Genomic DNA, 57,671 nt, shown 5'->3' with positions numbered 1-57,671 from the left:
TGAACGATGGGCAAGTCGGTGTTATCACCAGTTTTGACGGTGATGATGAAGTGCGCGTGCATTTCTCCGGAGATGAACAACCCGCCCCCGTCGCGCTGGCAACGTTGCTGCCTGAAATACGCTTCGCCGCAGCATTACGCCCGGTAACGGCCGCAAAAGACAGCCGTGTCGATCGTTATCTGGCAACCGTAAAACCCAACTGGCTGATGAAGCTGGTGCTGCACGATATGCGGCCTTACGCCCATGTCATGCTGGCCTCCTTCCTGATCAACCTGATGGCGCTGGTCGGCATTATCTTCTCCATGCAGGTGTATGACCGCGTGATCCCCGCGCAATCTTATCCCACGCTGTATGTGCTCTATATTGGCGTCATTATCTCGGTAGTGTTCACTTATATCCTGCGCGTTGGGCGCGATCACGTCACCGATCTGCTGGGTAAACGCGCTGATATGCGTGTATCGGATCGCGTATTTGGCCATGCACTGCGGCTGCGTAACAGTGCGGTGCCGCGTTCGACCGGTACCTTTATTTCTCAGCTGCGCGAGCTGGAATCGATCCGTGAGATGGTGACTTCAACCACCGTCTCCGCCATCGTCGATATGCCGTTCTTCCTGCTGTTCCTGCTGGTGATGGCCATTATCGCTCCCCAGCTGGCATGGATAGCGCCCATCGCGGTGATTTTGATGGTGTTGCCAGGCCTGTTCAGCCAGAAAAAACTGGCGAAGCTGGCACAACAGGCGATGAAAGAGTCCACGCTACGTAATGCGGTGCTGGTGGAGAGCGTGCAGGGGCTGGAGGATATCAAGCTGATGCAGGCAGAAGATCGCTTCCTGCAACAGTGGAACAGCTACATTCGCATTACCGCGCAATCCGGCGTTGAGATGCGCAAAGTCATGCATTCGCTGATCAGTTGGGGCGTGACGGTGCAAGGTCTGGTGTATGCCAGTGTCATCGTAGTGGGTGCGCCAATGGTGATTAATGGCGATATCTCCACCGGTGCGATTGTGGCGGCATCCCTGCTTTCCTCTCGAATGATTGCTCCCATGGCAACACTGTGTGGTGTGCTGGCGCGCTGGCAGCAGGTGAAAGCCGCCAAAATCGGTCTGGATGCGTTGATGAACCTGCCGGTGGAAAACAGCAAAGACGAAACCCGTATTCATTGCCCGGTGCTGTTTGGCCATTACCAGTTCAATGATGCGATGTTCCGCTATTACAGTGATTCACTCACCGTCGCGTTGCGGATCAAAAGCCTGACAATTAAGCCCGGTGAGCGCGTGGCAGTGTTAGGCCGCAACGGTTCAGGCAAATCGACCTTACTGCAGGCGATGGTGGGCGGTATGGATTTGGTGGGTGGCGAACTGCGCCTGGATAATCTCAGCTTGCCGCATATCGATCTGGCCGATGTACGCCGCAACGTCGGTTTACTGACGCAGAACGCGCGCTTGTTCCACGGCACACTGCGCGAAAACCTGACGATGGGCGCGGCGCATGCCACCGATGACGCTATTTTCGGTGCATTAACCGTCAGCGGTGGTGCCGACTTCATCCGTCGTCTGCCGCTGGGACTGGATCATCCCATCATGGAAGGTGGCGTGGGGTTATCGGGAGGCCAACGGCAATCATTGCTGCTGGCGCGCATGTTGCTACGCGACCCGAATATCATTCTGCTCGATGAGCCGACTGCCGCGCTTGATGATCATACCGAGAAAGAGTTTATCGAGCGTTTAGGGGCCTGGCTCAATGGCCGCACCTTAATCGTCGCCACTCACCGTGCGGCGATCCTTGCATTGGTGGATCGCGTGTTGGTACTCAAGGATGGGCAACTGGTGATGGACAGCCCGAAAGAAAACGCACTGCCACCGCCGCGTGCGGGCGGTAGCCAGCCGGAGGTGCAAGCATGATGAAGCAACTTCCTGGCAAACTGCGGCTGGTAACAGCGGCGGAAGTGGATTCATCCGATGATCTGTTGGGTGAATTAAAGTCGGAAACCCATTACACCGGCGCGGTGCGGTTGATCACTATCAGTACCGCTCTGATGCTGGTTGCGCTGGTGTGGGCCTGGTTCGGCGTACTGGATGAAGTCTCAACCGGCACGGGCAAAGTAATCCCGAGTTCACGCGATCAGGTGCTGCAATCTTTAGAGGGCGGGATCCTCACCGAACTCTACGTGCACGAAGGCGATCGGGTGAAAGCGGGGCAGGTGGTGGCGCGTCTGGATGCCACACGTTCTCAATCCAGCGTCGGCGAGAGTGCGGCGCGTTATCGGGCGGCACTGGCGGCGGCATCGCGCCTGAGAGCCGAGGTCAACGATGATCCCCTCACGTTCCCGGATGAACTCAAGGCTTATCCCGATCTGATTGCCTCCGAGACGCGGTTGTACAAAACCAAACGCGCCCAGCTCAATGACTCGACTAAACAGTTCAAAGAGTCGCTGGCGTTGGCAAACAAAGAGTTAGCGATCACACAGCGACTGGCGAAAACCGGCGCAGCCAGTAGCGTTGAAGTGTTGCGTTTGCAGCGTGATAAATCGGATCTGGAATTGAAACTCACTGACATGCGCTCGCAATACTATGTGCAGGCGCGTGAGGAGCTGGCAAAAGCCAGTGCCGAGGCCGACAGCCTGGCTGAGGTGATCAAAGGGCGTGAAGATACGGTGACGCGCCTGACCATCCGTGCGCCGATGAATGGCATCGTGAAAAACATCAAAGTCTCCACGGTCGGCGGGGTTATTCCTCCCAATGGCGAACTGATGAACATCGTGCCACTCAACGACCGTCTGCTGATTGAGGCGCGCCTGTCACCGCGTGATATCGCCTTTATCCATCCCGGCCAGCGTGCGGTGGTGAAGATCTCGGCCTATGACTACGCGATTTATGGTGGCATGAACGGCGTGGTGGAAAGCATTTCACCGGATACTATCCAGGATGAGGTGAAGCCGGAGATTTACTACTATCGCGTGTTTATCCGCACTGATAACGACTACGTGCAGAACAAAGCCGGTAAGCGCTACTCGATCAGTCCGGGGATGGTTTCTACTGTCGATATCAAGACCGGCGAGAAGACCATCATGGATTATCTGGTGAAACCGTTTAATAAAGCCAAAGAGGCGATGCGCGAACGTTAATCGCACAATCTCGATGTTTAAGGGCCGCCGTTGAGGAGTCAACGGCGGCTTTTTTGTGTCAGTTAGTCAGGTGACTTAAAGGAAATTGATGTTTTATTAGTGTGTGAACCGGTGCCATTTTGCAAGACGATGTCATTTTTTATCCAGTATCAGCGCTAACCTGTTCGCCAAATCTAATGCTGAAAGGATGCAGCTAACCAAGGCCATTCTCAGGGAGTTTTCTCGGTTTTCTTTGACCTGATGGGTTGCAATGGTAATTACTGGAAGTTTTTTGACATTTTTAGAAAATTTTAGTGCGAATTAGTGAAGCGTGTTGGGGATTTGACTTAAACTTTCGTTAACTAGATGAATTAAAGCGTTTTATACCAGTAGGTGCTTTTTTGTGGTTAAGAATTGACCGCTGAATGGGTAAGGGTTCAATAAGAATATGCTTAAAATTCTTGTGCCGCCTGTTGCTGTATGTTACATAGAGTGTCGAATTTCTATCCCTTGCTCACTTCAGATTTTCTGTGAGCGTCGCAGTGAAAATAATAAAAAGAGCTTACCTCACTACCCGTTAAGCGGATGCCTATGCGCACGCCTTAACTTGTCACGCAGCGAGATAAACCGCCTGGATTCAGGTGGGATAGAACAGAAACGTTAACAAAATTAGCCGTCATGCTTCCACGATTTTGGGAGTGCGGCGATAGCATTTGCTAAACACCCCATGCAAAGGAACTGACATGAAGCAGGTTGTTTTTCAGGAGCAGCACAGTGGATTCATTGAGCCGCTGTTAATCGACTCAGTGCGTAAAACTCTGGCCGAACAAGGTGCCGCGCTGAGCAACCTTTCGCAGCAACTTGATAGCCAGCAATATCAAAATGCGCTGCACCTGATCATGAACTGCAAAGGCCACGTAATCCTCTCCGGTATGGGCAAGTCAGGGCATGTCGGCCGCAAGATGTCTGCCACGTTAGCCTCTACCGGAACACCCAGCTTCTTTATTCATCCTGCTGAAGCCTTCCATGGCGATCTCGGGATGATTACCCCTTATGACCTGTTGATTTTGATCTCCGCCAGTGGCGAAACCGATGAAATCCTCAAGTTAGTGCCCTCGCTGAAAAACTTCGGCAACCGCATTGTGGCGATTACCAATAACGGTGACTCCACTCTGGCTAAGAACGCTGATGCGGTGCTGGAACTCAACATGGAAAGCGAAAGCTGCCCCAATAATCTCGCGCCGACGACCTCCACCACCCTGACTATGGCAATAGGCGATGCGTTGGCGGTGGCGATGATTCACCAACGTAAATTCATGCCTGATGACTTTGCCCGTTACCACCCAGGCGGTTCGCTGGGGCGTCGTTTACTGACGCGCGTAGTGGATGTGATGCAGCGTGATGTGCCGACAGTAAATATCGACGCACCTTTCAAAACGGTCATTCAGAAAATCACCAGTGGCTGTCAGGGCATGGTGGTGGTCGAGGACGCAGCGGGAAATCTGGCAGGCATTATCACTGACGGTGACCTGCGCCGCTTTATGGAAAAAGAGGATGCGCTGGCATCTGCCACGGCTGAACAGATGATGACGCGTCAGCCGCTGACGCTGCCAGAAGAAACCATGATTTTTGAAGCAGAGGAAAAGATGCAAAAGCATCGCGTTTCTGCGCTTTTAGTTACCAATAAACTCAATAAGATCACCGGACTGGTAAGAATTTTCGACTAGCCGGACATGAATGGGTGTGTCGCGCGGTGAGCCGCAAGTCGTACCTCAACACGTGCCTGAGCACCCCAATAAAATTTGATGATAGTTCCATGTTGATGAAAGTGAAGTCCGCCGCATCCACGATGCGTTCGCGTTTTCCTGCCATTTCACTGGCGGAAATCCAGAAGCACCTGGCGAAAATTATCATTCTGCTGCCGATGGCGCTGCTGCTGATCTATCTCGTGATCTTCAGCCAGCCGCGCTATATGAGCGAATCCAAAGTCGCGATAAAACGTTCGGACGATCTCACCAGCAGTAGTCTTAATTTTGGCTTGTTGCTGGGTGCCTCTAATCCCAGTTCCGCCGAAGATGCGCTCTACCTCAAGGAGTACATCAATTCACCGGACATGCTCCGGGTGCTGGATAAGCAACTCGACTTCCATGAAGCCTTTAGCCATAGCGGGTTGGATTTCCTCAACCATCTGGCGAAGGAAGAGACTGCCGAACGCTTCCTGCAGTATTACCGCGACCGTATCAGCATTGCTTACGACGACAAAACCGGCCTGCTGGATATCCAGACGCAAGGCTTCAGCCCAGAATTTGCGCTGAAGTTTAACCAGGCCGTGTTGAAAGAATCCGAGCGCTTTATCAACGAACTGTCGCACCGGATTGCACGCGATCAGCTCTCGTTTGCTGAAGCGGAAATGGAGAAAGCACGCGTTCGACTGGATGCCAGCAAAAGTGAATTGCTCGCTTACCAGAACAGCAACAACGTGCTGGACCCGGAAGCGCAGGCTCTTGCCGCCAGTACCCTGGTCAATACCCTGATGGGTCAAAAGATCCAGATGGAAGCCGATCTGCGTAACCTGCTGACCTATCTGCGTGATGACGCGCCGCAGGTGGTGAGTGCGCAAAACGCGATCTCCTCCTTACAAGCGCAGATTGACGCTGAAAAAAGCAAAATCACCGCGCCGCAGGGCCACAAGCTGAACCGTATGGCGGTGGATTTTGAAGAGATTAAATCGAAGGTAGCGTTTGATACCGAGCTGTACAAGCTGGCGCTGACTTCGATTGAGAAAACCCGCGTGGAAGCGGCGCGCAAGCTGAAAGTCTTGTCGGTGATCAGTTCACCGCAGCAGCCGCAAGAATCCACATTCCCCAATACCCCTTATTTGATCGCCTGCTGGTTGCTGGTGTGCTGCTTACTGTTCGGCACCCTGAAATTGCTGTTAGCCGTTATTGAAGATCACCGGGATTAATTGAGTTCGTCATGAAATTATTGAAGTCACTGTTATTGCTTGCTGTCTGGCAAGCCACCTCCGCCAGCGCGGCCGTCGATATTAATGCCGATCCGAATCTGACCGGTGCGGCACCGTTGCCTTCGTTCCTCACTGGCCAGCAGAGTCAGGTGCAAAGCAGCGATGGGTTTGATAACACCCCGCGCCCGGTAGCATCGGCGATGATGAGCCGCATGTTTGGCGCACAGCTGTTTAACGGCACCAGCGCCGATAGCGGCGCAACCGTCGGCTTTAACCCTGGCTATGTGCTTAATCCTGGCGACAGCATTCAGGTTCGTTTGTGGGGCGCGTTCACTTTTGATGGCGCATTACAGGTCGATCCGAAAGGCAATATCTTCCTGCCGAATGTGGGGCCGGTAAAAGTCGCGGGCGTGAGCAACAGTCAGCTGAATGCGTTAGTGACTAGCAAAGTCAAAGAGGTTTATCAGGCTAACGTCAGTGTGTACGCCTCGCTGCTGCAGGCGCAGCCGGTGAAGGTTTACGTGACCGGTTTTGTGCGCAGCCCTGGCTTGTATGGAGGTGTGACCTCTGATTCCCTGCTCAACTACCTGATTAAAGCGGGCGGCGTCGATCCCGATCGCGGCAGTTATGTCGATATCGTGGTGAAGCGTGGCAACCGCGTGCGTTCCAGCATTAACCTGTATGACTTCCTGCTCAACGGCAAGCTGGGTCTGTCACAGTTTGCCGATGGTGACACCATCGTGGTGGGGCCGCGTCAGCACACCTTTAGCGTGCAGGGTGATGTGTTCAACAGCTATGACTTTGAATTCCGTGACAGCAGCATTCCGGTGACGGAAGCGCTGAGCTGGGCGCGTGCTAAACCAGGCGCAACTAACATCACTATTATCCGTCAGCAGGGCTTGCAGAAACGTAGCGAGTATTACCCGATCAGTTCTGCGCCGGGCCGCATGTTGCAGGATGGCGATACGCTGATTGTCAGCACCGATCGCTATGCCGGCACCATTCAGGTTCGCGTCGAAGGTGCGCACTCTGGCGAACATGCGATGGTGCTGCCATACGGTTCAAGCATGCGTGCGGTGTTAGCGAAGATCCGCACCAACAGCATGTCTGAAATGAGTGCTATCCAGCTTTACCGTCCTTCTGTGGCGCAGCGTCAGAAAGAGATGCTGGATCTGTCCCTGCAGAAACTGGAAGAGGCCTCGCTCTCTGCCCAGTCCTCCACCAAAGAAGAAGCCAGCCTGCGCATGCAGGAAGCTCAGCTGATCAGCCGCTTCGTCAACAAAGCGCGCAACGTGGTGCCGAAGGGTGAAGTGATCCTCAACGAGAAGAACCTCGATTCGATTCTGCTGGAAGATGGCGACGTGATTAACATCCCGCAGAAAACCTCGCTGGTTATGGTGCATGGCGAAGTGCTGTTCCCGAATGCAGTTAGCTGGGAGAAAGGCATGAGCCCGAAAGATTACATTGAGAAGTGTGGTGGTCTGACGCAGAAATCGGGTAACGCCAAGATTGTGGTGATTCGTCAGAACGGGGCAGCCGAGAACGGTGAAGATGTTGACACGCTGAACCCAGGCGACGAGCTGATGGTACTGCCGAAGTACGAATCGAAGAACATCGAAGTGACACGTGGTATTTCCACCATCCTCTACCAGCTGGCGGTGGGTGCGAAAGTGATTCTGTCGATCTAAGGAATGGATATGAACAAAGCAGTGATTGTGATCCCCGCTCGTTTTGGCTCCTCGCGTCTGCCGGGCAAACCCTTGCTGGATATCGTCGGCAAACCGATGATCCAGCACGTCTATGAGCGTGCGCTGCAAGTGGTGGGCGTGGACGAAGTATGGGTAGCGACCGATGATGAACGTGTGATGCAGGCCGTCGCCGATTTCGGCGGTAAGGCGATCATGACGCGCGATGACCACGAATCGGGCACTGACCGTCTGGTAGAAGTGATGCAGAAGGTTGAGGCGGATATCTACATCAATCTGCAGGGCGATGAACCGATGATTCGTCCGCAGGATGTGGCGCATCTGGTACAGGGCATGCGTGATGATGCAGCGTTACCCGTAGCAACCTTATGCCACCCGATCTCTGCAGAAGAAGCGCTGGAAGCCAGTACAGTAAAGGTAGTGGTGAATACGCGCCGCGATGCGCTCTACTTCAGCCGTTCACCGATTCCTTATCCGCGTAATGCCGATAAAGCCCGTTATCTAAAACATGTCGGGATTTACGCCTATCGCCGTGATGTGCTGCAAAACTACAGCCAACTACCAGAAGCCATGCCGGAACAGGCAGAGTCACTGGAGCAGTTGCGTTTAATGAACGCAGGCATTGCGATTCGCGCTTTTGAAGTCGCGGCTATCGGGCCGGGCGTTGATACGCCAGCCTGCCTCGACAAAGTTCGCCAGCTGATGGCACAGGAGCTTGCGGAAACCGCATGATTGGCATCTTCTCTTCCGGTATCTGGCGCATTCCGCAGCTGGAGAATTTTCTGACACAACCGTGTCAGAAACTTTCTGCACTGCGCCCGATCCCGCAGGAGATAGATACGGTTGCTGTATGGGGACATCGCCCCAGCGCCGCCAAACCGGTTGCGCTGGCTCAGGCTGCCGGTAAATCCGTTCTTCGTCTGGAAGATGGTTTTATCCGCTCACTGGATCTCGGCGTTAACGGTGCACCGCCTCTCTCCATCGTAATGGACGATTGCGGTATCTATTACGATGCCAACCAGCCAAGTGCACTGGAAAAACTGATTCAGGATAAAGCCGGTAACGCGGCTTTAGCTGAACAGGCGCGTGAAGCGATGCAAACCATCGTGACTGAAGATCTTTCAAAATATAATCAGGCTCCGGCTTTTGTCGCAGGTGATGCCCTCAATCCTGAGCTGGTGTTGGTGGTCGATCAGACCTTCAACGATATGTCTGTCACCTATGGCAATGCCGGTGCCGATGATTTCACGGCGATGCTGGATGCAGCGATCAAAGAAAACCCGCAGGCTATCATCTGGGTCAAAGTGCATCCTGATGTCCTTCAGGGCAAGAAGGCAGGCTATTACGCCAATCTCCAGTCAACGCATCGCGTGCACCTGATGGCGGACAACGTGAGTCCGCAGTCTCTGTTACGCCACGTTTCACGTGTTTATGTGATGACCTCGCAGTACGGTTTTGAAGCACTAATCGCGGGCAAACATGTGACCTGTTTTGGTCTACCGTGGTACGCCGGTTGGGGATTGACTGACGATCGTCATCCGAAAGCTCAAGAGCTGGCAATGCGCCGTGGTAACGCATCATTGGTGGAACTGTTTGCCGCCGCGTATCTGCGTTACTGCCGTTATATCGATCCGCATACTGGCGCGGCAAGCGACTTATTTACTGTGCTGCATTGGATGCAATTACAACGTCGGCATCAGCAGCAGCGTAGCGGGCATTTATGGGCGCCGGGCTTAACGCTGTGGAAATCCACCATCCTCAAACCTTTCTTACGCACCACTGCGAATAAATTGAGCTTCTCACGCCGCTGTTCAGCAGCGACGGCGTGCATTGTCTGGGGTGTGAAAGGGGAGCAACGCTGGCAGGAAGAAGCCAACAGGCGCTTGCTGCCGATGTGGCGGATGGAAGATGGCTTCTTGCGGTCATCTGGCCTGGGTTCCGATTTGCTACCACCACTTTCACTGGTGCTGGATAAGCGCGGCATCTATTACGATGCAACCCGTCCAAGCGACCTGGAAGTTTTGCTGAACCACAGCCAACTCACACTGGCTCAACAGCTACGTGCAGAAAAGTTTCAGCAGCGCCTGGTGGAGAGCAAGCTGAGTAAATACAACCTTGGCGCGGACTTTACGTTGCCCGCTGTCGCGCAGGGTAAAACAGTGATTCTGGTGCCGGGACAGGTTGAAGATGATGCTTCGATTCTTACAGGCACAATTTCCATTAATACCAATCTCGGCTTGCTGTGCACCGTGCGTGAGCGCAATCCTGATGCCTTCGTGATCTACAAGCCACATCCTGATGTGCTGGTGGGTAATCGCAAAGGCGACATTCCTGCCGAACAGGTTGCACAGTTCGCTGACTACCAGGCGCTGGACGCCGACATCATTCAATGCATCCAGATTGCGGACGAATTGCATACGCTCACGTCGCTTTCGGGTTTTGAAGCGCTGCTGCACGGCAAGAAAGTATTTTGTTATGGCCTGCCATTTTATGCAGGTTGGGGACTCACCACGGATGAGCACAGCTGCCGTCGTCGTAGTCGCCGTTTGCTGCTATCAGACCTGATCTATCAGGCATTTATTGTTTATCCGAGTTACATCCATCCTCTGCGCCTTGAGCCGATTGCGGCGGAAGAAGCGGCTGAATACCTCATTCATACGCCACGCAGACAGATGTTTATTACAAAAAAGAAAGCGGGACGGATTATCCGTCATTACCGCAAGTTACTGATGTTTATTAAGGTCAGGTTCGGCTGAAGATAGCCGGTTACGGACAATAATGAATAACCATGAAGGTTGAATATGCACAGTAATGCATTGACCATTTTGCTGTCTGGGAAAAAATACCTGCTACTTCAGGGACCGATGGGACCGTTTTTCAATGATGTGGCGGTTTGGCTGGAATCATTGGGACGTGAAGCGGTGAATGTCGTATTCAACGGTGGCGATCGGTTTTACTGTCGCCAGCGTGAATATCTGACGTTTGAACAGACGCCGAAGGAATTTCCTGGTTGGTTGCGCGACACTCATGCCAGCTACGACTTCGATACGATTCTGTGCTTTGGCGATTGCCGGCCATTGCATCAGGCTGCAGGGCGTTGGGCGAAATCCAAGGGTATTCGCTTCCTCGCTTTTGAAGAGGGGTATCTGCGTCCGCACTTCATTACGGTGGAAGAGGGCGGGGTGAATGCACACTCCTCACTGCCGCGCGACCCTGATTTCTATCGTCAATTGCCAGAGATTCCTGCTGCGCAGGTGGAGCACCTGAAACCTTCTGCGATGAAGCGCATTGGCCATGCGACCTGGTATTATCTGGTCGGCTGGCGCTACCGTCATGAGTTCCATAAATATCGCCATCACAAATCCTTCTCACCCTGGTATGAAGCGCAATGCTGGATTCGGGCTTACTGGCGCAAACAGCTCTACGGTGTAATGCAGCGTAAGGTGTTACCGCGTTTGCAGTCAGAACTGGATCAGCGTTATTTCCTGGCGATCTTGCAGGTGTACAACGACAGCCAGATCCGTAACCACAGCCGCTATGACGATGTGCGTGATTATATTAATGACGTGATGTATTCCTTCGCCCGCAAAGCGCCGAAAGATAGCCATTTGGTGATAAAACACCATCCGATGGATCGCGGTCATCGCTTATATGGGCCGCTGATTAAGCGCTTAGGGAAAGAGTTTGGTGTGAGTGACCGTGTAATCTATGTGCACGATTTGCCGATGCCGGAATTACTGACACATGCTAAGGCGGTGGTCACGATTAACAGTACGGCAGGGATCTCAGCACTGATTCACAATAAGCCACTGAAGGTGATGGGCAATGCCCTCTACGACATTAAGGGGCTGACGTATCAAGGACATTTGCACCAGTTTTGGCAGGCTGGGTTTAAGCCGGATATGAAGTTGTTTAAGCAGTTTAGGGGGTATTTGCTGGAGAATACGCAGGTTAATGCGGTTTATTATTCAGTTGGTAATTATAATAGTGCTGTTCAGATGTCTTTCTCATCAAGCCTGATGAATTATGAGTTAAAATATTAAAGGGGATATTTATATCCCCACTATGAATTAATTATAACCATTAGGGTTTTTTTTCTGCCAATTCCAAGTATCTTCAATCATGTTTCTCAAGTCTCTTTTTGCTGACCATCCTAAGTCTCTTTTTGCTGCTTGTGGATCAGACCAGCATTCTCCGATGTCGCCATCTCGACGATGAGTGATTTGATAGCGTATCGTCTTTCCTGTTACTTCTTGAAATTTTTTAACCAACTCTAGAACAGAATGACCATTTCCTGTTCCGAGGTTATATACTCGAAATGAGTTCTGTTTCCATTCTTTTTTTAGCGCAGATATATGTCCTTCAGCCAAATCCATTACATGAATGTAGTCTCGTACACCTGTGCCATCTTCTGTTTCATAATCTGACCCAAAAATATTCAATGTTTCGTATTTGCCTACAGCAACGCCTGAAATATAGGGCATGACGTTATTAGGAACTCCTGATGGACTTTCGCCAATAGCACCAGAAGCGTGGGCGCCAACAGGATTGAAATAGCGCAAACAGGTGACGTTAAGTTCGCTTGAAGACTTAACTAAATCACTTAAGATGTTTTCAACTGCTAATTTCGAATAACCATAGGGATTTGTAGTTCCCCCAATGCGGCAACTTTCCGTTAGGGGGACCTTTTCAGGTTTACCGTATACTGTTGCCGAAGAACTGAAAATAAAGTTATATACGCCATTATTAATCATTTCTTCTAGTAAAACTAAAGTCCCTGTCACATTATTATTGTAATATTCTAATGGTTTTTTGTTTGACTCACTAACGGATTTTAATCCAGCAAAGTGAATAACATCAGTTACTTTATTTTCAGTGAATATTTTTTGTAAAATGTTCTTATCTCGGATGTCGCCGATATACACTTTAGGTTTTTTGTTTGTTAAGGATTCCACTCTGTTTAATGATTCTATGCTTGAATTAGATAGGTTATCTAGCACAATAACACTATAACCATTTTCTAAAAGTGAAAGGACAGTATGGGACCCAATATAGCCAGCTCCGCCAGTAACTAAAATAGACATTATTTCACCATTATATGATGGTCTTAAGAACTGACCTTGAGTAATTGAAATAACATTTATCATTGAAGTGATAAATGTCTTTTTCATTTGCTAAATCTGATTCTTTTATCTCTATGTTCGGAAGAATATAAAGATTTTTATGCTTGCTTTTAAGGCTGGAAATCAGTGAGTGATAGCTGTGACTTCTTTTAGTAAGGTTGATATCATTTTTAAGATTGATTGGAAATGGTATGAATGCAATTTTTGTTTTAGGGTTTTTTAAAGTTAAATATGTAAAAACACTATCGTAGCTATCAACTAAACATTCACCGCTAATGAAACTATTTATAAATTCAAACTCGCTTGCTTTGCTTGTGAGATATTTCTCATTTATAAACATCGGCGTACCTAGTAGTTTGTGTTTATAAACCTTGAATAATAACTCAGCGAAGTTATCAAAAATGAAAAGATCTATTTTACCGAAGTTCACTGCATCAAAGAAATTAATCAGAGGTAGTTTATCCTCCTTCCTAGGTAATGCTTTTCCTAATCCAACCCCATTTAGCTGATTGTCAATAGTGTTTACGTAACTAAACGTATCACTTAATTCAAATTTCAGGTCAGATATGCTTAATTGGGGGTGTTTTTTTGTGAGGTAAATTTCATTAAATTGATCAATCCTATTATGCTGAACGCTGCTAATGCGGCACCATTCTGAATAAATATTAGTAAGGTTATACGCAATATTAGCCGACAAGCAACTTCCAAATGAGGAAACTAATTTCATGGATGTCCACCTTTATTGTTTTTTATGTTTTTATACATATCAATAAAGAATAGCCCCGGTTTATTGATTAATTTTTTTATTTTGTTTACTTTGGATCTTTTCTTGGGTTTTGGGGCTGTTTTGGTAACTTCTTCATTGATAATGATTGAAGTTGGTCGCTTGGTAGTTTCTATTTTTCTATTTATTAAATGAGTGAAATCATATATGCAGTTTTCAATTAAGGGCAACGCGGCAGTTTGTGATGGATTATTTCCGTTTCTAATTTCAATTAAATTAATTTGATGATCCATTAAAGATTCAACGATTGCATCTCGTTTTTGCCGAGAACCAAGCATTGCATTTGTCCATCTTTTATCAATTGAAATTTCAGTGCAGTCAATTGCAACACCTTTATTATCTAGTATTGACCGACCATAAGCGTAGATATTTACATCAAACTTAAGTGCCTGTAATAAAACTGTCGAATTAATGCCAATTAAAGAATGTGCGTTTTTAAGAAGAATGTCAGTGGAAGTGTCTGTGACTAATTTTATTTTTTCATTTTCTAAAAATTCATAACGTTCAACATTCTTATCGAGTGGGTGAGGTTTTATGATTATTTTTGTGCCACTAGGTATTTTTGATATAACGTGTTTTAAAAAATTTATGTTATTTTTAAAACGAGGTGAGTTTACTATTAGGTTTGTGTCATTTTCTAATTGAGTGACAATTAAAGCATATTCGCCAGTAACTTCATGGCTTTCGTTATTATGGCGGAAAGTCTTTTTGCAAAGTTGTTCTGCTGTCATGCTCGCTATGTAGGATTGTCCGTTTGTGCCCCATTTGTCGAAATATATATGGTCTTTCTGAGGAAACCAACCTAATTCAGAATAAATAATGGGGATTTTTAGGTCTTTAATTTTTTCAAGAGCATCCTTGTATATAGGGTGTAACCCGTTGTGAAATAATATAAAGTTTGGTCTGTAGTTTTGGATTTGTTTTAATAGACGGTCTGTGTCCTTTATCCAATCGAATTGGCAGAACCACTTTTTATTGATTTCATATGCTGGGTGTTTAAACACGGTATGATGTCCTAATTCTCGGCGACTCACATAGCGATATTCATATCCCAACCTATCAATAACTGGTGCCCATAGTTCTTCAATGTGTTCATTAGAAAATGCAACACCAAAAACACGTAATTTACTCGATGGAGTTATGTAGGATTCAACTGATTCAGTGCAGTAAGAGTGTTGCTCTTTATTATTCATCCCTCGGTATATAATCGGATTTTCATTTGCAATTTCATTTATTAGATTTTTGATTCCATTAGTAAAATCAGCATTTATTCTTTTTACCGCTTCTACAAAAACACTTTCACCTGGGTATGAAGTTACAAAACTTTTAATTTTATGTGAAAAATCATCATAGTCGCCAAACTTAGCACAATTCAGGACTGATGAGGTTGCGATTTCAGAGTTACCCCCTACATCCCAACAAACCACAGGGACATGGCATGACAATGTTTCGAGGATAACCATACTACAGTTCTCAAACTGGCTTGGCATCATCAGACATTTTGATTTTTTAATATACTCAAATCTTTTGTTTCCAGTTATTTCGCCTTTCTTTTCAACCGAGCATTTAACATTTGGACTTACTTTGAATAGGTTTGATTTGGGCCCAATTAAGAGTGCCTTATAATTTTCCGGGAGTCTTTCAAGAATTTTATTGATATCTTTTGTGCCTTTTAACTCTTGAAATCTACCCATGAAAACAATGTCAAACTCTTTCTCGAACTTATCTTCATTATCAATGTTAATTGGGTTTTTAAAAAAAGTGACTTTATCTGTTCTTATCTCATCACTCAATTCTTTCACAAGCGCGTATGATGGTGACGAAACCATTTTTGCTTTATGTATCACCCTTAATTCATTTGAGAATTCTTGCTGGTTTGGCTTTTGATAATCATATTTCTGTGCGATTGCTAATGGACAGTGTAATCGTATGTGGATATTGTATTTAGAAGGAAGAAGTAAGGTTGAAGCTTTTGCTTCAGGCGCTTCAATTATTATATCATCGTAACCAAAATGTCTTGTGACATAGTTATAAACTTCATCTCTAAACTGAATTGCATTTAAGTTTTTTTTGTTTTCATAAGTTAACACCTCAATGCCATCGAGAGATTTTTCAAGGTTTTTTATATAATTTGCTATTCCATGCGAAGCATTATGGTAAGGATTGATAATTAAATATTTCATTATATTTTCTCTAAAGGTTAATCTGTTCTTCAATAAGATATGTCGATATAGCATGATCGACATCGTCATAAAACGTTACGGAGTTTTTAGAAATGTACAATGCGCAGTCACAAAAATTCTTAAGAGAATTTAAACTATGTGATACCATAAGGAAGCTTGATGAAGTATGTCGCTGCTTAAATAATTCAGAGCATTTGCTTTTGAATCTTGCATCTCCAACCGCAGTAACTTCATCTACTAAATAATAGTCGAAATCAAAAGCCATACTAAGCCCAAAACCTAGACGAGATTTCATACCAGAAGAATATGTTTTTATAGGCATATCAAAATATTTACCTAATTCTGCAAATTCTTCAACGAAGGCTACTTTTTCTGCAAGTTCATTTTTATCCGCATATAGCCGAGCTACAAATTTTACGTTCTCACGTCCCGTCAAGCTACCTTGAAAGCCCCCCGATAGACCTACTGGCCATGATATTGATTTATCAGTAATAATTTGGCCGCTATCGGGCCGATCGATGCCACCAATAATTCTCAACAGAGTAGACTTTCCAGCTCCATTACGGCCAATTAACGCAACGCTTTTTCCTGAAGGAAGTTCAATGCTTACATCTTTGAATACAAAATGGCGTCCAGCTGGAGTTTTATAAGATTTAGTGAGATTTTGAATTTTAATCATGTGGTTAACATTGCCTTCTCACGGGTTTTATAACAAGCTAATCCAACGAAAAGCATTAACAAAGTAGTGAATGCTAAATATTCTATACTAACACCCTCGCTAACATATCCCGGCATGACTGCTTCGCGACTCAATTCAACTGCGTGAACAATTGGATTCCATAATAAATAAGGCCAATATTCCTTTGGAATTGAATGTAATGGAAACATAATGCAAGAAATTAAATATAAGGGCTTGAGTATTATTGGCAGGAACTTTTGTGTTTCAGGTATGGTTTTCCCAACAACCATAAATATCAATCCAATACCACATGAAAAAAATATGAGTAAAGACCAAGTTAAAATAAGTTGGATTAAGTTTGATAATTCAAAGTATTCACCTGATAGCCAAACAATAGCCATTAGTAATATATAAACCGTTACATATATTAAGGCTTCTAGAATGGCTCTAGAAATGATCGTGTCTATAGGCTTCACTGGCCGATAATTAAACAACCCTTGATTTGCTTCAATGGCACCTACTGAGCGGTTGCTTATATTGCTGAAAATAAAGTAAGGAATAATTCCGTTAAGCAAAAAAACAGGGAATGATATGTCAGGCATAGTTCGGTGCATGATAAACCCGAAAATTGCTAGTAGGACTAATAAATGCGCTGCCGGCTCCAATATCGCCCAAAAATAACCCAATCGGTATTTCCCAAAACGGGTGCGTATTTCACGTAAGAATAATGCCTTTACGGCAGCTTGCTGAACTTCAAATCCACTTCTGGCCATTTGTTTAACTCATGAGAATTGGGTGGGATTTTTTACACGCTACCGCCCCTGGCTTAACAGCTACCAATGCACTGGACGCAATACGGGCGGTGTAGAGGGGAGGTTTATAGTTTTTCAGACGAGGGTGCTGAAATAATCAGCGTATTTTACGTAAATTCAAAGGATTAGAGCTGATGAATACGCGATAGACGTGATGCCATTTAGCACAATCAGATGGTTTAGAGTTGGTATGAATCCATCCACTTGAACAGCTAGTCCCTGCTTGTCTGTAAGAGTTTTCCCTAATTTTGACGGTTTAAGTTACAGATCATGTCGAAATAATCCTAAACGTTTTCGTCTATTAATATTTTGCAAATTTTATGTAAGGCCTATTGAACTAGTCTTTACATCTAATTTATGACAACCGATTGAATATATTGAATTTAATTTATTTTTTCGTTTTTGCTTTTAACCCCGCTTTGTATCGTGAAATCAACACTGCTAATCAATTCATTCACGAGACAATCCACTGATTTTTACAAAAAGTAGTAGTTGTTACATTTGAAAGGTGACGATTGCAGGTCGCCTGATTCTTCGCGATAATCACGCACAACAAATCCCTTCCTCGTCGGGCCTAACGACGCGGAGGGGATTTTTTTCATCTATACCTTAGTGGCTAAACGACTCACGGATCTAAAGAGGACAAGTTATGTATAACACCCTGGGCAATCAGTACGATAACTCCCTGGTTTCTAACGCCTTCGGTTTCATGCGCTTCCCGGTGAACTTCCAGCCTTACGACAGCGATGCTGAGTGGGTGATCACTGGTGTACCTTTCGATGCCGCAACTTCAGGTCGTCCGGGCAGCCGTTTAGGGCCGGGCGCGATTCGTCAGATCTCTACTAATCTCGCATGGGAAGGTTGCCGCTGGCCGTGGGATTTTGACCTGCGTCAGCGCCTGAACGTGGTGGATTGCGGTGACCTCGTTTACGCATTCGGTGATTCACAGGATCTCTCTGACAAACTGCAGGCTCACGCTGAGAAGTTGCTGGCAAACGGTAAGCGTATGCTGACTTTTGGGGGTGACCACTACGTTACGCTGCCGCTGTTGCGCGCCCACGCCAAACACTTCGGTAAGATGGCACTGGTGCACTTTGATGCGCACACTGATACCTACTCTAACGGTCCAACCTTCGACCACGGCACTATGTTCTTCACCGCGCCGAAAGAAGGTCTGATCGATCCGAATCATTCAGTGCAGATTGGTATCCGTACCGAGTTTGATAAGAGCCTTGGCTTCAACGTGCTGGATGCAGCACAGGTTAATGACCGCAGCGTCGATGACATTCTGGCGGAAGTGAAACGCACCGTGGGCGATCTGCCGGTGTATCTGACTTTTGATATCGACTGTCTGGATCCGGCACATGCACCGGGCACCGGCACGCCAGTGATCGGCGGACTGACCAGCGATAAAGCTACCAAGCTGATTCGTGGCTTGCAGGGTATGAACATCGTGGGGATGGATCTGGTGGAGGTGGCGCCGGGTTATGACCACGCCGATCTGACTTCACTGGCAGCGGCTACGTTGGCGCTGGATATGCTGCACGTTCAGGCTGCAAACAAAGGTTAATCCAGATGAGGGCAGGGCGATGGCCTTGTCCTCAACTTAATAGTCGTTGCTGATATCGTTGCTGGCTGAACGCACTACGGCGAATCCGGCAACCGCTAATAACGTCACTGCGCTAATGATGATAATTGTCAGCATAAGTGGCTCCAGTCAGAGTCTTTGAACCACGCTACATTTTATTTATGACAGAAATCTTGCTTCGCCCGCTAATTCAGAATCATCCTTCCAGGGACATTCATCGCTTCTGAGCTTTCTCATCACATTTCTGCTTTCTCATTCTCCGCACGAATTCGTCTACTGATGTTTATCGACTTATCTCGACGCACATTGATAGCAAAGATGTAGATCTGTGAAGTGGATTGGGATTTGTTTTGAGCGGCGCAGAGTGATTAAGAAAGGATGATAGCTGATGGGGCGATCCATTGCCCTCGACGTCCCCGGTTCCTAGTAATCGTCATTCACATCTTTGGCTGCGGAACGTATCACCAGATACGCGCCAACCAGCACAATCGCGATAACGACGGCGAGAATAATCAGAATGGTCAACATAGTATGTGGTGCTCCGGTGACTCTCTCTGATATCGCCTGCAAACAAAGGGTCAGTGTAGACCATGCTCACTATGACATGGCCCCGTCTGGCGAGTTCAGACCATTGTCACGCTTCTCGCATCAACGGCTCAACAACTTAACGGTGACAATTCGTTATCGGCTGCGCGTGGCTATACTTTGATGCGTACGTCATTAATCGCTTCGTTAATCACGGTTACACAATCTTCGGAGGTCACCATGGGCTTTCTGGATGAATTAGTGGGTTCGCTGGGGAACAGCAACGGGCAAGGCAATCAGTTGGGTCAGTTGCAGGCGATCTGGAATTGGGTGCAGGAGCAGGGCGGAATCGAAGTGCTGCTGCAGAAGTTTCAACAAGGCGGGCTTGGTGAGGTGCTGGGGTCGTGGATCGGTACTGGTGGCAATCAACAGGTCGGCGGCGGTGAGATTCAGGGTGCTTTTGGGCAAGAAGAGTTGCAGTCGCTGGCCGATAAGCTGGGCACCGATGTGAATGGTGCATCTGGCACGCTGGCGGCGCTGTTACCGCAGCTGATCGATAAGATGTCGCCGCAAGGTCAGCTGGATGAGCAGAGTCTGCACAACAACCAAATGGATTTGGGTTCGATGGTGGATGATCTGTTTAAGCGCTAGCTGTTGAAGCTGTGAACAGGAGCGCACAAGGCGCTCCTTTTTATGGCCGATTATTTGCCATCTGCCGCAATACGATCGCGGATGTGCTGTGCACGTGCTGCGGAATCCGGGTGCGAATCGAACATCGAACTCGTTTGGCCTTGCTGCATTTTCGCCAGTTTCTCGAAACTGGTGGCTAAGCCAAGTGGATTAACACCGCGCTTTTTCAGCAGGTCATAAGAGTAATCATCCGCCTGCGATTCCTGTGTTTGCGAGAACTGCGCATTGACCAGCTTCTCGCTTAGATCGCCCAACTGGGATTGCGACAGTTGACCAATCACGCCGCCAACCGAGGCCGCAGCAGTGCGTGCCGCCGTGGTGGCGTAGGCGACCTGCATCGCTTTACGCGTATGGCCGAGCGCAACGTGGCCCATTTCATGGCCGAGCACACCTTCCACTTCGTTATCGGTCATCATATCCATCAAGCCGCTATAAACGCGGATGCAGCCGTTGGCCATCGCCCACGCATTCACATCTTTGGTCAGATAGACTTTGTAGTTGGCTGGCACACCATTGATGTTATCGCCCAGCGCAGCGGCGATTTTGTTCAGGCGCTGCTGATATTCACTATTGGCAGGTGCGAGCTGGTTGTCTTTGTCCATCTGGGCACAAGACTGATCGCTTAGCTGCTTCACTTGTGAATCATTCAACGTATAAGCCTGATAGGCCTGCGCGCCGGATTGCAGTAGCGCGTTATTGTCCATTCCTTCGCAGCCGCTCAGCAGCGAAGCGATTCCCACAGCAAGAATTGTGGCGCGGATTTTCATTGAGAGGTCCTTTGCGTAACAAGGTAGAGAAAACAAACACCTGAAATTGAGAACGGTGTTCAAACGCTTTGTTTATAGCTCGCATCCTGTTCACTGGCTAGCAGACAAGCCCCGAATTGCAACCGTTTACCCGCTATTTAGCACGTCGACACATGTACTTTTGCCCTGCGTTTCATGTACATTGATGTGCGACTTTTTTCTCGCTTCGCCTGATAACTGATTAATTACAATACGTTAAGCGCGGCGGAGCATTAATCCGACCTGGAGTAGAAGATGCCCTCTCGTAAAGAGCTTGCCAACGCCATTCGCGCGTTAAGTATGGATGCAGTACAGAAAGCCAAATCGGGACATCCTGGTGCCCCTATGGGCATGGCGGACATCGCCGAAGTGCTGTGGCGTGACTTCCTGAACCACAATCCGACTAACCCGCTGTGGGCAGATCGTGACCGCTTCGTGCTGTCTAACGGTCACGGCTCCATGCTGATTTATAGCCTGCTGCACCTCACCGGTTATGACCTGTCGATGAGCGAGCTGCAGAACTTCCGTCAGCTGCACTCTAAAACTCCAGGCCACCCAGAATACGGCTACACCGCTGGCGTTGAAACCACCACCGGTCCACTGGGCCAGGGTATCGCTAACGCAGTCGGCTTCGCCATCGCTGAGCGCACTTTAGCGGCACAGTTCAACCGTCCAGGCCATGACATCGTTGACCATAACACCTACGTGTTCATGGGCGACGGCTGCATGATGGAAGGCATCTCACACGAAGTGTGCTCCATCGCCGGTACCCTGAAACTGGGTAAACTGGTTGCCTTCTATGATGACAACGGCATCTCTATCGATGGTCACGTTGATGGCTGGTTCACTGACGATACCGCAGCTCGCTTCGAAGCTTACGGCTGGCACGTAGTGCGTGGCGTAGACGGTCACGATGCTGACGCCATCAAGAAAGCAGTAGAAGAAGCCAAAGCGGTTTCCGACAAACCTTCACTGCTGATGTGCAAAACCATCATCGGTTTCGGTTCACCGAACAAAGCGGGTACGCACGATTCACACGGCGCACCACTGGGCGACGACGAAATCGCACTGACCCGTAAGCAACTGGGCTGGAACCACGCGCCGTTTGAAATTCCTTCAGACATCTACGCGCAGTGGGATGCTAAAGAAGCCGGTCAGGCGAAAGAATCCGCATGGGATAAGAAGTTTGCTGCTTATGCTGCTGCTCATCCTGAACTGGCTGCTGAGTTCACGCGTCGTACCAACAACGAGTTGCCAGCTAACTGGGAAACTGAGTCGCAGAAGTTCATTGAACAGCTGCAGGCTAACCCAGCTAAAATCGCCAGCCGTAAAGCTTCCCAGAACGCGATTGAAGCCTTCGGTAAGATCCTGCCGGAATACATGGGTGGCTCGGCTGACCTGGCGCCAAGCAACCTGACCATGTGGTCTGGTTCTAAGCCAATCAACGAAGATGCAGCCGGTAACTACATCCATTACGGTGTGCGCGAATTCGGTATGACCGCGATCGCTAACGGCCTGGCGCTGCACGGTGGTTTCCTGCCGTATACCGCAACCTTCCTGATGTTCGTAGAATACGCGCGTAACGCGGCACGTATGGCTGCACTGATGAAGATTCGTCAGATTATGGTCTACACCCACGATTCAATCGGTCTGGGTGAAGATGGTCCAACGCACCAGCCGGTTGAGCAAATGGCCAGCCTGCGCGTAACACCAAACATGAGCCTGTGGCGTCCATGTGACCAGGTTGAGTCTGCGGTTGCCTGGAAATACGCTATCGAGCGCGTAGACGGCCCATCAGCCCTGATCTTCTCTCGTCAGAACCTGGCGCAGCAGGATCGTACCGCTGAGCAGCTGGCAAACGTGGCACGCGGTGGTTATGTGCTGAAAGACAGCGAAGGTACGCCAGAGCTGATCTTGATCGCTACCGGTTCAGAAGTGGAACTGGCCGTTGCAGCTTATGACAAGCTGACCAGCGAAGGCCGCAAAGTGCGCGTGGTGTCTATGCCTTCAACCGATGCCTTCGACAAGCAGGACGCGGCTTACCGTGAATCTGTACTGCCGAAAGCGGTTGCTGCGCGTGTGGCAATCGAAGCGGGTATCGCGGATTACTGGTTCAAATACACCGGCCTGAATGGCGCTATCGTCGGCATGACCACCTTCGGTGAGTCTGCTCCGGCAGAGTTGCTGTTCAAAGAGTTCGGCTTCACCGTTGAGAACGTGGTGAACACCGCGAAATCTATTCTGTAATCAGCGGTCGCCATCAAGGGCGGCCCGACAGGTTAGATGATCGCTAACAAAGGTGCGCTTTATGCGCACCTTTTTTCATTTCAGACCCCGCCTTCAACCTGAAACGCTTCAATTATTCCTGCAGTAATAATTTTTACGTGCGAAATATGTGACGTAGATCCAATAATCAGCAGCGCAATTGATCGCAATCATTCCTGTTATTCCGCGCATGCTTTATTCTAGCTGAACCGTTTCAGTTGCAATTGAGCGGCATCATTTTGCAACGTTAAGCGGGCAATAATTCCCTGTACAAAACGCAGCGAAACGCTCAAGGTATTTGGCACGTTTTTTTGGGTGTTGTGGCAGGAAGTGAGATGACCGTTCGCATAGCAATTAATGGTTTTGGTCGTATCGGACGCAATGTGCTGCGTGCGTTGTATGAAACCGGCCGCCGCGCTGAAATTACCGTGGTGGCGATCAACGAACTGGCTGAAGCCACCGGCATGGCGCATTTGCTGAAGTATGACACCAGCCATGGCCGCTTTGCCTGGGATGTGCGCCAGGAGCGCGATCAACTGTTCGTGGGCGACGACACCATCCGCATTCTGCACCTGGCCGATATCGATGCACTGCCATGGCAGGAACTGAACGTCGATATCGTATTGGATTGCACCGGCGTGTACGGCAGCCGCGCAGATGGCGAAGCACATCTGCAAGCGGGTGCGAAGAAGGTGTTGTTCTCGCATCCGGGCGGTAATGACCTGGATGCCACCGTGGTGTTCGGCGTTAACGAACAAGCTCTTAAACAAACTGACCGCATTGTCTCCAACGCATCTTGCACCACCAACTGTATTATTCCGGTGATCAAGTTGCTGGATGACGCCTTCGGTATTGAATCGGGCACCGTGACCACGATTCACTCGGCAATGCACGACCAACAGGTGATTGACGCCTATCACAGCGATCTGCGTCGTACCCGTGCCGCCAGCCAATCGATCATTCCGGTGGATACGCGTCTTGCTGCGGGCATTACCCGTATTTTTCCGAAATTTAACGACCGCTTCGAAGCCATCGCTGTCCGTGTTCCCACGATCAACGTGACAGCCATTGATTTGAGCGTTTCGGTACGTGAAGCCGTGAAGGCGTGTGAGGTCAATGCGTTGCTGCAAAACGCGTCAGAAGGGGCGTTTCGTGGTATAGTTGACTATACGGAATTACCGTTAGTCTCAGTAGATTTTAACCATGATCCGCACAGTGCCATAGTGGACGGCACGCAAACGCGGGTCAGTGGTCATCACCTGATCAAAACCTTGGTTTGGTGTGACAACGAATGGGGCTTTGCTAACCGCATGATCGACACCACGTTAGCAATGGCCGCAAGCGGTTTCAGGTAAGACGCGGACTGCGTCTGGCAAAACTTATGAGAATCAACGAGAGGGTTCACCATGTCTGTAATTAAGATGACCGATCTGGATCTTGCTGGTAAACGCGTTCTGATCCGTGCCGATCTCAACGTGCCAGTGAAAGAAGGGAAAGTGACGTCAGATGCACGTATCCGTGCTTCTCTGCCTACCATCGAAGCGGCGTTGAAACAAGGCGCGAAAGTGATGGTTACCTCTCACCTGGGTCGTCCGACCGAAGGTGAATACAACGAAGAGTTCTCGCTCCTGCCTGTTGTTAACTACCTGAAAGACAAACTGAACGACACTAACGTGACCCTGGCGAAAGACTACCTCGACGGCGTTGAAGTCGGCGCGGGTGAGCTGGTGGTTCTGGAAAACGTGCGCTTTAACAAAGGCGAGAAGAAAGACGAAGAGACGCTGTCGAAGAAATATGCCGCCCTGTGCGACGTGTTCGTGATGGATGCCTTCGGTACTGCGCACCGCGCGCAGGCTTCAACCCACGGTGTGGGCAAGTTCGCCCCTATCGCTTGTGCTGGCCCGCTGCTCTCTGCTGAGCTGGAAGCGCTGGGTAAAGTCATGAGCAATCCACAGCGTCCACTGGTGGCGGTTGTGGGTGGATCTAAAGTGTCGACCAAGTTCGACGTGCTGCAGTCTCTGGTGAAAATCGCGGATACCGTGATTGTCGGCGGCGGTATCGCTAACACCTTCGTGGCTATCGACAACAACGTCGGTAAATCACTGTACGAACCAGACTTCGTTGAAGCGGCGAAAAAGCTGCGTGACGAGCACGGCATTCCGGTTCCAACCGACTCACGCGTCGGAACGGAATTCTCTGAAACTGCTCCGGCAACCGTGAAAAAGGTTTCCGAAGTGGCGGATAACGAAGAGATTATGGACTTCGGTGACGAAACCGCACAGGCGATGGCAAAACTGCTGAAAGAGGCAAAAACCATCCTGTGGAACGGTCCGGTTGGCGTGTTTGAATTCCCGAACTTCCGCAAAGGCACCGAAATCGTGGCGAACGCGATTGCAGACAGCGACGCGTTCTCTGTTGCGGGCGGCGGCGATACCCTGGCAGCGATTGATCTGTTCGGTATCGAAGACAAGATCTCCTACATCTCTACCGGCGGTGGCGCATTCCTCGAGTTCGTGGAAGGCAAAAAACTGCCAGCGGTAGCAATGCTGGAAGAGCGCGCTAAGCAGTAATTTTTGGGGGCGGCGCTTCGGCGCCGTCTGAAGGCTTGCCCATCCTGGGCAAAAAATCGACGTCCCTTTGTGGGATGAACGGTAACGAAACAGGACACAACCATGTCTAAAATTTTTGATTTCGTAAAACCCGGCGTTGTCACTGGTGATGACGTTCAGAAAGTTTTCCAAGTAGCGAAAGAAAACAAATTCGCTCTGCCTGCAGTTAACTGCGTCGGCACGGACTCCATCAACGCGGTACTGGAAGCTGCGGCCAAAGTTAAAGCGCCGGTCATCGTTCAGTTCTCCAATGGTGGTGCTGCCTTCATCGCCGGTAAAGGTTTCAAAACCGACAAGCCACAGGGCGCAGCAATCTTCGGCGCTATCGCCGGTGCGCACCATGTGCATCTGATGGCTGAACAGTACGGCGTGCCAGTTATTCTGCACACCGACCACTGTGCTAAGAAACTGCTGCCATGGATCGATGGTCTGCTGGATGCCGGTGAAGAGCACTTCAAGAAAACCGGTAAGCCACTGTTCTCTTCTCACATGATCGATCTGTCAGAAGAGTCACTGGAAGAGAACATCGAGATCTCTTCTAAATACCTGGCGCGCATGGCGAAAATCGACATGACCCTGGAAATTGAACTGGGTTGCACCGGTGGCGAAGAAGACGGCGTGGACAACAGCCACATGGACGCTTCTGCCCTGTACACCCAGCCAGAAGATGTTGATTACGCTTACACCGAGCTGAGCAAAATCAGCCCGCGTTTCACCATCGCCGCTTCATTCGGTAACGTGCACGGCGTGTACAAGCCAGGCAACGTGAAACTGACTCCAACCATCCTGCGTGATTCTCAGGAATACGTGACCAAGAAACACAATCTGCCGCACAATGCGCTGGATTTCGTGTTCCACGGTGGTTCAGGTTCTTCTGCTGCAGAAATCGAAGAGTCTATTGGTTACGGCGTAATCAAGATGAACATCGATACCGATACCCAATGGGCGACCTGGGACGGCATCCTGCAGTACTACAAAAAGAACGAAGACTATCTGCAAGGCCAGTTGGGTAACCCAAATGGCGTAGATAGCCCGAACAAGAAATACTACGACCCACGCGTATGGCTGCGCTCTGCACAGGCTTCAATGGTTGTGCGTTTAGAGCAGGCTTTCAAAGAGCTGAACGCTGTCGACGTGCTGTAATTTTTCCTTACAGTACAAAAAAGGCCCGAAAGGGCCTTTTTTTATGCATTCGATTCGGAATAATGAGTAAATTCAGCCCATCTTTGGCGCTTCATGCCATTTTTGTTTACCCTTGTACACGGGAGTGCCGGAGCTGATCTGGCCGTTTTTGCATTTTCCTGCGGGAAACTCAACAACAGGGCTAACAAATGGAAGACTTAAATGTCGTCGATGGCATTAATAGTGCCGGCGGCTGGCTGGTACGTAATCAGGCACTGATCCTGAGCTATGCGGTGAATATCGTTGCGGCGATCATCACCATCATTATTGGTATGTTCATTGCGCGCATCATCTCCAATGCGGTGAATCGCGTCCTCGTAGCGCGTCATATTGATGCTACCGTGGCTGATTTCCTCTCTGCGCTGGTACGTTACGGTATCATCGCCTTTACCATTATTGCCGCACTGGGGCGCGTGGGTGTGCAGACCGCCTCGGTGATCGCTGTGCTGGGTGCCGCTGGTTTGGCCGTAGGTTTGGCCTTGCAAGGTTCGCTGTCGAACCTCGCTGCAGGCGTGCTGCTGGTGACCTTCCGTCCGTTCAAAACCGGTGAGTTCGTTGACCTCGGTGGCGTGATGGGTACGGTGCAGAACGTGCAGATCTTCTCCACCACCATGAAAAGTGCCGACGGTAAAATTGTGGTGGTGCCGAACGGTAAAATCATCGCTGGCAACATCATCAACTATTCGCGTGAACCGATTCGTCGTAACGAATTTATTATCGGCGTGGCTTACGACGCAGATGTTGATCAGGTGATTGCGCTGTTCCGTGAAGTGGTGGAAGCGGATGAGCGTGTACTGCAGGATATGGGTATCCAGATCGGCCTGAACGAACTGGCCGCTTCTTCGCTGAACTTTGTGGTGCGCTGCTGGAGCAAAAGCAGTGACCTGCAGAACGTTTACTGGGATCTGATGAAGAACTTCAAGCGTACGCTGGATGCCAACGGTATCGGTATTCCATACCCGCAGATGGATGTGCATCTGCATCAGGTGAAAAGCGAGCAACAGCAACAGGCTGCGCAAGCCGAGTAATCACCCGGTGGCGTTGTGCTTTAAACTGTAAACTGCGCAACATCATTTTAAGGTCGTCATTTATGACGACCTTATTATTTTCTCTAATGACTGATTAAATCTTTCAATTTCCACTAATATCTTCGCGTCACTATACTGCATCGCATTACCTCGTTATTCAGGACTATCATCGTGTTATCTGTTTACTTACAAGGGCTTGCGCTTGGCGCTGCACTGATTCTGCCGCTTGGCCCGCAAAACGCATTCGTAATGAATCAGGGCATCAAACGCCATTACCATTTGATGACCGCTGGATTGTGCACTTTGAGTGACATCGTGCTGATTTGCGGCGGCATCTTCGGCGGCAGTGCATTGCTGAATCAATCCCCCATTTTACTGATGCTGATCACCTGGGCCGGAGTGGCGTTTCTGCTGTGGTATGGCTGGGGCGCACTGCGCAGCGCGTGGCAGGGCGATGTGACGCTGGCTGATGATGCAGTGATGAAGCAAGGCCGCTGTCGCATTATTGCTACCATCGTGGCGGTGACGTGGCTCAATCCGCATGTCTATCTCGACACCTTTGTAGTGCTCGGTAGCCTGGGCAGTCAGCTGCCTTCTACCGCCGCGCGTCAGTGGTTCGCGTTGGGCACGGTGAGCGCATCGATTATCTGGTTTTTTGGTTTGGCATTGTTGGCAGCGTGGCTGTCGCCACGACTGCGCACCGTGCGTGCTCAGCGCATCATCAATCTGCTGGTGGGCGGCGTGATGTGGTTTATCGCCATCCAGTTAGCGCGTCAGGGCATTGCCGCGTTCTGATGCAGATGTAAACCGTACAGTGCGGGTAGCGCGCCCGCACTGGCGATCAGCTCTAAGCGTATCTGCCGGAAACTGACATCCTGCGGCACGACGTGGTGGCATAGCGAGTGATGATTGTCCTTCACTTCCACCAGTAACATCTCATCCAGCCATAACCGGTAATGTGTGGTGCAATGTGGCGTCACTGCCTGCGCATGACCCATCTGCACCGTCTCCATCGCATGGTCGAAGTCGTTATCAAACAGCAGGGTGATTTGGCGTGCGTGTTGCTGTAGTTCCCATCGCCAGGTGACCGTCGGCTGAGCATCATCCAGTGCTGGCACCCAACAGTTGGTGTGCTGTTCCGGACGCAATTTGCCGTTGAGTAAATAATCGCGATGCCAGAGTTTTAGCGGCGTCTCCAGCGCGAACGCCAGCAGAACCTGATGTGGCGCACGGCGCGGCAGCCAGAAATCAAACTCATCCACGCCGTAATCGCCGTCATTGATCTGCCTTGTGCGTTTGGCAACGCGCGGATTGAGGCTGTTGAACACCATCATCACGCCTGGCAAGCGCTGGCGGGTAAGTGCCACTTCAATCTCTGGCTGCTCTTCGAAGGCGATAAACAAATAGCGATCGACATCCGCCCGGTAATCAAAACTCAGGCGGTAGCTGCCCTGGTCGTTAACCGTGAATGTCTGGTTGGCGATGTACTGATCGCCGCAGGTGTTGGCCGGATTGTCACTGGTGAGCAGCGAAACCTGCAGTTTCTGCGTCTGTTTGGCGCGAAGCTGCACGGACATCGTCGGTAAGCGCTCACCGGCTTTCAGTGGCAGCAGCAACGCACAGCGCGATTGCAACGACTGCCAACCGCCATCGGCAGGCAGGGCGCTGAGTTGCAGGGTGCTACTGACCTCGATCTGCGCATCACTGACCGGGTTCAGCAGTGGGTGGCGTGGGATAAACGCGCCCTGACGCAGCAGTTGTTGTTGCAACTGCGTGACGCGCTCCGGCTGTGCCAGCTGTTTCGGCGTGAGTTGCTGCTGCTGACAGATTGCCGCCGCACGTCCCACCACTTCACCCAGTACGCCGCAGGTGCACATCACGCGCGCGCTGCCAAAGGCCACGTGGGTGGCTGAAATTAAGCGTCCGGTGAGCAGCAGATTATCCAGCGACTGGCTGTAAAGCGCACGGAACGGAATGGTGTAAGTGCCTTTGCTGTGAAACTGGCGGCAGCCATCGTGTTCGCTGTAAACGCCATCGGCTGGATGCAGGTCAATCGACCAGCCGCCGTAGGCGACGGCGTCGTAGTGATCGCGCTGTTCGATGATGTCCTGCTGGCAGAGCAGGGTGTCGCCAAGGAAGCGACGACTCTCGCGTTTGCCGGGAATCAATCCTACCCACTCAATGGTCAGGTTATCGGCATCCGGGAACTCGCCGGAGTTTTTAATGTAATCCCAAACGCCCCAGACGATTTTCCACAGCTCCCATTTGATGGTTTCGCTTTCGTGCACCGTATCGAGCCGTCCGCCCCATTCCAGCCACCACAAATCACAGCCGTTAAGATCGGAGGTCAGGCGTTTGTAACGCGGAATGGCGGTAATCTCTTTAAGCGCAAAAGAGGGCGGGACAAAGCGAACCGGCTGCGAAGTACGTTTGGTGTAGAAGTAGATTGAGTGGCCGAGTTTGTGGCCAAAATGTTCGCCTGGCGCCATCTTTTCACCAAACTCTTCAACGGTTTCCGCACCCACGCGATGCGCTGCGCCCGCCAGATATCCCAGCACGCCATCGCCGCTGGCATCGATAAACTGGCTGGCCTTAACGTGATAGCGGGTCTGATTGATGGCGTTGAAGGCCCGCACCGATTGCAAATGACGGTCTGATTTCTCGATATCGGTGACTACGGTATTGAGCAACAGGGTTAATCCGGGCTGCGACTGCACCAAATCCAGCAGCACCATATCGAACAGCACCGGATTGCCCTCTTTGTTGCGCCACAGGTTCTCCTCCATGATCTCGCCCATGATGCCGCCTTCGCGCGCCCAGCGGTTGTTGTTGCCCATATGCGATGTCGCCCCGTTGGCCCACAAGCGCACTTCACTCGATGCGTTGCCACCCAGAACCGGGCGATCCTGAACCAACACCACCTGTAATCCGTCACGCGCGGCGGCCAGTGCGGCACACACGCCCGCGAGCCCACCGCCCGCCACCAACAGATCGGCCTGTAATTTTTGCTCTGGGAAGTGGCGCGCATTTTGCGAAGAGAAAGTCTGCATCATTTGCTTCCTGTCATGCTGAAGCTAAGATTGGTGTTTTGAGCGCCACAGGGTGAACTATGTCTTCTCAACCCAACCAAAGCCTGATTGATGGGATTCGCTGCTTGCAGTATTTGGTTTCCAGCGATAAAGCCGTGGGCTGCCGTGAACTGGCGCGACAGATGGACATGAACAGCACACGCGTTAACCGCCTGCTGATGACCATGGCCTCGATTGGCCTGACGATTCAGGACGAACATCGCCGCTATTTGCCCGGCCCGGGGATTCATGCTCTGGCGGCGCAGGCGATCCGCGGCTCCTCGCTGTTTGCCCAGGCGCTGCCGCAACTGGAAGCACACGCGCCACGCGATATCGTGGTGGCGCTGGGCGTGTTGTGGGAGGACCAGGTGATTTACATCTGGCACTCCGAACCGGGTGAGCGCACCAGTGCCAGCCAGGCGCTGGCCGGTTTCCGCATGCTGCCGGCGTGGCAGTCGGTGATTGGTGTGTCGCTGCTGGCGACAGAGAGTGATGAGCAGTTGCGTCCACGATTTACCGACGAACAGTGGGCGCAGATGGCGCCGTTGCTGGCGCGCAAGCGTGATGCAAACCACTTGATCTGGCACCGTGATGACGGCGAAATCAGCATGGCGCAGCCAATCAATAACAACCGCGCAGCGCTGGCGTTTGCCAAAATCTGGCAGGCAGACGATGCGCATCTGCAGCAGCGGGTGACGCAGTTGCAGTCGCTGGCGAAAGTGCTGATCAGTGCGCGCTGACATGCTCTATTTTCCCGACCACGAACAGATAGCTGCAAATGCCTATCGCGGCCAGCACGGCAATAAAGCCGAGTGCTGGGGCGAAGTTATCCCCATCGATCAATGCACCAATGGCGATCGGCACCACAATAGCGGAGAGCGCACCGGTGAAATTGAATACGCCGCCCGCTAAGCCAATCAGATGGCGGGGTGCCAGTGCGGTGACAAACACCCAGGTGATGGTCGCGAGGCCGTTGCCAAAAAACGCCAGCGACATAAACATCACGATGAGCGTGGCGTCGTCAGTGTAATTGGCGCCAAGAATAAATAGCGTCAGGAACAGGCCAAGGATCACCGGCAATTTACGCGCCACGCTGGGCGACACGCCTCTCCGTATCATGCGATCCGAAGCGAAACCTGCCAGCAGTACGCCACAGAAAGCGGCGAAGTAGGGAACGGAAGCCACATAGCCGCTTTTAATGAAGCCCATATGGCGATACTCCACCAGATAGGTCGGGAACCAGGTGAGGAAGAACCAAAAGGTGGCGGAGATGGTGAACTGGCCGATATAGATACCCACCAGTTTTCGGCTGCGAAACATTTGTGCCAGATCGGCCCAGCGGGCCTTCGGCTGCAGCGTGTGCTGACGGCTCTCGAGTAAGGCACCGTTGCTGCGCAGGTAGTTTAATTCGGCTTCTGACACGCCTTTATGCTCATGTGGCTCACGGTAAAGCAGATACCACACCAGCGCCCAGATCATCCCGGCCACACCGGTGATCAGAAACAGTCCACGCCAGCCAAACGCATCTTGCACGTGGAACAGCAGCGGCGTCATGCAGGCGAGTCCAACGAACTGGGCCGAGGAGTAAATGCCGATGGCGCTGGCACGCTCCTGTTCCGGGAACCAGCTGGATATTACGCGGTTATTCGAAGGCATCACCGGCGCTTCAAAAGCACCAACGCCCAGACGTAGTCCGAAGAGCGCACCGAAGCTGTTGGCGAGCGCGTGCAGAGCGGTGATCAATGACCAGGCAAACAGTCCTACGCCATACACCAGTCGCGCGCCGAGACGATCGATCAGAAAACCTCCGGGGATCTGCAGCGCCGCATAGATCCAGCCAAATGCTGAGAAGATCAACCCCATCTCCATTGGCGTAAAGCGCAGTTCACCGGCCATTTGCGTGGCGGCCACAGAGAGATTGGTACGATCCATGTAGTTGATGATGATGTTGATAAACACCAGCCCTAGCATCAGGAATCGCGTCCGTCCGGCGCGGACAGCAATGGCGCTTTGGCTAATTGGCTGCTCTGTCATACCACAACTCCCCATAAGGCTAGAATTGTTTCTTTAATAGAAACACTAAGGCAAAATTTCCGCGAATCCGTTTACCTGGTTTTGCGATCGCGGATACGTTAATACCGTCGTTATCCGAACTTTTTGGTGATTTCAAACTCAGACCATCACGCATAGTAATGTGTTTTAGGTTTAGCCATAGTGGCGACCTGTAAATTGAACCTTCAAGGAGGACTTTCGTGAAACTGAAAGCACTGGCGCTGGCCGCCGTAATGAGCACGGGCGTAATGTCAGCGATGGTACAAGCGGGTGAAGTCCCGAATGGCCCGCATGTTGTGACCTCAGGTCAGGCAAGCGTTGATGCCCGTCCGGATATCGCGACACTCTCCATCGTGGTGAATGTTTCTTCGAAAGATGCGGCAGATGCGAAAAAACAAGCTGATGACCGCGTGGCGCAATATTTCGATTTTCTGCAAAAGAACGGTATCGAAAAGAAAGATATTGATGCGGCAAACCTGAGCACGCAACCCGAGTATGACTACACCAAAGAAGGGAAGTCCGTACTGAAAGGGTATCGTGCGGTGCGTCAGGTGCAGGTGACCTTACGTCAGCTGGATAAACTGAATGAGTTGCTGGACGGCGCGCTGAAATCCGGCCTGAATGAAATCCGTTCGGTAGAGTTGGGCGTGGCGAATGCTGATGCCTATAAAGATCAGGCACGCAAAGCGGCGATTGCTAACGCCACTCAGCAGGCCGGTGCGCTGGCAGAAGGCTTTAATGCGAAATTAGGCCCGGTATACAGCATCCGCTATCACGTGGCGAACTATCAGCCAATGCCAATGGCGCGCATGTACAAAGCGGCTGCTGCCCCTGCGGATACCACCGCGCAGCAGACCTATGAGCAGCAGAGCATTCACTTTGACGATCAGGTGGATGTGGTGTTCGAGATTAAGCCGAATACAGCTCAGTAATCTGATGTGTTGAATCATAGCGGCGTGATTTATGGCGCTGAACGGCAGCAATACTGCTGTTCATTCATGCGATAAACCGCGCCGCTATGCTCATCGGTAATTGAGATTAGGCTGTCGCCGTATCCTGACGCAATACGCGATGACCGTGTGCAATCAATGCATCCGTCACGCTGCGCATTAAGCGGCTCTCTGGCGCGAAGCGGTGCCAGTAAAGCATGCGACGCTGATAAAGACCCGGCGTCAAATCCACCAAATCCCCTTGTGCCAGTTCACGCTCAATCTGTAAGTGCGGAATCATACAGCACACCGAACCCTGACGCGCCAGCTGCACGAAGGCTTCCGATGAGTTAACGATGTGGCACGGTACGCTACCCGGTGACAGATCAAAGTTCTGCTGTAAAAACGCCTGATGCATATCATCGAGATGGTCAAACGCCACCGCAGGGGCTTTCAACAAAGCCGAACGCGTGACGCCATTCGGGAAGTAGCGCGCAGCAAAATCCGGCGAGGCGCAGAACAGATAATCCAGTGCACCCAATTGATCCACCAGACAGCTTGGCAGCGGCTGCGGTTGAATACTGACAGCACCAACCACTTCACCACGACGTAGGCGTTCCTGAGTACGGGTTTCATCTTCGACCTGCAGATTCAGGCGCACCGGTGAATCGGCCAGCACATCTTTCAGCGCAGGCAGCAGCCAGGTCGCCAGACTGTCGGCGTTGACCGCCAGTGACAGCAGCAATGGCGTGGTGCCGCCGTTGTCATCACCCAGCCACTCTTCTTCCAGCAACTCGACTTGATGTAACAGTGCCAGCAGTTTTTGTCCTTGCTCGGTCGGACGCGGCGGCACGGTACGCACCAGCAGCGGCTGACCAAATAAATTTTCCAGCTGTTTAATGCGCTGTGACACCGCAGACTGCGTGATGCAGAGTTTTTGGGCCGCACGCTCAAAACCGCGCTCGCGAATCACAGCATCCAGCGCCTGAAGCGTTCGATAATCCGGGCGTTTCATTGTTGTTCTCTCTCGTTCAGGATGGAAAGTACTATGCCACAAAACTGTCATATTGTGCTGCGGCGGATTTTTGCGGGCTGGCTTCCAAAGGCTTAAATCGATGCGTTAACAGCCGCGCATTTTCACGACGCCTTGTTTTATACTACGCGCACTTCGATGTCGCACAGGTTTTAAACATACCATGACCCAGGATGAACTGAAAAAAGCGGTTGGTTGGGCAGCACTGCAATACGTGCAACCCGGCACCATTGTTGGCGTTGGCACCGGTTCAACAGCGGCGCATTTTATTGATGCGCTCGGCACCATGAAAGATCAAATTGAAGGCGCGGTCTCCAGTTCGGAAGCCTCGACGGAAAAACTCAAAGCCCTGGGGATTCCGGTTTTTGATTTGAATAATGTGGATGAGCTGTCGGTGTACGTTGATGGCGCGGACGAAATCAATCCACAGATGCAGATGATCAAAGGCGGCGGCGCAGCGCTGACGCGTGAGAAAATTGTCGCAGCGGTGGCGAAGAAGTTCATCTGCATTGCGGATGCCTCCAAAGAGGTGGATATCCTGGGTAACTTCCCGCTGCCGGTGGAAGTGATTCCGATGGCGCGTGCATTTGTCGCGCGTGAACTGGTGAAGCTGGGGGGCCAGCCGGAGTATCGTCAGAACGTGGTGACCGACAACGGCAACATTATTCTCGACGTGCATAATCTGCGTATTCTCGACCCGATTGCATTGGAAAAAACCATCAATGCACTGCCGGGCGTGGTCACCGTGGGCTTGTTTGCTGCGCGTGGTGCTGATGTGGCGTTGATCGGCACGGCAGAGGGTGTGAAAACCATCACTTATTGATCTGATAGCGTACTCACCGGCGCGAGTGCTGCGCCGGTTATTTCCATCTGCAAAACATCTTTTCTTGCTGGGGTGAAATTTGGTGACTTATGTCACAAAAGATTCATCAACAGCAGGTTCGTACTTCGGCGCACTCGCATCCCACGATTTTGTACGGCTTTGTGCTGCCTCAACGTGGGCGCGTGCTGGCGGTCAGGCAATCGTTTGTATTGCCGCGCTCGAAATTTTTGATATTTTGGCAGAAGGCTACCTTATGGTAGTCCTCGTTGAATTCTGAATAGGGTCGGGAAATGGCAAAGGTATCACTGGAAAAAGACAAGATTAAGTTCCTGCTGGTGGAAGGCGTTCACCAGAGTGCACTGGATAATCTGCGTGCTGCGGGTTACACCAACATCGAATTCCACAAAGGGGCACTGGATGCGGAGTCGCTGAAGTCCTCCATTCGCGATGCGCACTTCATTGGTATCCGTTCCCGTACCCAACTGACTGAAGAGATCTTTGCGGCGGCTGAGAAGCTGGTCGCAGTAGGCTGTTTCTGTATCGGTACTAACCAGGTTGACCTGAATGCGGCCGCAAAACGCGGTGTGCCGGTCTTCAATGCGCCATTCTCTAACACCCGCTCAGTGGCTGAGCTGGTGATTGGTGAAATGCTGCTGATGCTGCGCGGGATCCCTGAAGCGAACGCCAAAGCTCACCGTGGTATCTGGAACAAAGTGGCTAACGGCTCGTTCGAAGCGCGCGGTAAGAAACTGGGCATCATTGGCTACGGCCATATCGGCATGCAGCTGGGCGTACTGGCAGAAGGCCTGGGCATGCACGTGTTCTTCTACGATATCGAAACCAAACTGCCGCTGGGTAATGCGACACAGGTTCGCCACCTGTCCGATTTGCTGAATATGAGCGACGTGGTCAGCCTGCACGTACCAGAAAATGCTTCAACGCAAAACATGATTGGCGCTGAAGAGCTGGCGCTGATGAAGCCGGGCGCACTGTTGATCAACGCCGCACGCGGCACCGTGATTGATATTCCAGCCCTGTGCGACGCCCTGGCGAATAAGCATCTGTCCGGCGCGGCCATCGACGTCTTCCCGGTTGAACCAGCGACCAATAGCGATCCGTTCAACTCACCGCTGTGCGAGTTTGATAACGTGATCCTGACGCCACATATCGGGGGCTCGACTCAGGAAGCGCAGGAAAACATCGGCCTGGAAGTGTCGGGCAAGCTGGCGAAATACTCTGACAACGGTTCAACGCTGTCTGCGGTTAACTTCCCGGAAGTGTCTCTGCCGATGCACGCTGCTAGCGTCAGCCGCTTGCTGCACATCCATGAGAACCGTCCTGGCGTGCTGACCGCGATTAACCAGATCTTTGCCGAGCAGGGCATCAACATCGCCGCTCAGTATCTGCAGACCTCGCCGGTAATGGGTTATGTGGTTATCGATATCGATGCAGAAGAAGATGTGGCGGAAAAAGCGCTGCAGCTGATGAAAGCGATTCCGGGCACCATTCGCGCCCGTCTGCTGTACTGATGATTCAGGGCACCATGCGTGCCCGTTCATCTTGCTGATTGCTCAGGGCGCCACATCGTTTGGCGCCCTTTGTTTTATCGTTCGGCGCTATCCCACTGCCACAGCTTTGACGGCGTCAAAATAGCAGGCAAGGGGACATCCCATGCCGCGACTGGCAATGCCTCAACACGCTGGCAATCGTGCGCAATGCCCATCGGTAAAAAGCCATGCTGCTGCCAGTGCTGCAGGGTGCGATCGTAAAAACCTCCACCCATGCCCAATCGCTGACCCTGGTGGTCAAATGCCACTAACGGCACCAGCATCACATCCAACTGATCGAGTGTGGCCATCTGCGTGATATCCAGCGGCGGTTCAGGGATACGCAATTTGTTTGGCGTCAGAGAAGTTTCAGGCGTGTAGCGCAGAAACAGCAGATGGCCGGGTGCGAAAGTATGCAGTACCGGCAGGTAAACCTGCTTTTTTTGCTGCCACAGTTTGGCGATCAGCGGACGGGTGTTGATTTCACCATCAACCGACAGGAACAGTGCGATGCGTTGAGCATTAGCGATAGGCGCAAAGTTGATAGCGTGCTCGGCGAGCAGATCGGCAGCTTGTTCCTGCTGTTCAGGCGTAAGGTTGCGACGCAGATGGCGCACATGCTGACGAATGTCCTGGCGATCAAGTAGGGAAGGTGCGGTCATGATGCCCCCCGGCAGAGTCGGCTATTTGGCCAACTATATCATGCGAAGCGGGAGATTCGCGTCATACTTCAGGTACAGGGGGTTAACTGCGCTCATGCACCCCAATCACTCAATTTGTTAAGCTGATTGGGATTCATTTGCTTGCCGCCTTGCTGAAACATGAGTCTCTGGCGAAGGGGACGAAAGAGGAGATCTCCGAGATGCCGCCGCAGGCTGTAACCCTTGAACCCTTGGTTCAAGGTGAATATGCCGTCGCAACCATCAGGCTTCTCGGACGGACCGAGCATGCTCACAGGTTACGGAGCGTCACATTCTGTTGGTATGAAATATCGGCTCAGGGGACTGGCCCGCTTGCAAACATCTCAGAGAAAATTGACTTCACCGTCACTCTAACACGAGTACCATGAAGTGTTATTCGAATTTAGGGCCCTGGCGATCAGTTATGCGACCTTGCTCAACTAATGCTTGTTCAATGGTCTGCTGCAGCATGCGGATACGTTGTTCCATGTTTGCTGCATAGTCGCGCGTCTTGCCTTTTTCCTGTGCCAGCTCGTGGCAGATATTTAAGGCGGCAATGAACACCAGTTGCTCTGTATTGGTGACTCTAGTGCGAACTTTTAAATCTTGCAACCGTTGATTGAGATCCTCAGCAGCCAGATTCAGCGCATCTTGCTGTTCGGGAGGACAATTTACTCTCAATGAACGACCAAAAATCTGAATATCTACCGGTTGTGCAGACATGCCACCATCCTGACTGATTACTCTGTTCGCATCTCCCTTACCTGTCAATGGGTTGGGAGGTGCGCAACTATATAGAGCCGCGATATAAGTTACAACCCCTTTTCTGGAAACCCTGAGGCACCTGGTGGTAGCATAACACGAACTTATTCTGCCAACGACGACCAAAGCCTATGTCTTTACAGAACGAAACTCCTGGTTACAACGCGCTAGCCGCAGCCCTTTCTCAGCAGGGCGTGGGCATGACGCCAGCCGAAATGCACGGATTGCTGTCCGGCATTTTGTGTGGTGGCAACAAAGACACCCGCTGGAAAACCATGGTCCATGACCTCACCAACGAAGGCATGGCGTTTTCACAAAGCCTGTCACAGCCGCTGCAGGCGCTGCATGAAAATCTGAGCAATACGCTGGAAGAAGAGGGTTTCATGTTCCAGCTGATGCTGCCGGAAGATGATGACATCACCGTCTTCGATCGCGCGGATGCGCTCGCGGGCTGGGTCAATCATTTCCTGCTCGGCTTAGGCGTTACGCAGCCGAAGCTGGATAAAGTCACTGGCGAAACCGGCGAAGCGATTGATGATTTGCGCACCATCGCGCAGCTCGGTTACGACGAAGATGAAGATCAGGAAGAGCTGGAGCAGTCGCTGGAAGAAGTGATTGAGTATGTGCGCGTGGCGGCTTTGCTTTGCCATGACACATTCACTCGTCAGCACACGCCAACTGCGCCGGAAGTGCAAAAGCCAACGTTACACTAAGTGCGTTATTGCGGGCGCGTGGTGCCCGTTTCAACAGGGAGTGCAAACATGATTACACTGGATACTTTCCAGCAACGTCGTCAGGCGCTGATTGCCCGTATGGCACCTGGCAGCGCCGCTTTGATTTTCGCTGCACCTGAAGTGACCCGCAGCAACGACACGGAATACAATTTCCGCCAAAACAGCGACTTCTGGTATTTCACCGGGTTCAATGAACCGCAGGCGCTGCTAGTGCTGATCAAAAGTGATGACAAGCATAACCACAGCGTGCTGTTCAATCGTGTTCGCGACCTTACCGCTGAGATCTGGTTTGGCCGCCGCCTCGGGCAAGATGCCGCACCCGCTAAGCTTGGCGTTGACCGCGCTTTACCGTGGGATGACATCGGTGAGCAATTGCATCAGCTGCTCAACGGGCTTGATGTGGTGTATCACGCTCAGGGTGAGTACGCAGAAGCTGACCAACTGGTGTTCAGCGCGTTGGAAAAACTGCGTCGCGGCTTCCGTCAGAATCTCAGCGCGCCTGCCACTGTCACCGACTGGCGTCCGTGGGTGCACGATATGCGCCTGTTCAAAAGCGAAGCTGAGATTGAAATCCTGCGCCGTGCGGGAAAAATCAGTGCGCTGGCGCATACTCGTGCGATGCAAGCCTGCCGTCCGGGGATGTTTGAGTATCAGCTCGAAGGCGAAATTCACCATGAATTCAATCGCCACGGCGCACGTTTCCCTTCTTACAACACCATTGTCGGATCGGGTGAAAACGGCTGCATCCTGCATTACACCGAAAACGAAAGTGAAATGCGCGATGGTGATTTGGTGCTGATTGACGCGGGCTGTGAGTTCCACGGTTATGCCGGTGACATCACCCGTACCTTCCCGGTTAATGGCAAATTCACCCAACCGCAGCGCGAGATTTATGACATCGTACTGGCCTCGCTGTACAAAGCGCTGTCGATGTTCCGTCCGGGCATCAGCATCCACGACGTTAATGACGAAGTGGTGCACATCATGATTACTGGTCTGGTCGATCTCGGTATTCTGGAAGGCAATATCGACACGCTGTTTGAAGAGCAGGCGCACCGTCCGTTCTTTATGCACGGCTTAAGCCACTGGCTGGGGCTGGATGTGCATGACGTCGGCCATTATGGCACGCCAAGCCGTGACCGCATTCTCGAGCCGGGCATGGTGCTGACGATTGAGCCGGGCCTGTACATTGCGCCGGATGCCAAAGTCCCACCGCAGTATCGCGGCATCGGTATCCGTATCGAAGATGACATCGTGATCACCGCTGACGGCAACGAAAACCTGACCGACAGCGTAGTAAAAGATGCCGAGGCAATTGAAGCCTTGATGGCAGCGGCACGCCACGCATGAGCATTTTGATTGCAGGCGGCGGCATGACCGGGGCAACCCTGGCGCTGGCGATTTCGCATCTGACGCAAGGCCAACTGCCCGTCACGCTCATTGAGCGCAGTCTGCCGGATAGCCGCAAACATCCGGGCTTTGATGGCCGGGCGATTGCGTTAGCGGCGGGCACCTGTCAGCAGCTGGCGGATATCGATGTATGGCGCTCGCTGGCGGATTGCGGTACGCCGATCACGGATATTCACGTCTCTGACCGTGGCCACACCGGTTTTGTGCAGCTAAAGGCGGATGATTATCAGGTCCCAGCGCTGGGGCAGGTGGTTGAGCTGTTTGATGTGGGCCAGCGCCTGTTCCAGCGTCTGAAAAGTGCGCCTGGTGTGACGCTGCGCTGCCCGGATTACGTCACGACGGTGGTGCGATCAGCTGAATCTGTCACAGTGACACTCAACAGCGGCGAGCAGCTACAGGGAGCGTTGCTGGTGGCAGCCGATGGCTCACGTTCGCCCCTTGCGGCGTCATGCGGTATGACCTGGCAGCGGGACGATTATCAGCAGCTGGCGGTGATTGCCAACGTCACCACGCAGCAACCGCATCAGGGGCGTGCTTTTGAACGCTTCACCGAGCACGGTCCGCTGGCGCTATTACCGATGTCTGGCAATCGCATGTCGCTGGTGTGGTGCCATCCCGTCGAGGCAGAAGCGACAGTTAAACAGTGGGATGATGCGACCTTCCTGCACGAGCTTCAAAAAGCGTTTGGCTGGCGCTTAGGGCGTTTTACCCATGCCGGCCAGCGCGAAGTGTACCCGCTGGCGCTGCAAACCGCTGAACGTCAGGTGGCGCATCGCCTGGCGTTGGTGGGCAACGCGGCGCAAACGCTGCATCCTATTGCGGGCCAGGGTTTTAACCTGGGCCTGCGCGATGTGATGTCGCTGGCGGAAACGCTGGCAGGCGCGCATCGTCAGCAGCAGGATGTTGGCGGCTATGGCGTTTTGCAGCACTTCGCTGCACGCCGTCAACCGGATCGCGCCGCGACAATCGGCGTGACCGATGGCCTGGTGCGACTGTTTGCCAATCGTTATGCGCCCTTAGTGGCGGGAAGAAATCTTGGGCTGGTGGCAATGGACCATCTGCCATGGCTGCGAAACCCACTTGCCGCGCGCACGCTCGGCTGGGTGAAGCGTTGAGCATGAATTAAGGGGCAGCAATGCAAACATTTGATGTGGCTATTGCCGGTGGCGGTATGGTAGGTCTGGCCGTCGCCTGCGGATTACAGGGCAGCGGCCTGCGCGTTGCCGTGCTGGAGAAAGCACCTGAGCCACAATTTGATCCGGCGAGCGCCGCGTCAATTCGCGTCTCGGCGATCAACGCTGCCAGCGAACGCCTGCTGCAAAAACTGGACGTCTGGTCCAGCATCCTGGCATTGCGCGCCAGCGCCTATCACGGCATGGAAGTGTGGGATCAAGACAGCTTTGGTTCCATCAGCTTTGATGATGAGCAGCAAGGCTTATCCCATCTCGGCCATATTATTGAAAACGAAGTGATTCACAGCGCACTGTGGCAGCGCGCCAGTCAGTGCAGCGATATCACCTTATTTGCCCCTGCGCAGTTGCAGCAGGTGGCCTTTGGCGACAACGAAGCGTTCATCACTTTGCAGGACGGCAGCATGATGAGTGCGCGCCTGCTGATTGCCGCGGATGGGGCAAACTCGTGGCTGCGCGACAAAGCCGATATCCCGATTACCTTCTGGGATTACGATCATCACGCGCTGGTCGCCAATATCCGCACCGATATGCCGCATGATGCGATTGCGCGTCAGGTGTTCCATGGCGACGGCATTCTGGCGTTCCTGCCTATGCAGGACCCGCACCTGTGTTCCATCGTTTGGTCGCTGTCGCCACAAGAAGCGGCCCGCGTGCAGTCGATGCCAGAAGCGTTGTTCAACCAGCATCTGTCAGTAGCCTTCGATATGCGTTTAGGCTTATGCCACGTAGAAAGCGAGCGCAAAACCTTCCCACTGATGGCGCGCTATGCCCGTAACTTTGCCGCGCACCGCCTGGCACTGGTGGGCGATGCCGCGCACACCATTCATCCGCTGGCCGGACAGGGCGTTAACCTTGGCTTCATGGATGCCGCGGAACTGATCGGTGAAATTCGTCGTCTGCATCAGGAAGGGAAAGATATCGGGCAGCACCTTTATCTGCGACGTTATGAGCGCAGCCGCAAGCACAGTGCGGCAATGATGCTGGCGGGCATGCAGGGATTCCGTGAGCTGTTTGCCGGCACCCATCCGGCGAAAAAGCTACTGCGTGATGTGGGATTGAAACTGGCTGACACATTGCCGGGCGTCAAACCGATGATGCTGAAGCAGGCCATGGGGCTAAATGATATGCCCAGCTGGATTCGTTAAATTCTCTTTAAATGGCGCCGATTCAGGCGCCATTTTTTTGCATGAATCACTGTCTCGTCATACCAAAAGCCGCTCCTAAAGTGACAGTTACGTCTGCACTGGGACGTTGCAGGCTGTGTTTGGACAAGCGCATTTTAATTAGCTTTTTCACCCTATGCACTGCTCTGGTGCGCCTCTGCACTCAAATTGCGCCTCGTTTGATTTATTCTAATTTTACTCGCCAATTCGCATTACTTTAACTAATGAAGGTGTCGCGGGTTCGCCGGACCTATTTCCCGTACTGAGGCGTGTGTTCCATTATCAGGCTGTGTTTATCGTTATTAATTGTATTTTATGCGTGTTTAATCACAAAAATGCAGTGAATTGTGCTGTGGTGGGTTTGGTGCGTGCTGAAGGGTGGTACTGTTTCGCCCTCGTTTACCTTATGGTTAATCGCCGCGTTCGGTGGTAACTTCAGCACAAAGAGAACGTTTGCGTCAGCCTGTACAGGCGGCGCAGGCGCGTCACACTCACTTGTTTTCACAGGATGGTTATGACTCAGCAAACGCCTCTATTCGAACAGCATCAGGCATGCGGTGCGCGCATGGTGGACTTCCATGGCTGGATGATGCCACTGCATTACGGCTCGCAAATGGATGAGCATCATGTGGTGCGCAACGATGCCGGTATGTTTGATGTTTCCCACATGACCATCGTCGATCTGCACGGTGTCCGCACCCGTGAATTCCTGCGTTATCTGCTGGCCAACGATGTCGCCAAACTGACGCAACCCGGCAAAGCCCTCTACACCGGCATGCTGAATGCTTCGGCTGGCGTCATTGATGATTTGATTGTTTACTTTATGACCGAAGACTTTTTCCGTTTAGTGGTGAACTCCGCGACGCGTGAGAAGGATTTGGCGTGGATCAAACAGCACGCTCAGCCGTTTGGTGTCGAACTCACCGAGCGTGACGACCTGGCGCTGATTGCCGTACAAGGCCCGCAGGCGCAGCAGAAAGCACAGACGTTGTTTACTGCGGCGCAGCGTGAAGCTGTAGCGGGCATGAAACCGTTCTTCGGTGTGCAAAGCGAAACCCTGTTCATCGCCACCACCGGTTATACCGGTGAAGCCGGTTATGAAATTGCGATGCCGAACAGTGAAGCGGCCGATTTCTGGCAGAAACTGCTGGCAGCAGGCGTCAAGCCGGCTGGCCTGGGTGCGCGTGACACGCTGCGTCTGGAAGCGGGGATGAATCTCTACGGTCAGGAAATGGATGAAGGCGTTTCACCGCTGGCGGCCAATATGGGTTGGACTGTGAGCTGGGAACCGACCGATCGCGATTTCATCGGCCGCGAGGCGCTAGAAGCGCAACGTGAACATGGCACTGAAAAGCTGGTGGGTTTGATCATGACCGAAAAAGGGGTGCTACGAAACGGCTTGCCGGTGCGTTTCACCGATGAACAAGGTCAGCCACAGCAGGGTATTATTACCAGTGGTTCCTTCTCCCCGACGCTGGGTTATAGCATCGCGCTGGCACGTGTGCCAGCGGGCATTGGTGAGCAAGCGATTGTAGAGATCCGCAATCGTGAAATGCCGGTGAAAGTCACCAAACCGATTTTTGTTCGCGCCGGCAAGCCGGTCGCTCAGTAATTTTTCAGGAGAAATGGCGATGAGCAATGTGCCTAATGAATTGAAATACCGCGATAGTCACGAGTGGGTGCGTAAAGAAGCCGATGGCACCTTCACCGTGGGTATCACCGAACACGCGCAGGAACTGCTGGGCGATATGGTGTTTGTGGATCTGCCTGATGTGGGCGCCACTTTCGCTGCCGGTGATGACTGTGCCGTCGCGGAGTCGGTGAAAGCCGCCTCAGACATCTATGCCCCACTGAGCGGTGAAATCGTTGCCGTGAACGAAGAGCTGGCCGACGCACCGGAGCTGGTCAACAGCGAACCGTACGCCGCAGGCTGGTTATTCCGTATTAAAGCCAGCGACGTTTCAGAACTTGATTCGATGCTCGACGCCGATGCCTATAAAGGCGCTATCGACGAGTAACCGGTAGTCATCGGAGGTGCTGCATTGCAGCGCCTTCTTTTTTATCTGCCTGATTTAATGCCATTTTTGTAACCCAGCCCGATTCAGGATTTACTGCAAATGACCCAGACTCTCAGCCAGCTTGAACACAACGGTGCCTTCATTGAGCGCCATATCGGTCCTACACCCGCGCAGCAGGCCACCATGCTGGAAGCGATTGGTGCCAGCTCTCTGGAATCACTGATCAGCGCCATCGTGCCTGCCGACATCCAATTGCCAGGCCCGCCTGCGGTCGGTGATGCCGCGACCGAACAGCAAGCGCTGGCAGAGCTGAAAGCCATTGCCAGTCAGAACCAAATCTACAAATCCTGGATCGGCATGGGCTACAGTGCCGTGATCACCCCACCGGTTATCCTGCGTAACATGCTGGAAAACCCAGGCTGGTACACGGCGTACACCCCGTATCAGCCAGAAGTTTCGCAGGGCCGCCTTGAAGCGCTGTTGAACTTCCAGACCCTGACGCTGGACTTAACCGGTCTGGATATCGCCTCTGCTTCACTGCTCGATGAAGCCACTGCCGCCGCCGAAGCGATGGCGATGGCGAAGCGCGTCAGCAAACTGAAAAATGCCGGTAAATTCTTTATCGCCGAAGACATCCATCCGCAAACCCTGGATGTGGTGCGCACGCGTGCAGAAACCTTTGGTTTTGAACTGATCATCGACAGCGCCAGCAAAGCGCTGGATCACGACGACCTGTTTGGCGTGCTGCTGCAGCAGGTGGGCACCAGCGGTGAAGTGCATGACTACCGTGCACTGATTGCCGAGCTGAAAACCCGCAAAGTGGTGGTGAGCGTGGCCGCCGATTTCATGGCGCTGGTGCAAATCGAAGCTCCGGGCAAGCAGGGCGCAGATATTGTTTTTGGTTCCGCTCAGCGCTTTGGTGTGCCGATGGGTTACGGCGGTCCACACGCTGCGTTCTTCGCCAGCCGCGATGAGCACAAACGTTCAATGCCGGGTCGTATCATCGGTGTTTCACGTGATGCTGCTGGCAACACTGCACTGCGTATGGCGATGCAAACCCGTGAGCAGCACATCCGTCGTGAGAAGGCCAACTCCAACATCTGTACGTCACAGGTGCTGCTGGCAAACATCGCCGGCCTGTATGCGGTTTATCATGGTCCGGCGGGCCTCAAGCGCATCGCCTCGCGCATTCATCGTCTGACCAGTATTCTGGCCGCTGGCCTGAAAAACGGTGGACTGAAGCTGCGTCACAACAGCTGGTTCGATACCTTAACAGTTGAAGTCGCCGATAAAGCCGAAGTGCTGAATCGCGCGCTGAGCTTTGGCGTCAACCTGCGCAGTGACGTGCTCAACGGCGTGGGTATCACGCTGGATGAAACCACCTCACGCGAAGATGTGCAGACGCTGTTTGCCATTCTGCTGGGTGATGCGCACGGTCAGGAGATTGATGCTCTGGATACCAGCGTAGCCGCGGAAAACAGCGCGATCCCGGCAGGCATGTCGCGTGAAAGCGAGTTCCTGACCCATCCAGTGTTTAACCGTCATCACAGCGAAACCGAGATGATGCGTTACATGCACAGCCTGGAGAAAAAGGATTTGGCGCTGAATCAGGCGATGATCCCGCTCGGTTCGTGCACCATGAAACTCAACGCCGCAGCCGAAATGATCCCGATCACCTGGCCAGAATTCGCCGAGCTGCATCCATTCTGCCCGGCAGAACAGGCTTCAGGCTATCTGCAGATGATTGGCCAGCTGTCACAGTGGCTGGTACAGCTCACCGGTTACGATGCACTCTGCATGCAGCCAAACTCCGGTGCGCAGGGTGAATATGCTGGTCTGCTGGCGATTCGTCGTTATCACGAGAGCCGCAACGAAGGTGGACGTAATGTCTGCCTGATCCCAAGTTCTGCGCACGGTACTAACCCGGCTTCCGCACAGATGGCGGGCATGGCAGTGGTGGTGGTGGCCTGTGATAAACAAGGCAACATCGATCTCGGCGATCTGCGTGAGAAAGCCGCTCAGGTTGGCGATGAGCTGTCTTGCATCATGGTGACTTATCCTTCAACCCACGGCGTGTACGAAGAAACCATTCGTGAAGTGTGCCAGATCGTGCATCAGTATGGCGGTCAGGTTTACCTGGATGGCGCCAACATGAACGCCCAGGTGGGCATCACCACGCCAGGTTACATCGGCGCAGATGTCTCGCACCTTAACCTGCATAAAACCTTCTGCATTCCACACGGCGGTGGCGGTCCAGGCATGGGCCCAATCGGTGTGAAAGCGCATCTGGCTCCGTTTGTACCGGGTCACAGCGTGGTGCAAATTGATGGAGTGCTGACGCAGCAAGGTGCGGTCTCTGCCGCACCATTCGGTAGTGCCTCGATTCTGCCAATCAGCTGGATGTACATCCGCATGATGGGCGCGGAGGGTCTGAAGCAGGCGAGTTCGGTAGCCATTCTGAATGCCAACTACATTGCCAGCCGTCTGCAATCGGCTTATCCGATTCTGTATGCAGGTCGCGATGGCCGTGTGGCGCACGAATGTATTCTCGATATTCGTCCGCTGAAAGAGCAGACCGGCATCAGCGAGCTGGATATTGCCAAACGCTTGATCGACTATGGCTTCCACGCGCCAACCATGTCCTTCCCGGTGGCCGGGACACTGATGGTTGAGCCTACGGAATCCGAAAGCAAAATCGAGCTGGATCGCTTTATCGATGCGATGCTCTCCATCCGCATGGAGATTGACCGCGTAGCCGACGGCGAATGGCCCGCTGGCGATAACCCGCTGGTAAATGCACCTCATACTCAGATGGAGATCGTTGGCGAGTGGGCGCATCCGTACACCCGCGAACTGGCAGTGTTCCCGGCTGGCAGTGCCAACAAATACTGGCCAACGGTTAAGCGCCTGGATGATGTGTTTGGCGACCGCAACGTGTTCTGCTCCTGTGTTCCAATGAGCGAATACCAATAATTTAGCCGTTATGCTCAGGGCCGCCGTTGTATTGGCGGCACTCATTCACCTCGCTCACGGACTTATATGGGCTTGCGGGAAGGGTGGGGCCTGCTGCCTTGTGCAACTCAAATTATTTTGGCTAAACACATTTTGATCCCTAATCTAAGGGCCGAGAAATCGGCCCTTTTTCTATTTGGAGGCAACATGGATTTGGCATTAGTCACCGGCGGTAGCCGTGGCATTGGACGCGCAACAGCCTTGATGCTGGCGCAGGCGGGTTATCGTGTTGCAGTTAACTATCGTAAGCGCGCCACTGAAGCTCAGCAGGTCGTGACTGAGATCGAAGCACAGGGCGGCAGCGCCTTTGCCGTGCAGGCGGATATCGCCGATGAAGCTCAGGTCGTGCGCATGTTCCAACAGCTTGATCAGCAGGCAGGCAACCTGCGCGTGCTGGTCAATAATGCCGGGATTTTGTTTACGCAGTGCCGCGTAGAAGATCTCGATGCGGAACGTATTCAGCGCGTGTTCGCCACCAACGTTACTGGCACCTTTATCTGCTGTCGTGAAGCGGTCAAGCGCATGAGTAACACACACGGCGGGCAAGGCGGTTCGATCATCAATGTCTCCTCAGCGGCAGCGCGTCTCGGTGCGCCGGGCGAGTATGTTGATTACGCAGCGTCAAAAGGGGCCATGGATACGCTGACCAAAGGCTTATCGCTGGAAGTGGCGGCGCAGGGCATTCGCGTCAATAGCGTGCGGCCGGGTTTAATCTATACCGAGATGCACGCGGATGGCGGTGAGCCTGGCAGAGTAGACCGCGTGGCCAGTTCGCTGCCAATGCAGCGCGGCGGGCAGGCTGAAGAGATCGCCGCCGCGATTATCTGGCTGGCAAGTGATGCCGCCTCTTACGTCACCGGCACCTTTATTGATGCGGCAGGTGGCCGCTAATCTTCTGATTGACTATCCGACAGTGAGGCAGCGTGATCAACGGCGCTGCCATCGGCCAATTGTCACACGCCTGTCATAGAATTATTTTAGCGTACATGTGTACTCTGAAATTTTTCCCGGTTACCCTGATGTTGATAAAAAACACAGTTCTTAACCCTCTTTCCAGGATGTTAGCGCATGGCACAGAATCGTATACTTGCTCAGGGCTACTCGGTAGCCGAAGAGATCGCCAACAGCATTAGCCACGGAATTGGCTGCATATTCGGCATTGTTGGATCGGTGTTGCTGCTAACACAAGCGATTGAAATGCGAGCCGACACCATTGCGATTACCAGCTACAGTCTGTATGGCGGCAGCATGATTTTACTGTTCCTCGCCTCAACGCTCTATCACGCCATTCCGCACCAAAAGGCCAAATATTGGCTGAAGAAATTTGACCACTGTGCGATCTATTTACTGATCGCGGGCACTTATACGCCTTTCCTGCTGGTGGGACTGAAATCACCGCTGGCGCAAGGGTTAATGGTGGTGATCTGGAGCCTGGCGCTGGCAGGCATCATCTTTAAACTGACGATTGCACACCGCTTTAAAGCGCTGTCGCTGGTCACCTATCTCAGCATGGGTTGGTTGTCGCTGGTGGTGATTTATCAGTTGGCGACCAGGCTGTCAGCCGGAGGTGTGTGGTTGCTGGCTGCGGGCGGGATTGTCTACTCGCTAGGGGTAATTTTCTATGTCTCGCGGCGTATTCCCTACAACCACGCCATCTGGCACGGCTTTGTGCTGGGCGGCAGCGTACTGCACTTCTGCGCGATTTACTTTTATGTAGCCTAAGGTTGCTGAGAGGGTGCGCATTTATGCGCACCCGAAATACAAATCAATCGACCAATGAATACGGCAGTGGCTGAATCGTCAGTTTCCCGCCTTCATCACCCTCCACGCGCAGCACACTGTCCGGCTCCAGATCGTTGTTCATCACCACCTGCACCCACACGCTACCGTCATCCAGCTGCACACTGCTCAATACGGTGCCGGTACGACGCCATTTGTCGCCCATTTGCAGCTCCATCGATCCGTCAGCCTGCGGTACTTTGCTGGCGCTGCCCGCCAGCCAGTAAAGCGCACGCTTGTTGGCCCCGCGGAATTTAGCTCGCGCCACCATCTCCTGACCGGTGTAACAGCCTTTCTTAAAGCTAATCGCATCCAGCGCCTGCAGGTTGGTTGCCTGCGGAATCAACTGCGCGCTGGTGGCGGTTTCAATCACCGGAATGCCCGCTTCAATATCCAGCGCCAGCCACTGCGTGCTGTCATTGAACTGTGCAGCACCGGCTAACTTCTCTTTCAACGTTTCTGCCTGAGCCAGCGTGGTCACCAGCAGGAAACGTTCGGCGGGGTGTTCAAACCACAGCAGCGTGCTCTCGCCTTGTTGTACCACCGGTGTTTCTGCATCCGGCAGGGTGGCAAACACATCAGCCAGTGCCGTGCGTGCCTGAAAACCGGCCACACCCAGCAGCACTGCATCATCATCGGCAGCGATGGTGACTTTGGCGAACACCGCATATTTCTTCAGTTCGTTAAGTTGCTGCTCACGCAGATTGCGGCGCACGATGTAGACGTAACCTTCGCCGCGATGAAACAGACGCAGGTTACTCCACATTTTACCTTTGGCATCACAATGGGCTGCCGGACGATGCTGGGTGGCGTCCATTGCAGCAACATCTAAAGTGACCTGGCCTTGCAGATATGACGTACTGTCTTTGCCCTGCACCGACACCAGCGCCCACTCGTCGAGGGAGATCAGGGTTAATGGCAGGCGTGAGGCCGCAGCAGGCTGGCGTGGCGGAAGGGTGAAAATCGGCATGGGTGCGTCCTGATTAATAACAATATTGCTTCCAATGTTAAAAGAGCAGTGCTGCTTTGCAACCTGTTTACCTCATCTGGCGCACAAATCGCGTGATAAACCTGCAATGGGTAGAACTGTTGTGCGCAATATCACGCAGCATTCAGCGCTGCGCCTGCAGGCAGAGAAAAAAGCAGGTACACTGAGCGCCACTGTTTTCAGCCATGGAAAAAAGACACATGGAAATTCATGATAAAGCTCGCGTTCAGTGGGCGTGCCGTCGCGGCATGCTGGAGCTGGATGTCTCCATCATGCCGTTCTTCAAATACGAATATGACTCGCTCACTGACACCGATAAGCAGGTGTTTATCGCCCTGCTCAAGAGTGACGATCCCGACCTGTTTAACTGGTTGATGAACCACGGCGAACCCGCTGATCCAGAGTTCAAGCGCATGGTGCAACTGATTCAGCAACGCAACCGTGAACGCGGACCGGTTCCAATGTGATGTGCAGCCGTCACGCAGCGCTCGGGCGCTTAACGTGACGCTGTATGTGCTGGGCACCGTTTGGCTGTTGAGTCTTGAGTGGCCCGAGGACTGGGCGTGGGGCAAAGCCCCGCTGCTGATTCTGATGCTGCTGGAGTGCGGGCGCAATGAGCGTCGGCTCAGGCAGCGCACCGGTCGCTTAGGGCTGGATGAACAGGGTGACTGGCATTGGCATGGAAAGCGCTGGCAATTAGCACGGCAGGCAGATTGGTTGCCTTTCGGCGTGTTGTTGACGTTGCGAAACCAGCAGGGCACGCGCTGGCGGCTATGGTTGATGATGGATAACCTGCCGCCCTATGCATGGCGCTCACTGCGCGCCTGCTGTTTTCTGCGTGACAGAGATGCGTCGCGTTAAAGCAGTGCGGCCGTTTCCGTCAGAATCTGTTCGCACCACTGTTCGACACGATCTTCACTCAGCTCGAACTGATTCACGTCGTCGAGTGCCAGGCCGACAAACTGGGTGCCGTCAGCCGTGAGTGGTTTTTTGCTGGCAAACTCATAGCCTTCCAGCGGCCAGTAACCAACAAACTGCACGCCCATCGGCTGCAGCAATTCATGCAGCATGCCGAGCGCATCTAAGAACCACTCTGAATATTCGGCCTGATCGCCCATGCCGTACAGCGCGACAATTTTACCCTGCAAATTCAGCGCGGGCAGTTGCTGCCACACCGCTTCCCAGTCTTCCTGCAACTCACCGAAATCCCAGGTGGGAATGCCGAGGATCAGCAAATCGTACTGCTCCATCAGCGAGGGATCTTCATCTTTGAGGTTGTGCAGCGTGACTAACTCTTCACCGATAAAATCGCGAATCTTCTCCGCCGTCATCTCGGTGTAACAGGTACTTGAACCGTAAAACAGACCGATATTCATGCAATTAATGCTCTGACTGAAACTCACTTTGGCGCAATTGTACCAGAAGCAGGTGACTTTCAGGCATAATGAGCACGATTTCACACGTGTTTGGGGGGAACCGTGCAGGATAGCGATCTGATTGAACAATTTCTGGATGCGCTCTGGATTGAGCGTAACCTGGCGCAAAATACCCTTGCGTCCTACCGCCAGGATTTGCAAACGCTCACCGGCTGGTTACACCACCACGAACGCACGCTGCTGACACTGGAAGCGCTTGACCTGCAGCAGTTTCTCGCCGAACGCGTCGAAGGCGGCTACAAGGCCACCAGTTCGGCGCGTACGCTCAGCGCGATGCGCCGTCTGTTTCAATACCTCTATCGCGAAAAGCTGCGTAGTGATGACCCCAGCGCACTGCTCTCCGCGCCCAAACTGCCGCAGCGATTGCCAAAAGACCTCAGTGAAAACCAGGTAGAACGTCTGCTACAGGCACCGAGTATTGATGTGCCGCTTGAGCTACGTGACAAAGCGATGCTGGAACTGCTGTATGCCACCGGTTTACGTGTGTCGGAGCTGGTAGGTTTAACCCTCAGCGACATCAGTTTGCGTCAGGGCGTGGTGCGCGTGATCGGTAAAGGCAACAAAGAGCGACTTGTGCCATTAGGTGAAGAAGCGATTTACTGGCTGGAGCACTATATGGCGCACGGTCGGCCGTGGTTGCTGAATGGGCAAACGCTGGATGTAATGTTCCCCAGTAACCGCGCGCAACAAATGACGCGTCAGACTTTCTGGCATCGCATCAAACACTATGCCACCCTTGCCGGTATCGACAGCGAAAAGCTATCACCACACGTGCTTCGTCACGCATTTGCCACACATTTACTGAACCACGGTGCGGATTTGCGCGTCGTACAGATGTTGCTGGGACACAGCGACCTCTCCACCACCCAAATTTATACGCACGTGGCTACCGAGCGCCTGCGTCAGTTACATCAACAGCATCATCCGCGTGCTTGAACCGCGGCAACAAGGAATTGAGATGAAAAAACAGTTAACGATGCTGGCATTGCTGGTCAGCGCCTTTGCCGGTCTGGCTCATGCCGATGACAGCGCCATTCAGCAAGCATTGAAAAAACTCGGATTGCAGCAGACAGAGATTCAGCCTTCACCGCTGGCGGGTATGAAAACCGTGTTGACGGAAAGCGGTGTGCTGTACGTCTCTGAAGATGGCAAACACATGATTCAGGGCCCACTGTATGATGTCAGCGGTGCACAGCCGGTGAACGTCACCAACCAGTTGCTGGACAAGAAAATTACTGCGCTGGCGCCGGAAATGATCGTTTATAAAGCGCCAAAAGAGCAGCACGTGATTACCGTGTTTACCGACATCACCTGTGGCTACTGCCGTAAGCTGCATGAGCAGATGGCCGACTACAACGCGCTGGGCATCACCGTGCGTTACCTCGCTTTCCCGCGTGAAGGTCTGCACGGCCAGGTGGAAAAAGCCATGCGCGCCATCTGGTGCAGCGCCGATCGCAACAAAGCCTTTGATGCCGCCATGAAAGGCGATGCGCCGCAGATGGATGCGCCAGAAACCTGCAAAATCAATCTGGATAAGCATTATCAGCTGGGCATCCTGTACGGCATTCAGGGCACGCCCGCCATTCTCACCGATACCGGCATGATGATCCCTGGCTATCAGGGCCCGCAGGAGCTGAAACAGGTTCTTGATGGCCAGAAGCGGGGCGGTTAATCCACAGTGATGCATTCTGTCGAACTGCGTCGGCGTGAAATCCAGGCCGACGCCAGCTTACCTGATACCTTACCCCCGCTACTGCGCCGCCTGTACCTGCAACGCGGTGTGAAAGAGGCTGCTGAACTTGAGCGCGGTGCCAAAAACCTACTGCCGTGGCAAACGCTGGGTGGCATCGATCAAGCGGTAGCCTTACTGCATCAAATGCTGGAAACCGGCCGCCGTATTGTGGTGGTGGGTGATTTCGATGCCGATGGCGCAACCAGCACCGCGTTAACTGTTTTAGCGCTGCGCAGCATGGGCGGCAACGTCGATTATCTGGTGCCCAACCGTTTTGAGGATGGCTACGGCCTGAGCCCTGAAGTGGTTGAGCAGGCGCGCGCGCGCGGTGCGGAGATGATTCTCACCGTGGATAACGGTATCTCTTCCCATGCAGGCGTGGAGACCGCCCATCAGCACGGTATTCCGGTGCTGGTTACCGATCACCACTTGCCTGGCGAAACGTTGCCAGACGCGGAAGCGATCGTTAACCCCAATCTCAATGACAGCGCCTTCCCTTCGCGTTCGTTAGCGGGCGTGGGGGTGGCGTTTTATCTGATGCTGGCGCTGCGTGCGCATTTGCGTCTGCAAAAATGGTTTATCGATGGCAAAACGGAACCCAATCTGGCGGAGTGGCTGGATCTGGTCGCACTGGGCACCGTCGCTGACGTGGTGCCGCTGGATGCAAACAACCGCATTCTGGTGTGGCAGGGCTTGAGTCGTATTCGGGCTGGGAAATGTCGGGCGGGGATTCGCGCGCTGCTGGAGATCGCCAACCGCGATGCGCGTCAGTTGGCGGCCAGCGATCTCGGTTTTGCCGTCGGACCGCGCCTCAATGCAGCCGGTCGACTGGATGATATGTCGGTCGGAGTGGCATTGCTGCTCACCGAAGACATTGCGCAGGCGCGCATGCTCGCTAACGAGCTTGATGCGCTGAACCAAACGCGCAAAGAGATTGAGCAGGGCATGAAGAGCGAAGCGCTGGCGCTGTGCGATGAGCTGGAACGCCAGCACACCGATTTGCCGCTGGGGCTGGCCTTCTATCATCCCGAATGGCATCAGGGCGTGGTCGGCATTCTGGCATCACGGTTGAAAGAGCGTTTTCATCGCCCGGTGATCGCCTTCGCGCCAGCGGGCGACGGCACGCTTAAAGGCTCGGGCCGCTCGATTGCGGGGCTGCACTTACGTGATGCACTGGAGCGTCTCGACACGCTCTATCCGGGCATGATGATTAAGTTCGGCGGCCACGCGATGGCGGCGGGCCTGTCGCTGGAAACCGAGAAGTATGATCTGTTCCGCGAACGCTTCGCCGCGCTGATCGACGAGTGGTTGGATGGTGAGGCGCTGCAGGGTGTGATTTGGTCCGATGGCGAACTGCATGCGCAGGAGTTCACGCTGCACACCGCAGAGATGCTGCGTGAAGCCGGTCCCTGGGGCCAGGCTTTTCCGGAGCCAGTGTTCGACGGCCAGTTCAAATTGCTGCAACAAAAGCTGGTGGGCGAGCGCCACCTCAAGGTGATGATTGAGCCACTGGGCGGCGGCCCACTGTTGGATGGCATCGCGTTTAACGTTGATACGACCTTGTGGCCGGATACCAGCGTGCGTCAGGTGAAGCTAGCCTACAAACTCGATATCAACGAATACCGTGGCAACCGCTCGGTTCAACTGATTATCGACCATATCTGGCCGCTATAACCGCATCATTCATTCGGGGGCGTGTAAAAGCGCACCCGGTAACCTGCAGCGAGTGACCCTGGTTCGCCATGGTGGGTAACCGAATCCCTTTGGGCGCACTGTTGCGCTATCTCGCATACCTGCAATGCTACAAAGTACGCGCAGTTTCGGGTAAACTAGCGCGTTACTTTTTATCCCCTTTCACCGAATCGTCAAAAAAGACTGAAAAGCCATGTTTGAAATTAATCCGGTCAAAAATCGTATTCAAGACCTCACCGAGCGCAGCGACGTTCTTAGGGGGTATCTTTGACTATGATGCCAAGAAAGAACGCCTCGAAGAAGTAAACGCCGAGCTGGAACAGCCTGACGTCTGGAACGAACCTGAACGCGCGCAGGCGCTGGGTAAAGAACGTGCTTCGCTGGAAGCGGTAGTAGAAACCTTAGATCATATGCGTCAGGGCCTGGAAGATGTGCAGGGCTTGCTGGATCTGGCTGTAGAAGCCGACGACGAAGAGACCTTCAACGAAGCCGTTATCGAGCTGGATGGTTTAGAAGCCAAGCTGGGCGAACTCGAATTCCGTCGCATGTTCTCTGGCGAGTATGACAGCGCCGATTGCTACATGGATATTCAGGCCGGTTCTGGCGGTACTGAAGCGCAAGACTGGGCCAGTATGCTGCTGCGCATGTACCTGCGTTGGGCAGAAGCCAAAGGTTATAAAACCGAAATTATTGAAGAGTCAGACGGTGAAGTGGCCGGTACTAAATCCGCCACCATTAAAATCATCGGTGACTACGCGTTTGGCTGGCTGCGTACCGAAACTGGCGTCCATCGCCTGGTGCGTAAGAGTCCATTTGACTCCGGCGGCCGTCGTCATACCTCATTCAGTTCGGTGTTTATCTACCCGGAAGTGGATGACAACATCGATATCGACATCAATCCCGCCGATCTGCGTATCGACGTTTACCGTGCCTCTGGCGCGGGCGGCCAGCACGTTAACAAAACCGAGTCTGCGGTGCGAATTACCCACTTGCCGACCAACATTGTGGTGCAGTGCCAGAACGACCGTTCACAGCACAAGAACAAAGATCAGGCTTTCAAGCAGTTGCGTGCGAAGCTGTACGAATATGAGATGCAGAAGAAAAACGCTGACAAGCAGGCCGCGGAAGACAACAAATCCGACATTGGCTGGGGCAGTCAGATTCGCTCATACGTACTTGACGATTCACGTATCAAAGATCTGCGCACTGGCGTAGAGACGCGCAACACGCAAGCGGTGCTGGATGGCGACATCGACCGTTTCATTGAAGCAAGTTTAAAAGCAGGGTTATAAGGAACCGACATGTCTGAACAACAACCGCAGAGCGCTGATGCAGCCCTTGAGTTAAACAACGAACTGAAAGCGCGTCGCGAAAAACTCAGCGCGCTGCGTGAAAAGGGCATCGCGTTTCCTAACGATTTCCGTCGCGATACTACCTCCGATCTGCTGCACGCCAGCTATGACGCGAAAGAGAACGAAGAGCTGGAAGCGCTCGGCGTTGAAGTGAGCGTGGCCGGTCGTATGATGACCCGTCGCATCATGGGTAAAGCCTCTTTTGCCACCCTGCAGGATGTTGGCGGCCAGATTCAGATCT

General features: G+C 52.4%; 49 protein-coding genes and 1 other RNA gene (2 of these 50 running past the window's edge). 36 read left to right on the top strand and 14 right to left on the bottom strand.

The annotated features are described in order from the left end of the window. From AC6I8L_RS15830 to AC6I8L_RS15795, 8 genes are all read left to right on the top strand, one after another. Positions 1 to 1,901, top strand: partial view of a type I secretion system permease/ATPase gene (locus AC6I8L_RS15830; RefSeq protein ID WP_058961874.1) — the 3' portion only. The gene continues 283 nt to the left of window position 1, outside the view; the window shows 1,901 of its 2,184 coding nt (coding positions 284-2,184); its start codon lies beyond the left edge, outside the window; its stop codon occupies positions 1,899 to 1,901. Beyond that, on the top strand, positions 1,901 to 3,124 hold the full coding sequence (locus tag AC6I8L_RS15825; protein ID WP_374754048.1) for an HlyD family type I secretion periplasmic adaptor subunit: 1,224 nt from the start codon (positions 1,901 to 1,903) through the stop codon (positions 3,122 to 3,124). The genes AC6I8L_RS15830 and AC6I8L_RS15825 overlap by 1 nt, the downstream gene beginning before the upstream one ends. A 722-nt stretch (positions 3,125 to 3,846) precedes the next feature. Then, on the top strand, positions 3,847 to 4,830 hold the full coding sequence (locus AC6I8L_RS15820; protein ID WP_058961876.1) for a KpsF/GutQ family sugar-phosphate isomerase: 984 nt from the start codon (positions 3,847 to 3,849) through the stop codon (positions 4,828 to 4,830). 89 nt (positions 4,831 to 4,919) lie between these two features. Further along, the gene (locus tag AC6I8L_RS15815; RefSeq protein ID WP_058961877.1) at positions 4,920 to 6,068 is read left to right on the top strand and encodes a capsule biosynthesis protein; all 1,149 of its coding nucleotides are present in this window, start codon (positions 4,920 to 4,922) and stop codon (positions 6,066 to 6,068) included. A gap of 11 nt (positions 6,069 to 6,079) precedes the next feature. Beyond that, positions 6,080 to 7,756, top strand: coding sequence for a polysaccharide biosynthesis/export family protein (locus tag AC6I8L_RS15810; protein ID WP_058961878.1), 1,677 nt, complete (start codon positions 6,080 to 6,082; stop codon positions 7,754 to 7,756). A 9-nt stretch (positions 7,757 to 7,765) separates the two neighbouring features. After that, entirely contained in the window at positions 7,766 to 8,506 is a 741-nt protein-coding gene (kdsB, locus tag AC6I8L_RS15805; protein WP_058961879.1) for a 3-deoxy-manno-octulosonate cytidylyltransferase, read from the top strand. Further along, entirely contained in the window at positions 8,503 to 10,530 is a 2,028-nt protein-coding gene (locus AC6I8L_RS15800; RefSeq protein ID WP_479402432.1) for a capsule polysaccharide biogenesis protein, read from the top strand. The genes kdsB and AC6I8L_RS15800 overlap by 4 nt, the downstream gene beginning before the upstream one ends. A gap of 45 nt (positions 10,531 to 10,575) precedes the next feature. Beyond that, positions 10,576 to 11,817, top strand: coding sequence for a capsule polysaccharide biogenesis protein (locus tag AC6I8L_RS15795; protein ID WP_058961880.1), 1,242 nt, complete (start codon positions 10,576 to 10,578; stop codon positions 11,815 to 11,817). 27 nt (positions 11,818 to 11,844) lie between these two features. Here the strand turns inward: AC6I8L_RS15795 and galE are convergent, their stop codons facing one another. Genes galE through AC6I8L_RS15770 form a run of 5 tightly spaced genes read right to left on the bottom strand, consistent with a single transcriptional unit; the run spans position 11,845 to position 17,316 of the window. Next, entirely contained in the window at positions 11,845 to 12,858 is a 1,014-nt protein-coding gene (galE, locus tag AC6I8L_RS15790) for a UDP-glucose 4-epimerase GalE (RefSeq protein WP_479402967.1), read from the bottom strand. A 10-nt stretch (positions 12,859 to 12,868) separates the two neighbouring features. Beyond that, on the bottom strand, positions 12,869 to 13,624 hold the full coding sequence (locus AC6I8L_RS15785; protein WP_058961882.1) for a hypothetical protein: 756 nt from the start codon (positions 13,622 to 13,624) through the stop codon (positions 12,869 to 12,871). Continuing rightward, positions 13,621 to 15,864: a capsular polysaccharide export protein, LipB/KpsS family gene (locus tag AC6I8L_RS15780; protein WP_479402434.1), complete on the bottom strand. Its 2,244-nt coding sequence runs from the start codon at positions 15,862 to 15,864 to the stop codon at positions 13,621 to 13,623. The genes AC6I8L_RS15785 and AC6I8L_RS15780 overlap by 4 nt, the downstream gene beginning before the upstream one ends. Before the next feature lie 10 nt (positions 15,865 to 15,874). Continuing rightward, on the bottom strand, positions 15,875 to 16,543 hold the full coding sequence (locus tag AC6I8L_RS15775) for an ABC transporter ATP-binding protein (RefSeq protein WP_058961885.1): 669 nt from the start codon (positions 16,541 to 16,543) through the stop codon (positions 15,875 to 15,877). Next, on the bottom strand, positions 16,540 to 17,316 hold the full coding sequence (locus AC6I8L_RS15770; protein WP_058961886.1) for an ABC transporter permease: 777 nt from the start codon (positions 17,314 to 17,316) through the stop codon (positions 16,540 to 16,542). The genes AC6I8L_RS15775 and AC6I8L_RS15770 overlap by 4 nt, the downstream gene beginning before the upstream one ends. 688 nt (positions 17,317 to 18,004) lie before the next feature. Between AC6I8L_RS15770 and speB the strand changes: the two genes are divergently transcribed. Together speB and AC6I8L_RS15760 are read left to right on the top strand one after the other, a co-directional pair. Continuing rightward, entirely contained in the window at positions 18,005 to 18,925 is a 921-nt protein-coding gene (gene speB, locus AC6I8L_RS15765; RefSeq protein WP_034823229.1) for an agmatinase, read from the top strand. A 726-nt stretch (positions 18,926 to 19,651) separates the two neighbouring features. After that, a complete protein-coding gene (locus AC6I8L_RS15760) occupies positions 19,652 to 20,119 on the top strand; it encodes a YidB family protein (protein ID WP_236699786.1) in 468 nt (155 codons plus the stop codon). A 50-nt stretch (positions 20,120 to 20,169) separates the two neighbouring features. Here AC6I8L_RS15760 and loiP read toward each other — a convergent pair whose 3' ends face one another. Continuing rightward, positions 20,170 to 20,925 (bottom strand): metalloprotease LoiP, encoded by a 756-nt coding sequence (gene loiP / locus AC6I8L_RS15755; RefSeq protein ID WP_038644966.1) that lies wholly within the window; start codon positions 20,923 to 20,925, stop codon positions 20,170 to 20,172. Positions 20,926 to 21,198: 273 nt separating this feature from the next. On the opposite strand from loiP, the gene tkt reads away from it, so the two are divergent. The 6 genes from tkt (at position 21,199) to argO (ending at position 28,822) form a co-directional block, all read left to right on the top strand. Beyond that, positions 21,199 to 23,190, top strand: a complete 1,992-nt coding sequence (gene tkt, locus AC6I8L_RS15750; RefSeq protein ID WP_058961888.1) for a transketolase — start codon at positions 21,199 to 21,201, stop codon at positions 23,188 to 23,190. A gap of 353 nt (positions 23,191 to 23,543) precedes the next feature. Beyond that, positions 23,544 to 24,563 (top strand): erythrose-4-phosphate dehydrogenase, encoded by a 1,020-nt coding sequence (gene epd / locus AC6I8L_RS15745; protein WP_034823224.1) that lies wholly within the window; start codon positions 23,544 to 23,546, stop codon positions 24,561 to 24,563. 51 nt (positions 24,564 to 24,614) lie between these two features. Beyond that, on the top strand, positions 24,615 to 25,778 hold the full coding sequence (gene pgk, locus AC6I8L_RS15740) for a phosphoglycerate kinase (protein ID WP_058961889.1): 1,164 nt from the start codon (positions 24,615 to 24,617) through the stop codon (positions 25,776 to 25,778). Between the two features lie 102 nt (positions 25,779 to 25,880). After that, on the top strand, positions 25,881 to 26,960 hold the full coding sequence (gene fbaA, locus AC6I8L_RS15735; RefSeq protein WP_034823221.1) for a class II fructose-bisphosphate aldolase: 1,080 nt from the start codon (positions 25,881 to 25,883) through the stop codon (positions 26,958 to 26,960). Positions 26,961 to 27,148: 188 nt separating this feature from the next. Further along, positions 27,149 to 28,027, top strand: coding sequence for a small-conductance mechanosensitive channel MscS (gene mscS / locus AC6I8L_RS15730; RefSeq protein WP_058961890.1), 879 nt, complete (start codon positions 27,149 to 27,151; stop codon positions 28,025 to 28,027). A gap of 171 nt (positions 28,028 to 28,198) precedes the next feature. After that, positions 28,199 to 28,822, top strand: coding sequence for an arginine exporter ArgO (gene argO / locus AC6I8L_RS15725; protein ID WP_058961891.1), 624 nt, complete (start codon positions 28,199 to 28,201; stop codon positions 28,820 to 28,822). Here argO and AC6I8L_RS15720 read toward each other — a convergent pair. After that, on the bottom strand, positions 28,801 to 31,077 hold the full coding sequence (locus tag AC6I8L_RS15720; RefSeq protein WP_058961892.1) for an FAD-dependent oxidoreductase: 2,277 nt from the start codon (positions 31,075 to 31,077) through the stop codon (positions 28,801 to 28,803). The two genes, argO and AC6I8L_RS15720, sit on opposite strands and share 22 nt — an antisense overlap. Before the next feature lie 59 nt (positions 31,078 to 31,136). On the opposite strand from AC6I8L_RS15720, the gene AC6I8L_RS15715 reads away from it, so the two are divergent. Continuing rightward, positions 31,137 to 31,835: an IclR family transcriptional regulator gene (locus AC6I8L_RS15715; RefSeq protein ID WP_058961893.1), complete on the top strand. Its 699-nt coding sequence runs from the start codon at positions 31,137 to 31,139 to the stop codon at positions 31,833 to 31,835. Here the strand turns inward: AC6I8L_RS15715 and AC6I8L_RS15710 are convergent. Then, positions 31,822 to 33,129: an MFS transporter gene (locus AC6I8L_RS15710; protein WP_058961894.1), complete on the bottom strand. Its 1,308-nt coding sequence runs from the start codon at positions 33,127 to 33,129 to the stop codon at positions 31,822 to 31,824. The two genes, AC6I8L_RS15715 and AC6I8L_RS15710, sit on opposite strands and share 14 nt — an antisense overlap. A 218-nt stretch (positions 33,130 to 33,347) precedes the next feature. Here AC6I8L_RS15710 and AC6I8L_RS15705 point away from each other — a divergent pair, with 218 nt between their 5' ends. Then, complete coding sequence (locus tag AC6I8L_RS15705; RefSeq protein ID WP_045814671.1) at positions 33,348 to 34,079, top strand: oxidative stress defense protein; 732 nt, start codon at positions 33,348 to 33,350, stop codon at positions 34,077 to 34,079. A 106-nt stretch (positions 34,080 to 34,185) separates the two neighbouring features. Here the strand turns inward: AC6I8L_RS15705 and AC6I8L_RS15700 are convergent, their stop codons facing one another. Then, positions 34,186 to 35,091, bottom strand: coding sequence for a LysR family transcriptional regulator ArgP (locus AC6I8L_RS15700; protein WP_034823211.1), 906 nt, complete (start codon positions 35,089 to 35,091; stop codon positions 34,186 to 34,188). Between the two features lie 181 nt (positions 35,092 to 35,272). Here AC6I8L_RS15700 and rpiA point away from each other — a divergent pair, with 181 nt between their 5' ends. Together rpiA and serA are read left to right on the top strand one after the other, a co-directional pair. Continuing rightward, entirely contained in the window at positions 35,273 to 35,932 is a 660-nt protein-coding gene (gene rpiA / locus AC6I8L_RS15695) for a ribose-5-phosphate isomerase RpiA (protein WP_058961895.1), read from the top strand. Between the two features lie 290 nt (positions 35,933 to 36,222). Further along, entirely contained in the window at positions 36,223 to 37,461 is a 1,239-nt protein-coding gene (gene serA, locus AC6I8L_RS15690; protein WP_058961896.1) for a phosphoglycerate dehydrogenase, read from the top strand. Positions 37,462 to 37,535: 74 nt separating this feature from the next. Here the strand turns inward: serA and AC6I8L_RS15685 are convergent, their stop codons facing one another. The 3 genes from AC6I8L_RS15685 to zapA form a co-directional block, all read right to left on the bottom strand. Continuing rightward, positions 37,536 to 38,141, bottom strand: coding sequence for a 5-formyltetrahydrofolate cyclo-ligase (locus tag AC6I8L_RS15685; RefSeq protein ID WP_058961897.1), 606 nt, complete (start codon positions 38,139 to 38,141; stop codon positions 37,536 to 37,538). Between the two features lie 188 nt (positions 38,142 to 38,329). After that, positions 38,330 to 38,513: non-coding RNA, 6S RNA (ssrS, locus tag AC6I8L_RS15680), on the bottom strand. Between the two features lie 39 nt (positions 38,514 to 38,552). Further along, positions 38,553 to 38,882 carry a cell division protein ZapA gene (gene zapA / locus AC6I8L_RS15675; protein WP_034823204.1) on the bottom strand — a complete coding sequence of 110 codons (330 nt, stop codon included), beginning with the start codon at positions 38,880 to 38,882 and terminating at the stop codon, positions 38,553 to 38,555. Positions 38,883 to 39,052: 170 nt separating this feature from the next. On the opposite strand from zapA, the gene AC6I8L_RS15670 reads away from it, so the two are divergent. From AC6I8L_RS15670 to trhA, 9 genes are all read left to right on the top strand, one after another. Then, a complete protein-coding gene (locus AC6I8L_RS15670; protein ID WP_058961898.1) occupies positions 39,053 to 39,634 on the top strand; it encodes a YecA/YgfB family protein in 582 nt (193 codons plus the stop codon). Between the two features lie 48 nt (positions 39,635 to 39,682). Beyond that, a complete protein-coding gene (pepP, locus tag AC6I8L_RS15665) occupies positions 39,683 to 41,005 on the top strand; it encodes a Xaa-Pro aminopeptidase (RefSeq protein ID WP_058961899.1) in 1,323 nt (440 codons plus the stop codon). Next, positions 41,002 to 42,180 carry a 2-octaprenyl-6-methoxyphenyl hydroxylase gene (ubiH, locus tag AC6I8L_RS15660; protein WP_058961900.1) on the top strand — a complete coding sequence of 393 codons (1,179 nt, stop codon included), beginning with the start codon at positions 41,002 to 41,004 and terminating at the stop codon, positions 42,178 to 42,180. The genes pepP and ubiH overlap by 4 nt, the downstream gene beginning before the upstream one ends. A 20-nt stretch (positions 42,181 to 42,200) precedes the next feature. After that, positions 42,201 to 43,403 carry an FAD-dependent 2-octaprenylphenol hydroxylase gene (gene ubiI, locus AC6I8L_RS15655; RefSeq protein WP_058961901.1) on the top strand — a complete coding sequence of 401 codons (1,203 nt, stop codon included), beginning with the start codon at positions 42,201 to 42,203 and terminating at the stop codon, positions 43,401 to 43,403. A 532-nt stretch (positions 43,404 to 43,935) separates the two neighbouring features. Continuing rightward, on the top strand, positions 43,936 to 45,033 hold the full coding sequence (gcvT, locus tag AC6I8L_RS15650) for a glycine cleavage system aminomethyltransferase GcvT (protein ID WP_058961902.1): 1,098 nt from the start codon (positions 43,936 to 43,938) through the stop codon (positions 45,031 to 45,033). Positions 45,034 to 45,052: 19 nt separating this feature from the next. Beyond that, on the top strand, positions 45,053 to 45,439 hold the full coding sequence (gene gcvH / locus AC6I8L_RS15645; protein WP_034823193.1) for a glycine cleavage system protein GcvH: 387 nt from the start codon (positions 45,053 to 45,055) through the stop codon (positions 45,437 to 45,439). A gap of 99 nt (positions 45,440 to 45,538) precedes the next feature. After that, positions 45,539 to 48,412, top strand: coding sequence for an aminomethyl-transferring glycine dehydrogenase (gene gcvP / locus AC6I8L_RS15640; RefSeq protein WP_058961903.1), 2,874 nt, complete (start codon positions 45,539 to 45,541; stop codon positions 48,410 to 48,412). 186 nt (positions 48,413 to 48,598) lie between these two features. Continuing rightward, the gene (locus AC6I8L_RS15635; RefSeq protein WP_058961904.1) at positions 48,599 to 49,342 is read left to right on the top strand and encodes an SDR family oxidoreductase; all 744 of its coding nucleotides are present in this window, start codon (positions 48,599 to 48,601) and stop codon (positions 49,340 to 49,342) included. Positions 49,343 to 49,519: 177 nt separating this feature from the next. Continuing rightward, positions 49,520 to 50,173: a PAQR family membrane homeostasis protein TrhA gene (gene trhA, locus AC6I8L_RS15630; RefSeq protein ID WP_058961905.1), complete on the top strand. Its 654-nt coding sequence runs from the start codon at positions 49,520 to 49,522 to the stop codon at positions 50,171 to 50,173. A 43-nt stretch (positions 50,174 to 50,216) separates the two neighbouring features. On the opposite strand, the gene ygfZ is transcribed toward trhA, so the two are convergent. Continuing rightward, the gene (ygfZ, locus tag AC6I8L_RS15625; protein ID WP_058961906.1) at positions 50,217 to 51,200 is read right to left on the bottom strand and encodes a tRNA-modifying protein YgfZ; all 984 of its coding nucleotides are present in this window, start codon (positions 51,198 to 51,200) and stop codon (positions 50,217 to 50,219) included. Between the two features lie 218 nt (positions 51,201 to 51,418). Here ygfZ and sdhE point away from each other — a divergent pair, with 218 nt between their 5' ends. Continuing rightward, on the top strand, positions 51,419 to 51,685 hold the full coding sequence (gene sdhE, locus AC6I8L_RS15620) for an FAD assembly factor SdhE (protein ID WP_038645011.1): 267 nt from the start codon (positions 51,419 to 51,421) through the stop codon (positions 51,683 to 51,685). Further along, entirely contained in the window at positions 51,660 to 52,079 is a 420-nt protein-coding gene (locus AC6I8L_RS15615; protein WP_058961907.1) for a protein YgfX, read from the top strand. The genes sdhE and AC6I8L_RS15615 overlap by 26 nt, the downstream gene beginning before the upstream one ends. On the opposite strand, the gene fldB is transcribed toward AC6I8L_RS15615, so the two are convergent. After that, a complete protein-coding gene (gene fldB, locus AC6I8L_RS15610) occupies positions 52,076 to 52,594 on the bottom strand; it encodes a flavodoxin FldB (protein ID WP_058961908.1) in 519 nt (172 codons plus the stop codon). The two genes, AC6I8L_RS15615 and fldB, sit on opposite strands and share 4 nt — an antisense overlap. 102 nt (positions 52,595 to 52,696) lie before the next feature. Between fldB and xerD the strand changes: the two genes are divergently transcribed. From xerD to lysS, 5 genes are all read left to right on the top strand, one after another. Continuing rightward, positions 52,697 to 53,590, top strand: coding sequence for a site-specific tyrosine recombinase XerD (gene xerD, locus AC6I8L_RS15605; protein ID WP_034823182.1), 894 nt, complete (start codon positions 52,697 to 52,699; stop codon positions 53,588 to 53,590). Between the two features lie 22 nt (positions 53,591 to 53,612). After that, entirely contained in the window at positions 53,613 to 54,326 is a 714-nt protein-coding gene (dsbC, locus tag AC6I8L_RS15600) for a bifunctional protein-disulfide isomerase/oxidoreductase DsbC (protein WP_058961909.1), read from the top strand. Between the two features lie 9 nt (positions 54,327 to 54,335). After that, on the top strand, positions 54,336 to 56,060 hold the full coding sequence (recJ, locus tag AC6I8L_RS15595) for a single-stranded-DNA-specific exonuclease RecJ (protein WP_480344363.1): 1,725 nt from the start codon (positions 54,336 to 54,338) through the stop codon (positions 56,058 to 56,060). A gap of 211 nt (positions 56,061 to 56,271) precedes the next feature. Next, a protein-coding gene (gene prfB / locus AC6I8L_RS15590) for a peptide chain release factor 2 (protein WP_097118019.1) occupies positions 56,272 to 57,370 on the top strand; the annotation gives its coding sequence in 2 pieces (ribosomal slippage) (positions 56,272 to 56,346 and positions 56,348 to 57,370; 1,098 coding nt in all). Positions 57,371 to 57,379: 9 nt separating this feature from the next. Next, on the top strand, positions 57,380 to 57,671 hold the start of the coding sequence (gene lysS / locus AC6I8L_RS15585; RefSeq protein ID WP_058961830.1) for a lysine--tRNA ligase. It continues 1,229 nt past the right edge of the window; only the first 292 of its 1,521 coding nucleotides appear in the window; its start codon is at positions 57,380 to 57,382; its stop codon lies off the right edge, out of view.

The sequence above is a fragment of the Type-E symbiont of Plautia stali genome (assembly GCF_059731115.1).
The sequence above is the reverse complement of the archived record's forward strand: the minus strand, read 5'-3'. Positions and strand labels throughout refer to the sequence as shown.

Excerpts from the sequence above, each read along its gene's own strand:
- AC6I8L_RS15825 (WP_374754048.1), top strand. The coding sequence starts at position 1,901 with ATGAAGCAACTTCCTGGCAAACTGCGGCTGGTAACAGCGGCGGAAGTG.
- AC6I8L_RS15820 (WP_058961876.1), top strand. The coding sequence starts at position 3,847 with ATGAAGCAGGTTGTTTTTCAGGAGCAGCACAGTGGATTCATTGAGCCG.
- AC6I8L_RS15815 (WP_058961877.1), top strand. The coding sequence starts at position 4,920 with ATGTTGATGAAAGTGAAGTCCGCCGCATCCACGATGCGTTCGCGTTTT.
- AC6I8L_RS15810 (WP_058961878.1), top strand. The coding sequence starts at position 6,080 with ATGAAATTATTGAAGTCACTGTTATTGCTTGCTGTCTGGCAAGCCACC.
- kdsB (WP_058961879.1), top strand. The coding sequence starts at position 7,766 with ATGAACAAAGCAGTGATTGTGATCCCCGCTCGTTTTGGCTCCTCGCGT.
- AC6I8L_RS15800 (WP_479402432.1), top strand. The coding sequence starts at position 8,503 with ATGATTGGCATCTTCTCTTCCGGTATCTGGCGCATTCCGCAGCTGGAG.
- AC6I8L_RS15795 (WP_058961880.1), top strand. The coding sequence starts at position 10,576 with ATGCACAGTAATGCATTGACCATTTTGCTGTCTGGGAAAAAATACCTG.
- galE (WP_479402967.1), bottom strand. The coding sequence starts at position 12,858 with ATGTCTATTTTAGTTACTGGCGGAGCTGGCTATATTGGGTCCCATACT.
- AC6I8L_RS15785 (WP_058961882.1), bottom strand. The coding sequence starts at position 13,624 with ATGAAATTAGTTTCCTCATTTGGAAGTTGCTTGTCGGCTAATATTGCG.
- AC6I8L_RS15780 (WP_479402434.1), bottom strand. The coding sequence starts at position 15,864 with ATGAAATATTTAATTATCAATCCTTACCATAATGCTTCGCATGGAATA.
- AC6I8L_RS15775 (WP_058961885.1), bottom strand. The coding sequence starts at position 16,543 with ATGATTAAAATTCAAAATCTCACTAAATCTTATAAAACTCCAGCTGGA.
- AC6I8L_RS15770 (WP_058961886.1), bottom strand. The coding sequence starts at position 17,316 with ATGGCCAGAAGTGGATTTGAAGTTCAGCAAGCTGCCGTAAAGGCATTA.
- speB (WP_034823229.1), top strand. The coding sequence starts at position 18,005 with ATGTATAACACCCTGGGCAATCAGTACGATAACTCCCTGGTTTCTAAC.
- AC6I8L_RS15760 (WP_236699786.1), top strand. The coding sequence starts at position 19,652 with ATGCGTACGTCATTAATCGCTTCGTTAATCACGGTTACACAATCTTCG.
- loiP (WP_038644966.1), bottom strand. The coding sequence starts at position 20,925 with ATGAAAATCCGCGCCACAATTCTTGCTGTGGGAATCGCTTCGCTGCTG.
- tkt (WP_058961888.1), top strand. The coding sequence starts at position 21,199 with ATGCCCTCTCGTAAAGAGCTTGCCAACGCCATTCGCGCGTTAAGTATG.
- epd (WP_034823224.1), top strand. The coding sequence starts at position 23,544 with ATGACCGTTCGCATAGCAATTAATGGTTTTGGTCGTATCGGACGCAAT.
- pgk (WP_058961889.1), top strand. The coding sequence starts at position 24,615 with ATGTCTGTAATTAAGATGACCGATCTGGATCTTGCTGGTAAACGCGTT.
- fbaA (WP_034823221.1), top strand. The coding sequence starts at position 25,881 with ATGTCTAAAATTTTTGATTTCGTAAAACCCGGCGTTGTCACTGGTGAT.
- mscS (WP_058961890.1), top strand. The coding sequence starts at position 27,149 with ATGGAAGACTTAAATGTCGTCGATGGCATTAATAGTGCCGGCGGCTGG.
- AC6I8L_RS15720 (WP_058961892.1), bottom strand. The coding sequence starts at position 31,077 with ATGCAGACTTTCTCTTCGCAAAATGCGCGCCACTTCCCAGAGCAAAAA.
- AC6I8L_RS15715 (WP_058961893.1), top strand. The coding sequence starts at position 31,137 with ATGTCTTCTCAACCCAACCAAAGCCTGATTGATGGGATTCGCTGCTTG.
- AC6I8L_RS15710 (WP_058961894.1), bottom strand. The coding sequence starts at position 33,129 with ATGACAGAGCAGCCAATTAGCCAAAGCGCCATTGCTGTCCGCGCCGGA.
- AC6I8L_RS15700 (WP_034823211.1), bottom strand. The coding sequence starts at position 35,091 with ATGAAACGCCCGGATTATCGAACGCTTCAGGCGCTGGATGCTGTGATT.
- rpiA (WP_058961895.1), top strand. The coding sequence starts at position 35,273 with ATGACCCAGGATGAACTGAAAAAAGCGGTTGGTTGGGCAGCACTGCAA.
- serA (WP_058961896.1), top strand. The coding sequence starts at position 36,223 with ATGGCAAAGGTATCACTGGAAAAAGACAAGATTAAGTTCCTGCTGGTG.
- AC6I8L_RS15685 (WP_058961897.1), bottom strand. The coding sequence starts at position 38,141 with ATGACCGCACCTTCCCTACTTGATCGCCAGGACATTCGTCAGCATGTG.
- zapA (WP_034823204.1), bottom strand. The coding sequence starts at position 38,882 with ATGTCTGCACAACCGGTAGATATTCAGATTTTTGGTCGTTCATTGAGA.
- AC6I8L_RS15670 (WP_058961898.1), top strand. The coding sequence starts at position 39,053 with ATGTCTTTACAGAACGAAACTCCTGGTTACAACGCGCTAGCCGCAGCC.
- pepP (WP_058961899.1), top strand. The coding sequence starts at position 39,683 with ATGATTACACTGGATACTTTCCAGCAACGTCGTCAGGCGCTGATTGCC.
- ubiH (WP_058961900.1), top strand. The coding sequence starts at position 41,002 with ATGAGCATTTTGATTGCAGGCGGCGGCATGACCGGGGCAACCCTGGCG.
- ubiI (WP_058961901.1), top strand. The coding sequence starts at position 42,201 with ATGCAAACATTTGATGTGGCTATTGCCGGTGGCGGTATGGTAGGTCTG.
- gcvT (WP_058961902.1), top strand. The coding sequence starts at position 43,936 with ATGACTCAGCAAACGCCTCTATTCGAACAGCATCAGGCATGCGGTGCG.
- gcvH (WP_034823193.1), top strand. The coding sequence starts at position 45,053 with ATGAGCAATGTGCCTAATGAATTGAAATACCGCGATAGTCACGAGTGG.
- gcvP (WP_058961903.1), top strand. The coding sequence starts at position 45,539 with ATGACCCAGACTCTCAGCCAGCTTGAACACAACGGTGCCTTCATTGAG.
- AC6I8L_RS15635 (WP_058961904.1), top strand. The coding sequence starts at position 48,599 with ATGGATTTGGCATTAGTCACCGGCGGTAGCCGTGGCATTGGACGCGCA.
- trhA (WP_058961905.1), top strand. The coding sequence starts at position 49,520 with ATGGCACAGAATCGTATACTTGCTCAGGGCTACTCGGTAGCCGAAGAG.
- ygfZ (WP_058961906.1), bottom strand. The coding sequence starts at position 51,200 with ATGCCGATTTTCACCCTTCCGCCACGCCAGCCTGCTGCGGCCTCACGC.
- sdhE (WP_038645011.1), top strand. The coding sequence starts at position 51,419 with ATGGAAATTCATGATAAAGCTCGCGTTCAGTGGGCGTGCCGTCGCGGC.
- fldB (WP_058961908.1), bottom strand. The coding sequence starts at position 52,594 with ATGAATATCGGTCTGTTTTACGGTTCAAGTACCTGTTACACCGAGATG.
- dsbC (WP_058961909.1), top strand. The coding sequence starts at position 53,613 with ATGAAAAAACAGTTAACGATGCTGGCATTGCTGGTCAGCGCCTTTGCC.
- recJ (WP_480344363.1), top strand. The coding sequence starts at position 54,336 with ATGCATTCTGTCGAACTGCGTCGGCGTGAAATCCAGGCCGACGCCAGC.